The 50,933-nt window shown below is 75.1% G+C and carries 40 protein-coding genes; 18 read left to right on the top strand and 22 right to left on the bottom strand.

Annotated features, from left to right (window positions below):
* Positions 1–27 precede the first annotated feature (27 nt).
* Together greA and ABWU78_RS14900 are read right to left on the bottom strand one after the other, a co-directional pair.
* Positions 28–510 (bottom strand): transcription elongation factor GreA, encoded by a 483-nt coding sequence (greA, locus tag ABWU78_RS14895; protein ID WP_047232065.1) that lies wholly within the window; start codon positions 508–510, stop codon positions 28–30.
* A gap of 299 nt (positions 511–809) precedes the next feature.
* Entirely contained in the window at positions 810–1,244 is a 435-nt protein-coding gene (locus ABWU78_RS14900) for a DUF4307 domain-containing protein (RefSeq protein ID WP_253053047.1), read from the bottom strand.
* A 196-nt stretch (positions 1,245–1,440) separates the two neighbouring features.
* Here ABWU78_RS14900 and mca point away from each other — a divergent pair, with 196 nt between their 5' ends.
* The 3 genes from mca to ABWU78_RS14915 are packed head-to-tail and all read left to right on the top strand — an operon-like array spanning position 1,441 to position 3,580.
* Entirely contained in the window at positions 1,441–2,382 is a 942-nt protein-coding gene (gene mca, locus ABWU78_RS14905) for a mycothiol conjugate amidase Mca (RefSeq protein ID WP_253053049.1), read from the top strand.
* Entirely contained in the window at positions 2,379–2,771 is a 393-nt protein-coding gene (locus tag ABWU78_RS14910; RefSeq protein WP_439158833.1) for a hypothetical protein, read from the top strand. The genes mca and ABWU78_RS14910 overlap by 4 nt, the downstream gene beginning before the upstream one ends.
* Positions 2,772–2,773: 2 nt before the next feature.
* Positions 2,774–3,580 carry a carbon-nitrogen hydrolase family protein gene (locus ABWU78_RS14915; RefSeq protein WP_439158834.1) on the top strand — a complete coding sequence of 269 codons (807 nt, stop codon included), beginning with the start codon at positions 2,774–2,776 and terminating at the stop codon, positions 3,578–3,580.
* Positions 3,581–3,593: 13 nt separating this feature from the next.
* Here the strand turns inward: ABWU78_RS14915 and trhA are convergent, their stop codons facing one another.
* On the bottom strand, positions 3,594–4,301 hold the full coding sequence (gene trhA / locus ABWU78_RS14920) for a PAQR family membrane homeostasis protein TrhA (protein ID WP_439158856.1): 708 nt from the start codon (positions 4,299–4,301) through the stop codon (positions 3,594–3,596).
* Positions 4,302–4,665: 364 nt separating this feature from the next.
* Here trhA and ABWU78_RS14925 point away from each other — a divergent pair, with 364 nt between their 5' ends.
* The 3 genes from ABWU78_RS14925 (at position 4,666) to ABWU78_RS14935 (ending at position 7,311) form a co-directional block, all read left to right on the top strand.
* Entirely contained in the window at positions 4,666–5,427 is a 762-nt protein-coding gene (locus tag ABWU78_RS14925; protein WP_253053055.1) for an isoprenyl transferase, read from the top strand.
* A gap of 60 nt (positions 5,428–5,487) precedes the next feature.
* Positions 5,488–6,033, top strand: coding sequence for a MarR family winged helix-turn-helix transcriptional regulator (locus tag ABWU78_RS14930; RefSeq protein WP_439158835.1), 546 nt, complete (start codon positions 5,488–5,490; stop codon positions 6,031–6,033).
* Positions 6,034–6,102: 69 nt separating this feature from the next.
* Positions 6,103–7,311, top strand: a complete 1,209-nt coding sequence (locus tag ABWU78_RS14935) for a glycerate kinase (RefSeq protein WP_439158836.1) — start codon at positions 6,103–6,105, stop codon at positions 7,309–7,311.
* A 47-nt stretch (positions 7,312–7,358) separates the two neighbouring features.
* Here ABWU78_RS14935 and ABWU78_RS14940 read toward each other — a convergent pair whose 3' ends face one another.
* On the bottom strand, positions 7,359–8,570 hold the full coding sequence (locus ABWU78_RS14940; protein ID WP_439158837.1) for an AAA family ATPase: 1,212 nt from the start codon (positions 8,568–8,570) through the stop codon (positions 7,359–7,361).
* 211 nt (positions 8,571–8,781) lie between these two features.
* On the opposite strand from ABWU78_RS14940, the gene ABWU78_RS14945 reads away from it, so the two are divergent.
* Positions 8,782–9,438: a manganese efflux pump MntP gene (locus ABWU78_RS14945; RefSeq protein WP_439158838.1), complete on the top strand. Its 657-nt coding sequence runs from the start codon at positions 8,782–8,784 to the stop codon at positions 9,436–9,438.
* A gap of 85 nt (positions 9,439–9,523) precedes the next feature.
* On the opposite strand, the gene ABWU78_RS14950 is transcribed toward ABWU78_RS14945, so the two are convergent.
* Genes ABWU78_RS14950 through ABWU78_RS14965 form a run of 4 tightly spaced genes read right to left on the bottom strand, consistent with a single transcriptional unit; the run spans position 9,524 to position 14,920 of the window.
* Entirely contained in the window at positions 9,524–9,931 is a 408-nt protein-coding gene (locus ABWU78_RS14950; RefSeq protein WP_087469635.1) for a RidA family protein, read from the bottom strand.
* Between the two features lie 56 nt (positions 9,932–9,987).
* Entirely contained in the window at positions 9,988–11,361 is a 1,374-nt protein-coding gene (locus ABWU78_RS14955) for an alanine racemase (RefSeq protein WP_439158839.1), read from the bottom strand.
* A gap of 53 nt (positions 11,362–11,414) precedes the next feature.
* A complete protein-coding gene (locus tag ABWU78_RS14960) occupies positions 11,415–13,091 on the bottom strand; it encodes an N-acyl-D-amino-acid deacylase family protein (protein ID WP_439158840.1) in 1,677 nt (558 codons plus the stop codon).
* Positions 13,088–14,920 carry a beta-N-acetylhexosaminidase gene (locus ABWU78_RS14965; RefSeq protein WP_353708649.1) on the bottom strand — a complete coding sequence of 611 codons (1,833 nt, stop codon included), beginning with the start codon at positions 14,918–14,920 and terminating at the stop codon, positions 13,088–13,090. The genes ABWU78_RS14960 and ABWU78_RS14965 overlap by 4 nt, the downstream gene beginning before the upstream one ends.
* Positions 14,921–15,196: 276 nt before the next feature.
* On the opposite strand from ABWU78_RS14965, the gene ABWU78_RS14970 reads away from it, so the two are divergent.
* The 5 genes from ABWU78_RS14970 (at position 15,197) to ABWU78_RS14990 (ending at position 22,132) form a co-directional block, all read left to right on the top strand.
* The gene (locus ABWU78_RS14970; RefSeq protein WP_439158841.1) at positions 15,197–16,228 is read left to right on the top strand and encodes a LacI family DNA-binding transcriptional regulator; all 1,032 of its coding nucleotides are present in this window, start codon (positions 15,197–15,199) and stop codon (positions 16,226–16,228) included.
* Between the two features lie 490 nt (positions 16,229–16,718).
* Positions 16,719–18,413, top strand: coding sequence for a glycoside hydrolase family 13 protein (locus ABWU78_RS14975; protein WP_439158857.1), 1,695 nt, complete (start codon positions 16,719–16,721; stop codon positions 18,411–18,413).
* 123 nt (positions 18,414–18,536) lie between these two features.
* Entirely contained in the window at positions 18,537–19,937 is a 1,401-nt protein-coding gene (locus tag ABWU78_RS14980; RefSeq protein ID WP_253053072.1) for an ABC transporter substrate-binding protein, read from the top strand.
* A 159-nt stretch (positions 19,938–20,096) separates the two neighbouring features.
* Positions 20,097–21,062 (top strand): carbohydrate ABC transporter permease, encoded by a 966-nt coding sequence (locus ABWU78_RS14985; RefSeq protein WP_374615002.1) that lies wholly within the window; start codon positions 20,097–20,099, stop codon positions 21,060–21,062.
* Complete coding sequence (locus tag ABWU78_RS14990) at positions 21,059–22,132, top strand: carbohydrate ABC transporter permease (RefSeq protein WP_353708650.1); 1,074 nt, start codon at positions 21,059–21,061, stop codon at positions 22,130–22,132. Before ABWU78_RS14985 ends, ABWU78_RS14990 begins: the two co-directional genes overlap by 4 nt.
* A gap of 115 nt (positions 22,133–22,247) precedes the next feature.
* Here ABWU78_RS14990 and ABWU78_RS14995 read toward each other — a convergent pair whose 3' ends face one another.
* A complete protein-coding gene (locus tag ABWU78_RS14995) occupies positions 22,248–23,279 on the bottom strand; it encodes a DUF2804 domain-containing protein (RefSeq protein ID WP_439158842.1) in 1,032 nt (343 codons plus the stop codon).
* 204 nt (positions 23,280–23,483) lie between these two features.
* Here ABWU78_RS14995 and ABWU78_RS15000 point away from each other — a divergent pair, with 204 nt between their 5' ends.
* Together ABWU78_RS15000 and hemQ are read left to right on the top strand one after the other, a co-directional pair.
* Positions 23,484–24,713: a ferrochelatase gene (locus ABWU78_RS15000; RefSeq protein ID WP_439158843.1), complete on the top strand. Its 1,230-nt coding sequence runs from the start codon at positions 23,484–23,486 to the stop codon at positions 24,711–24,713.
* A gap of 43 nt (positions 24,714–24,756) precedes the next feature.
* Positions 24,757–25,491, top strand: coding sequence for a hydrogen peroxide-dependent heme synthase (gene hemQ / locus ABWU78_RS15005; RefSeq protein ID WP_439158844.1), 735 nt, complete (start codon positions 24,757–24,759; stop codon positions 25,489–25,491).
* Positions 25,492–25,611: 120 nt separating this feature from the next.
* Here the strand turns inward: hemQ and ABWU78_RS15010 are convergent, their stop codons facing one another.
* Positions 25,612–27,489 carry a M48 family metalloprotease gene (locus tag ABWU78_RS15010; protein WP_439158845.1) on the bottom strand — a complete coding sequence of 626 codons (1,878 nt, stop codon included), beginning with the start codon at positions 27,487–27,489 and terminating at the stop codon, positions 25,612–25,614.
* Positions 27,490–27,627: 138 nt separating this feature from the next.
* On the opposite strand from ABWU78_RS15010, the gene ABWU78_RS15015 reads away from it, so the two are divergent.
* Positions 27,628–28,458, top strand: a complete 831-nt coding sequence (locus ABWU78_RS15015; protein ID WP_439158846.1) for a tryptophan-rich sensory protein — start codon at positions 27,628–27,630, stop codon at positions 28,456–28,458.
* A gap of 84 nt (positions 28,459–28,542) precedes the next feature.
* Here the strand turns inward: ABWU78_RS15015 and ABWU78_RS15020 are convergent, their stop codons facing one another.
* The 3 genes from ABWU78_RS15020 to ABWU78_RS15030 all read right to left on the bottom strand — a co-directional run bounded on the left by ABWU78_RS15020 (position 28,543) and on the right by ABWU78_RS15030 (position 31,645).
* Positions 28,543–29,871, bottom strand: coding sequence for a Glu/Leu/Phe/Val family dehydrogenase (locus ABWU78_RS15020; RefSeq protein WP_439158847.1), 1,329 nt, complete (start codon positions 29,869–29,871; stop codon positions 28,543–28,545).
* A gap of 86 nt (positions 29,872–29,957) precedes the next feature.
* Positions 29,958–30,761 carry an aldo/keto reductase gene (locus tag ABWU78_RS15025; RefSeq protein WP_353708657.1) on the bottom strand — a complete coding sequence of 268 codons (804 nt, stop codon included), beginning with the start codon at positions 30,759–30,761 and terminating at the stop codon, positions 29,958–29,960.
* Between the two features lie 134 nt (positions 30,762–30,895).
* Positions 30,896–31,645, bottom strand: a complete 750-nt coding sequence (locus ABWU78_RS15030; protein WP_439158848.1) for a helix-turn-helix domain-containing protein — start codon at positions 31,643–31,645, stop codon at positions 30,896–30,898.
* 53 nt (positions 31,646–31,698) lie between these two features.
* Between ABWU78_RS15030 and ABWU78_RS15035 the strand changes: the two genes are divergently transcribed.
* Positions 31,699–35,334, top strand: a complete 3,636-nt coding sequence (locus ABWU78_RS15035; RefSeq protein WP_439158849.1) for a proline dehydrogenase family protein — start codon at positions 31,699–31,701, stop codon at positions 35,332–35,334.
* A 23-nt stretch (positions 35,335–35,357) separates the two neighbouring features.
* Here ABWU78_RS15035 and ABWU78_RS15040 read toward each other — a convergent pair whose 3' ends face one another.
* From ABWU78_RS15040 to ABWU78_RS15070, 7 genes are all read right to left on the bottom strand, one after another.
* On the bottom strand, positions 35,358–36,554 hold the full coding sequence (locus tag ABWU78_RS15040) for a DNA glycosylase AlkZ-like family protein (RefSeq protein ID WP_439158850.1): 1,197 nt from the start codon (positions 36,552–36,554) through the stop codon (positions 35,358–35,360).
* A 79-nt stretch (positions 36,555–36,633) separates the two neighbouring features.
* Entirely contained in the window at positions 36,634–37,650 is a 1,017-nt protein-coding gene (locus tag ABWU78_RS15045; RefSeq protein ID WP_141389217.1) for a LacI family DNA-binding transcriptional regulator, read from the bottom strand.
* A gap of 55 nt (positions 37,651–37,705) precedes the next feature.
* Complete coding sequence (locus ABWU78_RS15050; protein WP_439158851.1) at positions 37,706–39,262, bottom strand: glycoside hydrolase family 1 protein; 1,557 nt, start codon at positions 39,260–39,262, stop codon at positions 37,706–37,708.
* A 139-nt stretch (positions 39,263–39,401) separates the two neighbouring features.
* The gene (locus ABWU78_RS15055; RefSeq protein WP_253053095.1) at positions 39,402–40,322 is read right to left on the bottom strand and encodes a carbohydrate ABC transporter permease; all 921 of its coding nucleotides are present in this window, start codon (positions 40,320–40,322) and stop codon (positions 39,402–39,404) included.
* Complete coding sequence (locus tag ABWU78_RS15060) at positions 40,319–41,443, bottom strand: carbohydrate ABC transporter permease (protein ID WP_253053097.1); 1,125 nt, start codon at positions 41,441–41,443, stop codon at positions 40,319–40,321. Before ABWU78_RS15060 ends, ABWU78_RS15055 begins: the two co-directional genes overlap by 4 nt.
* A gap of 123 nt (positions 41,444–41,566) precedes the next feature.
* Positions 41,567–42,901: an ABC transporter substrate-binding protein gene (locus tag ABWU78_RS15065; RefSeq protein ID WP_439158852.1), complete on the bottom strand. Its 1,335-nt coding sequence runs from the start codon at positions 42,899–42,901 to the stop codon at positions 41,567–41,569.
* A 262-nt stretch (positions 42,902–43,163) separates the two neighbouring features.
* Entirely contained in the window at positions 43,164–43,664 is a 501-nt protein-coding gene (locus tag ABWU78_RS15070; RefSeq protein WP_439158853.1) for a DUF2505 domain-containing protein, read from the bottom strand.
* A 155-nt stretch (positions 43,665–43,819) separates the two neighbouring features.
* Between ABWU78_RS15070 and ABWU78_RS15075 the strand changes: the two genes are divergently transcribed.
* Positions 43,820–45,301 carry a sensor histidine kinase gene (locus tag ABWU78_RS15075; RefSeq protein ID WP_253053699.1) on the top strand — a complete coding sequence of 494 codons (1,482 nt, stop codon included), beginning with the start codon at positions 43,820–43,822 and terminating at the stop codon, positions 45,299–45,301.
* Between the two features lie 181 nt (positions 45,302–45,482).
* Here the strand turns inward: ABWU78_RS15075 and ABWU78_RS15080 are convergent, their stop codons facing one another.
* Positions 45,483–45,731, bottom strand: coding sequence for a WhiB family transcriptional regulator (locus ABWU78_RS15080; protein ID WP_021481972.1), 249 nt, complete (start codon positions 45,729–45,731; stop codon positions 45,483–45,485).
* Positions 45,732–45,967: 236 nt separating this feature from the next.
* On the opposite strand from ABWU78_RS15080, the gene ABWU78_RS15085 reads away from it, so the two are divergent.
* Positions 45,968–46,429, top strand: a complete 462-nt coding sequence (locus ABWU78_RS15085; protein ID WP_439158854.1) for a hypothetical protein — start codon at positions 45,968–45,970, stop codon at positions 46,427–46,429.
* Between the two features lie 14 nt (positions 46,430–46,443).
* On the opposite strand, the gene ABWU78_RS15090 is transcribed toward ABWU78_RS15085, so the two are convergent.
* Positions 46,444–50,856, bottom strand: coding sequence for an FtsK/SpoIIIE domain-containing protein (locus ABWU78_RS15090; protein WP_439158855.1), 4,413 nt, complete (start codon positions 50,854–50,856; stop codon positions 46,444–46,446).
* Positions 50,857–50,933 lie beyond the last annotated feature (77 nt).

Genomic DNA, 50,933 nt, shown 5'->3' on the forward strand with positions numbered 1-50,933 from the left:
GCCGGCGGCGTGGCCGCCGGTGGCGCGTCAGCCCTCGAAGGGCTTCGCGGCGACGATCTTCACGGCGATCTCGTTGCCGTTGGGCGCGGTGTAGCTCGTCTCGTCGCCGACGGTCTTGCCGTCGATCGCGGCACCGAGCGGCGACGTCGGCGAGTACACGTCGAGGTCGGTCGTGCCGGCGATCTCGCGCGAGCCGAGCAGGAACGTCATCTCGTCGCCCGCGACGACCGCGGTGACGACCATGCCGGCCTCGACCATGCCGTCGTCCGGCGGGGTCCCGACCTGCACGTTGCGCAGCTTCTCGGTGAGCTCGCGGATGCGGGCCTCGTTCTTGGCCTGCTCCTCACGCGCGGCGTGGTAGCCGCCGTTCTCCTTGAGGTCGCCCTCGTCGCGCGCGGCGGCGATGCGCTCCGCGATCTCGGTACGGCCCTCGCCGGACAGGTGGGCGAGCTCGGCCTGCAGCCTGTCGTACGCCTCCTGGGTCAGCCAGGTGACGGTGGTGTCGGTCACGGTTCGCTCCTTCCTTTCCATGGTCGACGGCCGGGTCGGTCGCACGGCCGTGCGGGTACGGGCAGCCGGGGCGCGTGCGTTCGCGGTGCGCCTGCCTGCCCGGGTCGGTGACGCTGGCCGGGTGGCAGCGCGTAGGACTGGTCTCCCGCCGGGAACCGGGGCGCCCGGCGGACGGCGTGCTTGTCACCGGCACGCAGTCTCGGGCTCCACACGGTCGGGTGCGGGAATCCCTCAGGATAGCAAAGCACCGGGCACCGACAGCGACGTCGCAGGTCAGCCGGCGCGCGGACCGGACGGCCTCACGGCGCGACGCGGCAGGACTGGACGATGCCCGTCGTGGCGAGCTCGGAGGTCGCGACGCTCACCGTGTACCGGGACTCGGCGACCTCGACCGGCCCGACCGTCACGTCGACGGTCCCGACCTGGGCGAAGCTCTCCGCGAGGGCGTCGAGCGTGCACGTCGCCGTCGTCCCCGGGTCCATGTAGACCTCGAACGTCACGTCGACGCGCTCCGGGCTCACGACCGTGTACCCGAAGTCCTTGAACCGCACCGGCTCGTTCGCGTACCGCAGCCCGATGACGAGCGTGATCGCGAGCCCGACGATCGCGACGAGGACGATGCCGACGACGGCCAGGCGCCGACGTCGCTCGGTCGGCTCGGGTCCGTAGCGGCCCGCCGGCGGTCGCAGGGGTGCGCCCGGGCTCGGCTGCGGGGCGGTGGTCTCGTTCGTCATGGTGCGGTCCCGTGGTCGGTGCCGCCGCGCCCGGTCGCGGGCCCGGCGTCGCGCCGGTGGTTCCCGGCGGTTCGTCAGGTGTGGGCGCGGTGGGGGATCATGTCCTCGACCCATCTTCGCAGAGCCCGGGCGCTCGTCGTGCACCCACGACAGGTCCGGGCGTGCGAGGAGACGTACGACGCACCCGGGAGGACCAGTGGCCGAACCCGCGGCCGGATCGACCACCCACCGCGAGCAGCCGGAGACGCTCCGTCTCCTGGCCGTGCACGCCCACCCCGACGACGAGTCGAGCAAGGGCGCCGCGACGGCCGCCCGCTACGCGGCCGAGGGCGTCGACGTGCTCGTCGCGACGTGCACGGGCGGTGAGCGCGGCGACATCCTCAACCCGAGCTTTGGCGAGGGGCCCGACGACATCGAGGGCATGCGCGCCCTGCGTCGCGTCGAGATGGCGTCCGCGGCGCGCGCGCTCGGCGTGCGCCAGCAGTGGCTCGGCTTCGTCGACTCGGGCCTCCCGGAGGGCGACCCCCTGCCGCCGCTGCCCGAGGGGTCGTTCGGCCTGGTGCCGCTCGAGGAGGCCGCCGCGCCGCTGGTCGAGCTCGTGCGCGAGTTCCGCCCCCACGTCGTGACGACGTACGACCCGTCGGGCGGCTACCCCCACCCCGACCACGTCATGTGCCACCGCGTCGCGTTCGAGGCGTTCCACGCCGCGGGCGACCCCGAGCGCTACCGGCGCGAGGGCGGGGCGGCGCCCTGGGCGCCGCTCAAGCTCTACTACAACCACGACTTCTCGATGAACCGCATCCGCACGCTGCACGAGGCGATGCAGGGCGCGGGCCTGGAGTCACCGTTCGGCGACTGGGTCGAGTCGCGGTCCGCGCGGGAGATCCCGGAGCGCGAGGTCACGACGCGCGTCCACGTCGCGCGCTACTACGCGCAGCGCGACGCGGCGCTCATCGCGCACGCGTCGCAGATCGACCCCGAGGGCTTCTTCTTCGCGATCCCGCGCGACCTCGAGGTCGACGTGTGGCCGTTCGAGGAGTTCGAGCTCGCCGAGTCGCGCGTCCCCACGCAGCTCCCCGAGGACGACCTGTTCGCCGGCGTCCGTGAGCTCGTCGCGAGCGAGGAGGCGGCCTCGTGACCACGACGACGTCCCTCGTGGACTCTCTCGCGCCGACCGTCGCGGGCGGTCCGGGCTGGGCGGCCGACGTCGTCGCCGAGACCGCGACGCCGAGCCCCTCCGACGACCCGCTGCGCAAGGACCTCGACCCGAACGACGTGTCGCCGGGCCTCGTCGGCTTCCTCGCGATCTTCGCGGTGGCGCTCGCGACCGTGGGCCTCTTCTTCGCCCTGTCCCGCCAGCTCCGGCGCATGCGGCACAACGCCGAGGTGCAGGGCATCGGCGCGGACGGTCCGCTGGAGTCGGGCGCCGACGGCGCGGCTCCCGGAGCCGAGAGCCCGGACGGGACGACGTCCGACGGCGGCGCTCCCGACGGTGCGCCCGGCGGCGGTCCCGCCCGGCAGGGCTGACCGTGGCCGCCGGGGCGCGCGTCACGATCGGCCAGATCGAGGTCTCCGCCGACCATGCGGCGAACCTCGTGACGGTCGGTGCCGCGTTCCGGGAGGCGGGGCGCGTGCACGCGGACCTGCTCGTGCTGCCCGAGTACGCGGCGGGCTTCGACCCCCGGGGCACGGGCGTCGAGCACGCCGAGCCGCTCGACGGGCCGTTCGTGACCACCCTGCGCCGGCTCGCGCGCGAGCACGGGGTCGCCGCGATCGCGGGGACCCTCGTGCCGGGCGGCGCCGCGGGACGCGCGGTGAACGTCGTCGTCGCGGTGGACGCGTCGGGCGAGCTCGTGGGCACGTACCGCAAGGTGCACCTCTACGACGCGTTCGGGCACCGCGAGTCCGACCGGCTCGACGCCGGCGACCCGGCGGCGCCGCCGCTGGTCGTGCGCCTCGGTGGCCTGACGTTCGGTGTCATGACCTGCTACGACCTGCGGTTCCCCGAGAGCGCGCGGCGGCTCGCCGACGCCGACGCGGACGTGCTCGTCGTGCCCGCGGCGTGGGCGGCGGGCGACCTCAAGGCGGACCAGTGGCGCACCCTCGCGCGGGCGCGGGCGATCGAGAACACCGCCGTCGTGCTCGCGGTCGGGCAGGCGGGCAGGGGCGTGACCGGCCGGTCGCTCCTCGTCGGCCCGGACGGTCAGGTCGGCCTGGAGCTCGGCGAGCGCGCCGAGCTGCGCAGCGCCGACCTCGACCCCGCGGCCCTGGCGAGCGTGCGCGAGCGCAACCCGTCGCTCGCCAACCGCCGGTACGCCGTCGTCCCTCGGGACTGAGTTCGCGGCGCGCTTAGCGGGCCGCGACCGCCGCGAGCATGATCGCGATGTAGTGGCACGTGAAGCCGACGACGGTGAGCACGTGGAAGATCTCGTGGAAGCCGAACCAGCGGGGGCTGGGGTTCGGCTTCTTGATGCCGTAGACGACGGCGCCGAGCGTGTAGGCGAGGCCGCCCGCGGCGACGAGCCAGACGATCGCCGGCCCGTTCGTCGTGGTCCAGAACTGCGGCATGTAGCCGACGGCGACCCAGCCGAGGGCGACGTAGATCGGCACGTAGACCCAGCGCGGGGCGTCGAGCCACAGGATCCGGGCGAGGAGGCCGAGGACGGCGCCGCCCCAGACGATCGCGAGCAAGATCGTCGCGGTCCGCTGGGGGAGCAGGAGCACCGCGAGGGGTGTGTAGGTGCCCGCGATGATGAGGAAGATGTTCGAGTGGTCGGCGCGGCGGAGCACCCCGGCGACGCGTGGCGACCACGTACCGCGGTGGTAGACGGCGCTCGTGCCGAAGAGGAGGCACGCGCTGAGCCCGAAGATCGCACACGACACCTTGCCCGCGACGGGCGGGGCGACGACGACGAGGACGATGCTCGCGACGAGCACGACGGGGAACGTCCCCGCGTGGATCCAGCCCCGCAGGCGCGGCTTGACCGCCTCGGCGACCTTCTCGACCGCGTCGCCCACGCTCTCGCGGACGTCCTTCACGGCGTCGGCGCCCGGCAGGCGCGCGCGTCCGGTGTCGGTGGCGGGCGCGCTCGGGGTGGGGTCGCTGTCGTGCGGTCGGTCCACGGCGTCTCCTCGGGGTCGGGCCGGGTCGGGCGGTGGTCTGCCGGTGGTCGGGTGGGTCGGGCGGACGCGCACGCGGCGTCGTCCGTCGAACCTACGCCATCGTAAGTTACGCGAGCGTAGGTTCGCGAGCCCTCGTCGCGCCGCGGGTGTGAAGATCCTGGGCAGGGCCGTGCGCGGTCGCGGGCGCCCTGCCGTCCGGACGCTCCGGAGCGGTAGCGTGTGCGGGTTCGGCCCGCGCGTCCCGACCAGGGACCAGCCCGCCGGGCGACACCCGTCCTTCCACCGTCGAGGAACCGTCGTGCGCCTGCCCCGCCCCGTCTACGGACTCTACGAGCGTCGCCTCGCCGCGACCCTCTCGCACGAGAGCGTGCCCCGCCACGTGGGCGTCATCCTCGACGGCAACCGGCGCTGGGCGCGCTCGTTCGGCGAGTCGACGGCGACCGGGCACCGTCGCGGTGCCGACAAGATCGCGGAGTTCCTCGGCTGGAGCGAGGACCAGGGCGTCGAGGTCGTCACGCTGTGGATGCTCTCGACCGACAACCTCTCGCGCTCCCAGGAGGAGCTCTCCGCGCTGCTCGACATCATCGAGGACGCGGTGCGCGACCTCGCCGACTCGGGCCGCTGGCGCCTGCGGGTCATGGGCCGCCTCGACCTGCTGCCCGAGCGCCTCGCCGGCGCGCTGCGCGAGGCGCAGCAGCGCACGGCCTCGGTCGACGGGCTCCAGGTGAACGTGGCGATCGGCTACGGCGGGCGGCACGAGATCGCCGACGCGGTGCGCTCCTATCTCCGCGAGCAGGCGGCCGCGGGCGCGCGGCTCCAGGACCTCGCGGAGAACCTCGACGTCGAGCACATCGAGGAGCACCTGTACACCAAGGGCCAGCCGGACCCGGAGCTCGTCATCCGCACGTCGGGCGAGCAGCGCCTCGGCGGCTTCCTGCTGTGGCAGAGCGCCCACTCCGAGTTCTACTTCTGCGAGGCGTACTGGCCGGACTTCCGGCGCGTCGACTACCTGCGCGCGCTGCGCGCCTACTCCCAGCGCGAGCGTCGCCTCGGCCGCTGAGCCCGCTCCCGACCCGGTAAGGTCGATGCGAACGCATCGATCGAGCCGTCCGGGGGTGTCATGGTCGAGCAGGGCCGGCGCGAGGACGAGCCCGTCACGGCGCCTGGTCACGGGAGCCCGCGGCTCGCCGTGGAGACCTGGGAGTCGCTCTTCCGGGCGCAGGTCACCGTCATGCGCCGGCTGCAGGCCGACCCGGTCTGGGACGGCCTCACCCTGCGCGAGTACGACGTGCTCTTCTCGCTCACCAAGGGCCCGGTCGAGGGGATGCGCCTGCGCGACCTCAACGTCTACATCCTGCTCAGCCAGCCGTCGCTGAGCCGCATGGTCGACCGGCTCGCCACGCGCGGCCTCGTCGAGCGGACGTCCGCGCCCGACGACGCGCGCGGCACGCTCGTCCGGCTCACGCGGGCGGGCCGGGACCTCCAGCGGGCGACCGGGCGCGCGCACGCGCGGGCCATCGCGACCTACGTGGGCGGGGCGCTCGACGACGACGATCTCGCGACGCTCGGCGAGCTCCTCGAGCGGTTGCGCGCGGCCCAGCAGACGATCCCCGACGTGGTGCGCGAGGCCGTCCCCGAGCCACCGGCGGACGGGCGGCGTCCGTGAGCGCTGTGGCGGGGAACACGTCCGGTCCGTCCGTTCCCGGGCGGACCGGGAGGTCCCGCGCTGCCTAGGATGCGAAGCGTGTCCTCAACGCCGAGCACCATCCAGACCGGTTCCCCGCAGCGCCCCGACGGCCCGCTGCGCGTCGTCGTCGCGCCCGACTCGTTCAAGGGCAGCCTGAGCGCCGCGGACGTCGCGCACGCCGTCGCCGCCGGGGTGCGCGGCGTCGTCCCCGACGCCGAGGTCGTCGAGCTGCCCATGGCCGACGGCGGCGAGGGCACCCTCGACGCGCTCCTCGCCGTGTGGGGCGTACCGGCGCGCGAGGTCGCGACCGTCGACGCGATCGGACGTCCGCGCACCGCGCGGTACGGGGTCTCGGCCGACGGGCGGCTGGGCGTCGTGGAGCTCGCGGAGGCGAGCGGCCTGCCGCAGGTGAGCGACGTCGCGCTGCAGCCCCTGCACGCGCACACGCTCGGCACCGGCGCGGCGGCCGCGGCCGTGCTCGACGCGGGCGTGGACGAGGTGATCGTGTGCCTCGGCGGGTCGGCGTCGACCGACGGCGGGGCGGGCATCCTCACCGGCCTCGGCGCGCGGCTCCTGGACGCCGCCGGGGACCAGGTGCCCGATGGCGGCGAGGGGCTCGCGCGGGTCGCGCGCCTCGACCTGTCCGGGCTGCACCCGCGCGCCCGCGACGTGCGCTGGCGCCTCGCGGTCGACGTGACCAACCCGCTGCACGGCGAGCGCGGCGCGGCGCACGTGTTCGGCCCGCAGAAGGGTGCCCAGGAGGCCGACGTCGCGTTCCTCGACGACGCGCTGCGCCGCTGGGCGGGCGTGCTGGTCGAGGAGGCCGGGTTCGACGTGTCCGAGCTCGCGGGTGCGGGCGCGGCGGGCGGCGTGCCCGCGGCGATGGTCGGCGTCCTCGGCGCGGAGCTCGAGCCCGGCGCGCGCCTCGTCGCCGAGGCCGTCGGGCTGCCGGACGCGATCCGCCGTGCGGACCTGGTCGTCACGGGCGAGGGGTCGTTCGACTCGCAGTCGATCAACGGCAAGGTCGCCGACGCCATGGGCGCGCTCGCCGCCGAGGCACCGCACCGTCCGCCGGTCGTCGTCCTCGCGGGGCGCGTGCTGCTGCCGGCGCACCAGGCGCGCGACGCCGGCATCGCCGCGGCGTTCAGCATCGCCCCCGGCCCCATCGAGCTCGACGAGCTGCTCGACCGGACGGCCTCCCGGCTGACCGACCTCGCCGCGACGGTCACGAGCCTCCACGTCGCCTCGCGGCGCTGACCGCCGCTCCGGGGCGGGGCTCGAGCCCGAGGTCCGCGCCGCCGGCGTCACCGCCGGGGCCAGGTCCACGGCGGCTGGTCGAGCAGGCCCTCGCGCCCGGCGACCGTCGTCTCGCCGAACGGTGAGCGGACGAGCTCGACCTCGAGGAGCTCGTCGGAGCCCGGCAGGTCGGCCGTGCCCGACGCCGTCGCGTCCCGCAGCGCCTCGACGAGCGGCGTCGCGTGGGTCACCACGACGACCTGCGTCTCCCGGGCCGCGGCGTGCACGAGCGTGCCGAGCGCGGGCAGCAGGTCCGGGTGCAGGCTCGTCTCGGGCTCGTTGAGCACGAGGAGCTCGGGCGGGCGCGGCGAGAGCAGCGCGGCGACGAGGAACAGGTACCGCAGCGTGCCGTCGCTCAGCTCGGCGCCCGTGAGGGATCGCAGCAGCCCGTGCTGGTGGAGGGCGATCTCGAACCGTCCGTCGTCGGCGTGCACCGCGAGCCGGCTCCCGGGGAACGCGCGGGATACGGCGGCGTCGAGCTCGTCACCGCGGCCGAGGTCGCGGACGGTCTCGAGCGCGGCGGCGAGGTCCGCGCCGTCGTGCGCGAGGACCGGCGTGCGGGTGCCGACCTGCGGCGCGCGCGCCGGGGCGCCGGCGTCGGTGCGGAGCTGGTCGTAGAACCGCCACGAGCGCAGCGTTTCCCGCACCGCGACGACCTCCGGCGCGCCCACCGGGTCGACGAGCTCGGTGAGCACGCTGTCGAACGACCGGAGCCGGGCGGGGGTGGAGACCCAGCGTCCGGCGTCGTCCCGCACGCGGACCGCGGGCCCGCGCCGCTCGACCTGGAGCGTCGCGGGACGCGGGGAGGGACCGGACCAGACCGTCTCGACCTTGATCTCGGGGTCGAGCCCGAACGCCGACCCGGGGTGCTGCGGGAGCCCCAGGTCGACGGCGTAGCCGAGGTCGCCCGGTGCGCCGCCCGCGAACCCCAGCCGCAGCGCGACGGGCGCGGTCCGCCGCGTGCCCTGCACCGGGCCACCGTCACGCAGCGCGCGGCTGCCGCCCTGCTCCGGCCCGGCCCACAGCGTCGAGCGCAGCCCGCCCTCGCGCGCGACCGCCCCCACCGCGCCCCCGAGCGCGCACTCCGCGAGCAGGCGGAGCGCGCGGTACAGGCTCGACTTCCCGGTCCCGTTGGCCCCGGTCACGACCGTCAGCCGGTCGAGCGGCAGCACGAGGCTGCGCAGGGAGCGGTACCCCTCCACGGCGATCGTCGCGAGCATCGTCACCTCCGCCGCGCACGCTACGCGTGGCCTCCCACGCGGGCGTGGCCGGGCGCCGCGGACGCCCGTACCCGAGGTTGCGGGCACCCGCATCCAGGAATGCGGGAATGCGCGTCCGGGAATGGCGGAATCCACGTCCGGAAATGCCGAGACCAGCGTCACCACGACGCACCTGGACGCATTCCTCGGACGCTTTCTAGGCTGCTTTCTCGTGGGAATTCTCGAGCTCGCGGTCGTCGCGGTCGCGCTCGCGGCGGACGCGTTCGCCGTGGCGCTCGCGCAGGGCACCCGGATGCGGCGCCCGACGTGGCGCGAGACCGCGCGCGTCGCGGTCCTCTTCGGCCTCTTCCAGGCGCTCATGCCGCTCGCCGGCTGGGCGCTGTCCACGTGGTTCGCCGACGCGGTCTCCGGCGTCGCGCCGTGGATCGCCCTCGGGATGCTCGCGTTCGTGGGCGCGCACATGGTCAAGGAGGGCCTCCAGGACGAGGCCGAGCACGCCGTCGAGCACGTGGAGGGGCCTGCGGACGAGCGGGCCGCCGGCGGGGAAGCCGGGACGCCCGGCGAGCCGGCCGCCGTCGCGACGCTCGCGCTACCCGTCACCCGCCCCCGCGTGGCCTACCGGGTGCTGCTCCCGCTGGCGATCGCGACGTCGATCGACGCCGCGGCGTCCGGCGTCACGTTCGCGGTGCTCGGCGTGCCGATCCTGCCCGCGGTCGTCCTGGTGGGCGCCGTGACGCTCGTGCTGTCCGCCCTCGGGGTGCGGATCGGCGCCCGTGCGGGCGAGCGCCTGGGCCGCTGGGCGACGGTCGCGGGCGGCGCCGTGCTCGTCCTGCTGGGCGTGCGCATCCTGCTCGCACACCTCCTCTGACCCGCCGACCTGCTGTGGGCGTGACATGGGCCCGGTTCTCGACCGAGAACCGGGCCCATGTCACGCCCACAGCGCGGGGCGGGGATCAGTCCGTGATCGCGAAGGCGTCGATCTCGACGAGCATCTCCTCGCGCGGCAGGCCCGTGAAGACCGTGGTGCGGCTGGGGAGCACGCCCTTCGTGGTGTGCTGCGCGACGAACGCGCCGTAGGCGTCGTTCATGATCGGGAAGTCCTCGCGCTTCGTGAGGTAGACGCGCAGCATGACGACGTCGTCGAACGTCGCGCCGGAGGCCTCGACGATCGCGCGCACGTTCTCGAGCGTGCGCGTGGTCTGCGCGGCGACGTCACCGGGGTACAGGTACTCGTTCGTCGCGGGGTCGACGGGGCCCTGGCCGGAGACCTGGACGAACGGGCCCTTGCGCACGCCCTGGTGGAACGTGTGGGCGGGCGCCGGGGCGTCGGGGGTCGAGATCGCGGTCTTCTCGCTGGTCATGGTGTCCTCTCGGTCGTTCGGGGGTCGCGGGGGGTGAGCGTGGTCTCGGGCGATGGTCAGAGGTCGACGGTCGCGAGGTCGACGACCTCGTCGCCGCGCACGACCGCCGCCACGCGCCAGCGGTCGAACGTCGTGCACGGGTGGGAGATGCCGAACCCGACGACGTCGCCCGGGCGGACCTGGGCGGTCGCGGGGCCGGTCACGTGGCTGGCCCCGGCCTCGCCGGCGTCGAGCGCGAGGTAGAGGTGCTGGTCGTTGAGCGCGGTGACGCGCGTCCCGGCGAGCTCGCGCGCGGGCAGCCAGCCGTCGTCGGACTGCGTGCGCAGCCACAGCGCGACGGGCAGGTCGATGTCGAACGACACGTCGCGGCGCCCGATGCCGCAGATCGCGAGACCCGGCTCCGGGACGGACAGCACCTGGCCCCAGACCGTCGCGGCGCCCCGGAGCGGCTCTGCGCCGGGGATGCGGCTCCACGGGTCGGTGCGCGAGTAGAAGCCGTGGTCGTGCGTGACGTACGCACCCGAGCGGACGACGACGCGGACCTCGACCTCGCGGCCGTCGGCGCCGACGACCGGCCCGGGCAGCTCGGCGAGCACGACGTCGAGGAACGAGCTGCCGCCCGCCGACAGGACGAGCGGCTCGTCGACGCCCGCGAGGCCCTCGCGCACGAACGTCGCGCCGAGGTCGCGCAGCCCGTCGCACCACGCGGCGACGGCGGCGAGCTCGTCGTCGGTCGTGCCGCCCGCGACCGAGCCCTCGTACCCGGTGACGCCCAGCAGCCTCAGACCCGACGCCCGCACCGCGCGCGCGAGGTCGAGCGCGGCCGCGGTGCTGCGCACGCCCGTGCGCCCGCCCGGGACGCCGAGCTCGACGAGCACGCCGACGCGCGCCCGGACGGCGGCCGGAGCGTCGGCGAGCCCGCGCGCGAGGAGGTCGACGCCGTGCGGCGAGTCCACGCACAGCCACACCTCGTCGGGGGAGCCGTCGACCACACCGGTCAGGTCGTCGCGCAGCCAGGCGATCTCGCGCGGGTCGAGCAGCTCGTTCGCGAGCAGCACGCGCGGCACGCCCCAGTCCCGCACGGTGCGCAGCTGCGACGGCGTCGCGACCGTCGCCCCCCACGCGCCCGCCGTGGCCTGGCGCGCGTAGAGCGCGCGCGACATCGTCGTCTTCACGTGCGGCGCGTGCTCGACGCCGCGCTCCGCGCACACGCGCGCGACGACGCCGACGTTGTGATCGAGCGTCGCGTCGTCGAGCGTGAGCAGCGGCCAGGAGAACGCGCCGTCCGTGACGCGCGGCGAGCCCGCGAGCACGTCCGCGACGGTCGCCCGGGCGTCGAGCCGCAACCCCTTGGTCCGGGGCCCGACGACGTCGCCCGCCCAGGGTCGGTCGGGTGCGGGACGCGCGGCGTCGTCCGTCGTGCCGGTCATGTGATCCTCCTCGGGGAGTGGGGCTCTCGTGCTGGACGGGGCGGGCAGGCGGGTCACGCCGACCGCACGCCGGTGCCCGGACGCAGCGGCCGGCCCGGCAGGGCGGTAGTGAGCCTGCCGTCGCGCAGGACGGGCACGCCCGCCACGAGCACGTCGTCCACGCCGGACGCCGGGCGGCGCGGGTCCTCGTACGTCGCTTCGTCGCGGACCTGGTCGGGGTCGACGAGCGCGAGGTCTGCGACCGCGCCGGGCGCGATCGTGCCGCGCCCGGGGAGGGCGAACCGTGCGGCGGGTCGGGTGGACAGGTGCGTGACGGCGTCGTGCCAGGTCCAGTCCCTGAGCGTACGCACGTGCTCGGCGAGGAAGCGCGCGAAGGCGCCCCACCCGCGCGGGTGGGGTCGGCCGCCGCCTGCGACGGGCGCGTAGATCGCGTCGGACCCGCCGACGTGCGCGCGGTGGCGTAGCAGGGCGCGCACGGAGTCGGGTGAGTTGGTCGGGGGTTGGGCGAACACGCACGAGGCGCGCAGGCGGGTCGCGACGAGCAGGTGCACCGCGGTCTGGGCGGGGGTCAGGCCCAGGTGGGCGGCGACGTCGGGCAGGGTCATGCCCTCGGTCCAGGTCAGGTCCTCGGCGGGTCGGGCGTCGGGGGCTCCGGCGGCGGTGCCGGTGGGGACCGCGGCCATGGTGATGCGGGGCCACAGGTCGGTCAGGGTGGGGAAGTGCTCGCGGTGCAGGCGGTCCAGGACGGCGGGGTCGGTCAGGGCGGTCACGGTCGCGTCGACGTCGGCGACGGGCAGCCAGGTGGGTAGGGACACCATGGACAGGATGGAGCAGCCGCGCAGGTAGGGGTAGGAGTCGAAGGTGACGTCCAGGCCCTGGGCGTGGGCGTCCTCGACGTACCCGAGCAGTTCGGCGGCGGGGCCGTGGTAGTGCGAGACGTGGGTCGCGACGCCCGTCGCGCGCGCGAGGCGCACGAGCTCGGCGAACGCGGGCCCGGCTTTGTCTTCGTAGCCGCGCATGTGCGACACGTGGGGGAGGCCGCGGGCGGCGAGGATGCTGGTGAGGGCGACGAGCTCGGTCTCGTCGGCGTACGTGGCCGGGACGTACTCCAGGCCGGTCGACATCCCGAGGGCGCCGTCGTCGAGCGCGGTGGTGAGCAGGGCGCGCATGCGGTCGGTCTCGGCGGGCGTCGCGGGGCGGGCCGCGGGGCCCAGGACCGCGTAGCGGATCGTGCCGTGCGGGGCGAGGTAGCCGACGTTGACCCGGGTCGTGCGGTCGTAGGTCGCGAGGAGGTCGGCGACGGACCCGCCGCGGAAGGTGGGGTGGGTGCCGTTGATCGCGGCGAAGTACCCGCTCGCCCAGGTCGCGGCGTCGTGCAGGCCCGACGCCGTCTCGGCGCCCGGGCCGCGGGCCTGGCCCGGGGCGGGCGAGGGCGCGTAGGACACCCCGTCCTGCCCGACCACGACGCTCGTCACGCCCTGACGCAGCATCGCGAGCTGCACGTCCTCGTCCAGGACCGCGGCCTCGCCGTGCACGTGCGCGTCCACGAACCCCGGCAGCACCAGCCGCCCGCCCGCCTCGACGATCGCCACGTCCTCGGGCAACGCCCGCGCCCCGGCCGCAGGGCCGACGCTCTCGACCCGGCCCCCACGGACCGTCACGTCCACGGGGGAGGAGGCCCCGCCGTCGGGTCCGACGAGCCGGGCGCCACGGACCACGAGCGCGCTCACGCGGGGCCTCCCTCGTCCTCGTCGCGGCCCTCGACCCAGCCGCCCACACCGCGCAGGCCGCCCGCGGCGAGCTCGGCCGCGCGGTCGCGCGGCCAGCCTGCGACGCCCGGGCGAGTCTGCCACGGGTGCGGCCCGTCGAGCGGGCGGTACTCCACGCCGGCCGCGTCGAGGCGTGGCAGGTGATGCGTCACCAGTCGCTCGCGGAACGCGCGCGACGCGGGCGAGCCGGGGGACCGGTCGGCCTCGGGTGACCACATGACCTCCGCGAACGCCGCGAGGCGCGGGAACGCGGCGTAGTCGACCCGGCGGGCGGAGTCGAGGTGCTCGGACCAGAGCTCGGCCTGGCCGCCGAGCAGGACGCCCGGCCGGTCGCCGCTCCCGTGGGGCTCCGAGTCCGCTCGCGAGCCGGCGAGCTCCGACGGCAGCGGCTCGAACGCGTACACGTCGTCGAGGGTCGTGAGGAAGCCGACGGGCACCGGCTCGTCGGGGGTGTCGCCGCCGCGGTGGTCGAGGTAGACGACCTGCTCCGGGGCCATGACGACGTCGTGGCCCGCGGCGAGCGCGTCCGCCCCGACCGCCCAGCCGCGCCACGACGTCACGACCACGTCGCGCGGGAGCGCGGGGCCGAACGCCTCGTCCCACACGACCGCGCGGCGCCCGCGCGACGCGACGTGCTCCGCGAGCCGTGCGAGGAACCAGCCGTGCAGCCCGCCGACGTCGTCGAGGCCGAGCGCCTCGGCGCGCGCCACGATCGTGGGGTTCTCGCGCCACAGCGTCGTCGGCACCTCGTCGCCGCCGATCGCGACGAACGGGGCGTCGAACACCTCGAGCACCTCGTCGAGCACGTGCCGGAAGAACGTCAGCGACTCCTCGGACGGGTCGAGCACCTCTGTGCTCACCCCCCACGTGGTGCGGACCTCGTGCGGCTGCTTGCGCGTGCCGAGCTCCGGGTACGCCGCCACGGCGGCCTCGACGTGACCCGGGGCGTCGATCTCCGGCACGACGGTCACGCCGCGCTCGCGCGCGTACGCGACGATCTCGCGCAGGTCGTCCTGCGTGTAGAAGCCGCCGTGCGGGCGGCCGTCGAAGACGCCGGCGCGCCACGTGCCGACGCCCGACTCGCTGCGCCACGCCCCGACCTCGGTGAGCCGGGGGTAGCGCGCGATCTCCATGCGCCAGCCCTGGTCGTCGGTGAGGTGGAGCTGCAGCACGTTGAGCCGGTGCGCGGCGGCGAGGTCGACGAACCGCAGGACGTCGGCCTTGGGCAGGAAGTGGCGCGCGACGTCGAGCAGCACGCCGCGCCAGGCGAACCGGGGGTGGTCGGTGATCGTGACGTGCGGGAGGGCGAGCGTCGGCGTGGCGGCGGCGTCGGCCGGGGCGCGGCGGAACGCGCCCGGGCCGGCGAGCTGGCGGAGCGTCTGCGCGGCGGCGTGGGCGCCGTCGAGGTCGCCGGCGTCGACGCGGACCCCGGCGGCGTCGACCGTGAGGCGGTAGCCCGACGGCGGCAGGTCGCCGTCGAGCCCGAACCTCACCACGGGAGGGGCGTCGGAGGGCGCTGGTGCCGTGCGGTCGACCGGGAGCGGGGTCGGGGGCCCGACGGGGAGAGGGGTCGAGGGACCGGCCGGCACGAGATCGAGGCCGAAGGCGTCCTCGGTCGTACGGCGCCACCAGCGGGCGGCGGCGCGCAGCGCCGGGTCCGCGACGACCCGCGTCCCGTCGAGGATCGCCGTCGTCCCTGCGCCGGGCGTCAGCGCCACCGGAGCAGGGAGGATCCCGAAGGGGTCCGTGATGGGCTCGGGGCGTGGCGCGGGCACCTTTTGAAAGGACACCGAACGAGCCTAGCCGCAACCACCGCCGACTCCCCACCCCCCACCCCCACCCGCGCCGCCCCCACCCCCGTCCCGCCCCGACCACGCCCCGACCACGCCCCGACCCCCGCGCCGAGCACGACATGGCGGTCGGTATGAGCGCCAGAACGACCGTCATGTCGTGTTCGGCAGAGGCGTGGGGCGGCGGGGAGCCGCGCGAACCGTCTTGACGCAAGCGTGCGTTCGGGTGGGCCGGAATCACGCAAGCGGCTTGCAATGGCGCGTATAGTCGACGGCATGTCGAGACGTCTGGCGGAGGTCGCCACCAAGGTCGGTGTCAGCGAGGCCACCGTGAGCCGCGTGCTCAACGGGAAGCCCGGCGTGTCGCAGGCGACGCGCGACGCGGTGCTCACCGCACTCGACGTGCTCGGCTACGAGCGGCCGACCAAGCTGCGCGGCGAGCGCGGGCGCCTCGTGGGGCTCGTGCTCCCCGAGCTCGTCAACCCGATCTTCCCGGCGTTCGCCGAGGTCATCGGCGGCGCGCTCGCGCAGCAGGGCTTCACCCCGGTGCTGTGCACGCGGACCGCGGGCGGCGTGACGGAGGCCGAGTACATCGACCTGCTCCTGGGGCAGCACGTGTCGGGCGTGATCTTCGCGGGCGGCTTCTACGCCGAGCGCCTGGCCGACCACGCGCACTTCCGCCGCCTCGAGAAGCTCGGCCTGCCGGTGGTGCTCATGAACGCCTCGATCGAGGACCTCGACTTCCCGCGCGTCTCGTGCGACGACCTCGTCGCGATGAACCAGGCGCTCGGCCACGTGCTCTCGCTCGGCCACGAGAAGGTCGGCCTGCTGCTCGGGCCGGCGGACCACGTGCCGTCCGAGCGCAAGCTCGCCGCGGCGCAGGCGTTCGCCGAGCGGCAGGGCCACGTGCTCGACCCGGCGCTCGTCGTGCACAGCCAGTACTCGCTCGAGAGCGGGCAGGCCGCGGCGAACCGCCTGCTCGAGGCCGGCGCGACGGCGATCGTCTGCGCGAGCGACCCGCTCGCCCTGGGCGCCGTCCGCGCGGTGCGGCGTGCCGGTCTCGACGTGCCGAGCGACGTCTCCGTCGTCGGCTACGACGACTCGAACCTCATGAACTCCACCGACCCGGCGCTGACCACGGTCCGCCAGCCCATCGAGCCGATGGGCCGGGCCGCCGTCGACCTGCTCGCGAGCATGATCGCCGGCGCCGACGTCTCGCGCGACGAGCTCCTGTTCGAGCCCGAGCTCGTCGTGCGCGGCTCGACCGCCGCGGCGCACGCCGCCGCCCGCGAGGCCACCTCCTCCTAGCCAGCACCCCACCGCTCCAGGGCCTCGGCCCGGCCGCTCGCGCGCCGGCCCGGGGCCCTCGTCGTCGTGCCCTCGCGTCGACGTCGAACCCGGGATCTCTCCCGACCCGTGCTCGCGCGTGGGGAGAGAGCCCGGGTTCGGCGCCGGCGGGACGCGTCGTCGGCGCGGGCGGGCTCCCGCGAGGAGGGCTTCGCAAGCGGGCGTAGGTCTCTCGACGTCGAGAGATAGCGTTTCGATAACGGCGCTGTCGGATTCTTGCGCATATCCTGTCGTCTAGTTACAGTCGTCCACGACGGCGCGGTCGGGCACCCGGTGCACGACAGCCGTCCCGGGGACCCACCCGGTCGGAACGGACGCAGTGCGCAGCGCAGGCGAGGCACGGACCCACGGACGTGCAGCCCACGAACTCACGGAAGAGGACGCGGTGAGCAACGATCACCCCCGAGTCGCCGACGGCGAACCCACCCCCGACGCGACCCTCGCGCAGGCGGTGCGGGAGCCGGGGGCGGCGTCGCCCGACTGGTGGCGCAGCGCCGTGATCTACCAGGTGTACGTGCGCAGCTTCGCGGACGGGAACGGCGACGGCACGGGCGACCTCGCGGGCGTTCGCCAGCACCTCACCTACCTGCGCGACCTCGGCGTCGACGCGATCTGGTTCACCCCCTGGTACGTGTCGCCGCTCGCCGACGGCGGCTACGACGTCGCGGACTACCGCGCGATCGACCCCCAGTTCGGCTCGCTCGCCGAGGCGGAGCAGCTCATCGCGGAGGCGCGCGAGCTCGGCATCCGCACGATCATCGACGTCGTCCCCAACCACGTCTCGTCCGAGCACGAGTGGTTCAAGGCCGCCCTCGCCGCCGGCCCCGGGTCGCCCGAGCGCGAGCGCTTCTGGTTCCATCCGGGCAAGGGCGAGGACGGGTCCCAGATCCCGACGCGCTGGGTCTCGGAGTTCCAGGGCAGCACGTGGACGCGCACGACGAACCCCGACGGCACGCCCGGCGAGTGGTACCTGCACGTGTTCGCTCCCGAGCAGCCGGACCTCAACTGGAACCACCCCGACGTGCGCCGCGAGCACGAGGACATCCTGCGGTTCTGGTTCGACCGCGGCGCCGCGGGCATCCGCATCGACTCGGCGGCCCAGCTCGTCAAGGACCCGGCGCTGCCCGAGGTCCCGGCCCACCCCGGCCCGGGCGAGCACCCGCACGTCGACCGCGACGAGCTCCACGACATCTACCGCGGCTGGCGCGCCGTCGCGGACTCCTACGAGGAGCCCCGCGTGCTCGTGGGCGAGGTGTGGCTCGCGGACCGCGCCCGGTTCGCCCAGTACCTGCGCCCGGACGAGATGCACACGGCGTTCAACTTCGACTTCATGGCGCGCCCGTGGGACGCGAAGGCGCTGCGCGAGTCCGTGCAGACGACGCTCGACGCGCACGCCCCGGTCGCGGCGCCCGCGACGTGGGTGCTCTCGAACCACGACGTCACGCGCCCGGTGACGCGGTACGGCCGCGAGGACAGCTCGTTCGCGTTCGCGACCAAGCGCTTCGGCACGCCGACGGACCTGGAGACCGGGCGCCGTCGGGCCCGCGCCGCCGCGCTGCTCTCCGCCGCGCTGCCCGGCTCGCTCTACCTCTACCAGGGCGACGAGCTGGGGCTTCCCGAGGTCGAGGACCTGCCGCTCGACGCGATCCAGGACCCCATGCACTTCCGCTCCGACGGCGTCGACCCCGGCCGCGACGGCTGCCGCGTCCCGCTCCCGTGGACGCGCGGCGGCACGAGCAACGGGTTCGGGCCCGACGGCGGCGCGCGGCCCTGGCTGCCCCAGCCCGCGGGCTGGGGGGAGCTCTCGGTCGAGGCGCAGGCCGACGACGAGACGTCGATGCTCGCGCTCTACCGCCGCGTCATCGCGACGCGGCGCGCCGAGCCCGCGCTGCACGGCGAGGCGTTCCGCTGGCTCGACTCCCTGGGCGGGGTCGCGCTCGGCGACGACGTGCTCGCGTTCGTCCGCGAGGACACCCGCGGCGACGACGACCGCGCGGTCACGTGCGTCGTCAACCTCGGGGCCGAGGACGTGCCGCTGCCCGCGGACGCCGAGGTCCTCCTCCACAGCGGCACCTCGCACGGGGCGGACGTGTCGGAGCCACCGACGCGCCTCGCCCCCGACACCGCGGTCTGGCTGCGCGCATGACACCGCGCACGGGCCGGCACGCGGCCTGACCGCCACCAGCCCCCGGGCCGCGAGCCGGTCGGCCCGGACACCCAGCACCCACCCAGCACACCCAACCAGCACCACCGGAACACAGGAGTGACGATGAAGTCCACACGTCAGGCGATCGCCTTCACCCTCGCGGGGGCGCTCGCGATCAGCACGCTCGCCGCGTGCTCGAGCGGCGGCTCGGGCAGCGACGACGAGAGCAGCGGCTCGGACGGCGACGGGAAGGTCACCCTCAAGGTGGTCTCCCTCCTCCCGGGCTCCGAGCAGGAGGCGATCGACGCCTTCAACGCGCAGGTCGAGGAGTTCGAGGCCGCGAACCCGGACATCGACATCGTGCCGGAGGAGTACGAGTGGAAGGCGACGACGTTCGCCCCCCAGCTCGCCGGCGGCACGCTGCCCGACGTCTTCGAGATCCCGTTCACCGACGCGAAGACGCTCGTCGAGAACGGCCAGCTCGCCGACCTCGACGAGCAGTTCCGCACCCTGCCCTACGCCGACAAGTTCAACCCGGCGATCATCGAGGCCGGGACGGGCGCCGACGGCCACGTCTACGCGATCCCCGCGAAGAACGTCTACGGCGTGGGCCTGCACTACAACCGCGCGCTCTTCGAGTCGGCCGGGCTCGACCCCGACCAGCCGCCGACCACGTGGGACGAGGTCCGCGAGGACGCGAAGAAGATCGCGGACGCCAACCCCGGCGTCGCGGGCTACATGCAGATGTCGCAGAACAACACGGGCGGCTGGCAGCTCACCGTCAACACGTTCGCGCGCGGTGGCCGCACGCAGGAGGTCGCGGAGGACGGGACCGCCACCTCCACGCTCACCAACGACGGCACCAAGGAAGCGCTCGAGTGGCTCAAGGCCATGCGCTGGGAGGACAACTCCCTCGGGAGCAACTTCCTCCTCGACTGGGGCACGATGAACCAGGCGTTCGCCGCCGGCCAGGTCGCGATGTACACGTCGGGCTCCGACGTCTTCACGTCGCTCGTCCAGACGAACGCGGTCGACCCCGCCACCTACGGCCTCGCGGCGCTCCCGCTCGAGGGCGACGACGCGGGCGTCCTCACGGGCGGCACGCTCGCCGCGATGCCGGCCAACGTGGACGAGTCCAAGAAGGAGGCCGCGATCAAGTGGATCGACTTCTTCTACCTCGCCAAGCTCGTCGACGAGAAGCGCGCGGTCGCCGACGCCGAGACGCTCGTCGCGAACGACCAGCCCGTGGGCACCCCGGTCCTGCCGATGTTCTCCCAGGAGCAGTACGAGCAGAACCAGGAGTGGATCAAGGACTACATCAACGTCCCGCTCGACCAGATGACGAGCTACACGGACACGATGTTCGACCTGCCGCTCGTCGGTGAGCCGTCGCAGAAGACGCAGGAGATCTACGCGCTGCTCGACCCGGTCGTCCAGGCCGTCCTGACGGACGAGAACGCCGACGTGGACGCGCTGCTGGAGCAGGCGAACACCGAGGCGCAGGCCCTGCTCGACCAGGGCTGACGCCCCGCGGTCTCACGGTCCGTACGGGCCGCGCGACCCGCAGACCCGGGTCGGCCGGCAGCGCCCCCTCCCGGCCGACCCGAACCCCGCCGGTGCCCGACGGCGCGACGCACCTCGCGTCGTCGGGCACCTCCCCACCGCACCGAAGGACGTTCGCCCGTGACCGCCACCACCGCCCCGCCGCGACGGGGACCCGCCTCCCACGCGCGGGCCGACCGCGACGGCCGACGCCGCAGCCCCGTGACGTGGTTCCGTGGCGGCGGCCTGAGCAACCTCGTGTTCCTGCTGCCGCTCATCCTGATCTTCGGCGTCTTCTCGTGGTTCCCCATCGTGCGCGCGGTGATCATGAGCTTCCAGGAGACGAACCTCGTGAGCGACCCGACGTTCGTCGGGCTCGACAACTTCCGTCAGGTGCTGAACGACCCGCTCCTGTGGAAGGCCGTGAAGAACACGCTGTACTTCGCGTTCCTCGCGCTCCTGTTCGGGTACCCGATCCCGCTGATCGCGGCCGTCCTCATGCGCGAGGTCCGCCGGGCGCGCGGGCTGTACTCCGCGCTCGCCTACCTGCCGGTCGTCGTGCCGCCGGTCGTCGCCGTGCTGCTGTGGAAGTTCTTCTACAACGGCAGCCCGACGGGCGTGTTCAACACGATCCTCGGCTGGGTCGGCCTCGGCCCGTACCCGTGGCTCCAGGACGCCTCGACGGCCATGCCGTCGCTCGTGCTCGCCGCCACGTGGGCCGGCGCGGGAGGGACGATCATCATCTACCTCGCCGCCCTGACGAGCGTGCCGCCCGAGCTCTACGACGCCTCCGAGGTGGACGGCGCGGGGCTGTGGCGCAAGATCTGGCACGTCACGCTCCCGGCCCTGCGCGGCGTCCTGTTCATCACGCTGATCCTCCAGGTCATCGGGACCGCGCAGGTGTTCCTCGAGCCCTACCTGTTCACGGGCGGCGGGCCGAACAACGCGACCCTGACGATCCTGCTGCTCATCTACCGCTACGCCTTCCAGAACAGCCTCGGCGGCGACTACGGGGCCGCGACCGCGCTGTCGATCATGCTCGCGGCCGTCCTCGCGGTCTTCTCGATCCTCTACTTCCGGCTCACCCGGTCCTGGAGCACGTCATGACTCTCTCGCCCACCGACAACCCGAGCGAGATCGGCGTCGTCTCGCAGGACTCCGCGGCGACGGCCGACAGCACGCCGGCGGTCCCGACGGACGGCACGGGCACGGCCCGACGCGCCGCCGAGGCGAGCCGCTCCCGGCGCGAGTCCGAGCGCCGCAGGGTGCGCGCCCGCCGTCGCAAGGCGCTCGACGGCGTCGAGGACCGTGGCGCGCTCTCCGAGGCGGACTGGCGCCGCCCGTCGATCCGGTGGGGGATGGGCAGCACGCACGTGCTGCTGCTCGTGATCCTCGTGGTCGCCGGGCTCGGCCCGATGCTGCTGCTCGCCAAGTACGCCGTCACGCCGACCCAGGACATCCTGCGCACCCCGATGGCGATCTTCCCGAACGGCATCGCGTGGGACAACCTCGACAAGGCGTGGAACGACGTCCAGGTCAGCCGGTACTTCCTCAACACGATCTGGCTCGCGGTCGGGTCGTGGGCGTCGCAGATCCTCGTCGCGACGACGGGCGGCTACGCGCTGTCCGTCCTGCGGCCGAAGTACGGGAAGGTCGTCCAGGCACTCGTCCTGTCGACCATGTTCGTCCCCGCGATCGTGCTGCTCGTCCCGCTGTACCTGACGATCCTCGACCCGCCACTGCTGGGCCGGTCGCTCATCAACAGCTTCTGGGCCGTGTGGCTCCCGGCGGGTGCGAGCGCGTTCAACGTGCTGCTGGTCCAGCGGTTCTTCGACAGCCTCCCGCGCGAGGTGTTCGAGGCCGCGCGCATGGACGGCGCCGGGCCGTACCGGCTGTTCTGGTCGATCGTGCTGCCGATGTCCAAGCCGATCATCGGCGTGGTCTCGGTCTTCGCGGTCATCGCGGCGTGGAAGGACTTCCTCTGGCCGCTGCTGGTCCTCAAGGACCCGGCGATCCAGCCGCTGTCCGTGCGCCTGCCGTCCATCGAGGCGTCGACCGACCTCGGCGTCTTCCTCGCGGCGCTCGCGATCTCCACGCTGATCCCCGTCGGCCTGTTCCTCGTCTTCCAGCGCATGTTCCTCCAGGGCGCGGGCCTGGGCGGAGCGGTCAAGGGCTGACCTTCGGCCCGCTGCCGAACACGACTTCGGTGTCGTCGTCCGAGGGATGACGACACCGAAGTCGTTCTCGACCGAGAGCAGGGTCGTCGGGGGAGCGGGGCCCGACGGCGGGTTGTCACCAGCGGTTGTGGACCTCCTCGGCCCAGCCGACGAGGCCGTCGAACCGCACCGGCTCCGGTGCGGCGTCGCGGTCGGTCCCCGCGGCGGGTGGCGTGAACGTGCCGGACCAGTGGCCGAAGCACTGGTCGGTCGACGACGAGACGACGCCGAGGTGCGTCCGCGTGACCTTCGTGTGGAAGGGCTCGAACGTCGCGTCGAGCCCGCCGCCGGTGACGCGCCACGGCCGGTGCGGGTCGGCGAGGTCGTAGTCCCACGCGAGCTCGTCGGGGAGGTGGTGGATCCGCCCGTCGAGGGAGATCGCGTTCTCGGTCGAGCCCGTGCCGACCGTCCACCGTCCGCCCACCTGGATCCCGACGACCCGCCCGTGGCTCTCGCCCGAGCCCGCGCCCCAGTTCCACCGGACGTCGTAGGGCCAGCGCCCGCGGCCGTGGTCGAGGACGGCCCACGACGACCCGGCGGGAACGTCGACCGTCCGTCCGTCGACCCACAGCGTGCCGTGCGCCGGGCGGGCGACGTCCTTGACCGTGTACTGGAAGCGCGAGTCGCTCCACGGCACGACGACGGCGAGCCGCTCGTGCCCGGGCGGCAGCTCGGCGACGACGTCGAACGAGACGTCGCGGGTCCGCGCGCGCAGGCGCGTCCCGCCGTCGACCTCGTCGAGGTCGATCGCGAGGTTCTTCGCCCGTGCGCGGGCGGGACCGTCGCCGAGCGAGCCGGGCAGCTCGACGCCGCGCGCGGGCAGGACGGTCGCGTCCGCGCCCCACGTGCGACCCGACTCCCGGTCGAGCACCCACACCTCGTGCACGGCCGCGTAGTCGAGGGACGACACCGTCAGCGCGAGGACGTGGGTCGGGGTGACGACGCCCCAGTACTCCCAGCGCTTGTTCCGGCCCGCATGGCGGCGGCCGTCCCGCGCGACGCCGGACGTGTCGACGAGCGGCTGGCGCGCCCAGCCGATCGAGCGGCGGTCGAGCAGGCCGTCGGGCAGGGTGAGCGGCACGCGCTCGGTGATCTCCGGGAGCGGCACCGCTCCACCTCCACGTGGTCCGGCTCGGGCGGTCCTGCGCGGCGGGCGACGGTGCCCGGTGCCCGGCCCGAGGAGCGAGCGAGGCCGAGTCTAGGGGGCCGGGCGAGGTGACCGGACGAGGTGACACTCTGTCCCGTCAATGTCACGTCCCTCCGGTCCGCTTCCGGGCGGGCGGGGGTCGGAGCAGGTGCCATGATCGGGAGCATGCCCCCGTTCTCCCCCCAGGACGTCGCTGCCGACACGGGCCGGGCCGCCGCGCCCGCTGCGTCCGCCAGCGCCCCCACGAGCGACGTCGACCCCGGTCCCACCCCCGACCTGCGCCCCTACGACGCCCTGCTGCTCTACTCGTTCGGCGGGCCCAACAAGCCCGAGGACGTCGTGCCGTTCCTGCGCAACGTCACCGCGGGCAAGGGCATCCCGGACTCGCGCCTCGAGGAGGTCGGCGAGCACTACTACGGCTTCGGCGGCAAGAGCCCCATCAACGAGCAGAACCTCGCGCTCAAGGCCGCGCTCGAGGCCGAGCTCGCGCGCCGCGGCGTCGACCTGCCGGTCGTGTGGGGCAACCGCAACTGGGAGCCGTACACGACCGACGCGATCGACGAGCTCGAGGCGCTGGGCGCGAAGAACGCGGTCGCGCTCGTGACGTCCGCGTACTCGTCGTACTCCGGCTGCCGCCAGTACCGCGAGGACCTCGCGGTCGTGCTCGACGGGCGCGGCCAGCTCGGCCCCGACGGCTCGACGGGCGTGCAGTTCGACAAGGTGCGCTCCTACTTCAACCACCCCGGCTTCGCGCAGGCGAACGTCGACGCCGTCCTCGACGGCTACGCGGCGCTCGCGGACAAGGGCGGCGACGGCGCCGCCGCGCGCCTCGTGTTCGTCACGCACTCCATCCCGGACACGATGGAGGCCGCGTCGCGCGTCTCGCACGCGACGTACTCGGAGCAGCACCTCGACCTCGCGCGCGTGATCGCCGCCGAGGTGTCGGCGCGCCTCGGGCACGACGTCGCGTGGGACCTCGCGTACTGCTCGCGCTCGGGGCCGCCGAGCCAGCCGTGGCTCGAGCCCGACGTCAACGACCACCTGGAGGCCCTCGCGCAGGACGGCGTCCGCGACGTCGTGCTCTCGCCGATCGGCTTCGTGTCGGACCACATGGAGGTCGCGTACGACCTCGACACCGAGGCGATGGAGACGGCGACCGGGCTCGGGATGACCGCGGTCCGTGCCGGGACCGTCGGCACGCGCGAGCCGTTCGTGCGCGGGCTGGTCGACCTGCTCGTCGAGCGCGCGGCCCTCGCCCGCGGCGAGGACGTCGAAGAGGCCACCGTCGGCGAGCTCCCGGCGTTCCGGTCGGTGTGCGCGCCGGGCTGCTGCCTGCGTCGCGACGGCGAGCCGAGCGGCGTCCCCGCGCTGTGCAGCACCGACATCCACAGCTGAGCCACCGCGGCGAAGATCCCGCACCGACCAGGGAGGAACCCCGATGAACGACGCCGCGCGCGTCCCCGCGGACCACGAGCAGATCAACACCACCATCCGCTACGCGATGTGGTCCGTCTTCGCGACGGCGGCGCCCCTGCCCGCCGACGCCGACGAGCGGGCAGGCCTCGTGGCCGAGGCGCTGGCCGCGGTCGGCGGCGGCGACGACCCGGCGGCGACCGACGGCGACCTCGTCGTGCGCGGCTGGTACGACGTCGCGGGCCTCCGCTCGGACGCCGACCTCATGGTGTGGTGGCACGGCCCGACGATCGAGTCCGTCCAGGGTGCCTACCAGCGCCTGCGCGCGAGCGGCCTCGGGGCGCACCTGGAGCCGGTGTGGTCGAACGCGGCGCTGCACCGCCCGGCCGAGTTCAACCGCGGCCACGTGCCCGCGTTCCTCGCGGGGGAGGCGCCGCGCGACTACCTCAGCGTGTACCCGTTCGTGCGCTCCTACGACTGGTACCTCCTGCCCGACGCCGAGCGCCGCACCATGCTGCGCGACCACGGCCTCGCGGCGAAGGACTACCCGGACGTGCGCGCCAACACGGTCGCGTCGTTCGCGCTCGGCGACTACGAGTGGATCCTCGCGTTCGAGGCCGACGAGCTGCACCGGATCGTCGACCTCATGCGCGAGCTGCGCGCCACGGAGGCTCGCCGCCACGTGCGCGAGGAGGTCCCGTTCTTCACGGGCCCGCGCACGACGCTCACGGCGTGGGCGGACCGCCAGCCCTTGTCCTGACCCCACGGCGCCGAGCACGACATGAGGGTCGTCATCCCGTGGATGACGACCCTCATGTCGTGCTCGACGGCGCGTAGTGTCGTTCTCGGCGTGGCCGCGGGGGCAGGTCGCTCCTGGGGGTCAGCCCGCGGGGACGGTGTTCGGCTCGCCCTCGCGGACGTAGGGCGCGACGTGCGCGACGAGCGCCTCGTCGCTGTCCTTGGTGAGCCGCTCGCCCGACCACGTCTCGTGGAGCGTGAGGGTCGTGCCGTCGTGCAGTGCGAGGTCGACGCGCGCGGGCGTGACCTTGCGGATCGCGGCCGCGGCGATCTGCTCGTAGGGCACGTACCGGTACCGCGCGGCGAGGTCGGCGACGGGCGCCGAGCGCAGGAGCTCCACGAGGCGTGCCTTGCCGCCCTCCGTCTTCTTGGGGCAGGGCGCCAGGATCAGCCCCACGTCCAGCACCAGGACGTCGTGGTACGTCCCGTCCACCTTGACGTTCGCGAGTCCGCCGACGACGTCGCCGCCGTGCGCGGTCGCCTGCGCGGTCTGCTGGACCGCGCCCGCGACGTCGATGCCGAGGGCGTCGAGCCGGGCGCGGGCCTCCGCGGTGGTCGCGGGGTCGGCCGCGAGGCGCGCGACCTCCGCCAGGTCCAGGACGGTGCCGTCGGGCGTCTCGAGCGTCGCCGGTCCCGTCCACGACGCGCGCCACCGGGCCGCGCCGGACCGGACGGCGGCCGCCGCGAGGGCCGAGGAGATCGCCCCCGTGATCGCGTCCCGGGCCTCCTCGGCGGGGGCGCCGGGGACGAGGTCGCGCGCGATCGCGTCGAGGCGGCCGGTGCCCAGCAGGTCGAGCAGGGTCGCCAGGTCACCCTGCGGGCGACCGGCCGCGCGACCCACCGCGCGGTAGAGCGTGTCCGCGGTGCGCTGGTCGTGGATCGGCATGGCCGCCGCGACGAGGGCGTCCCACGGGAGCTGCGCCCGCGTCCCGAACGCGACCTCCTCGACCGCGACGCGCTCGGCCCACGTCGGGAAGCCCGGGACGAGGGCGGTGGCGCGCCGCTCGTCCGTGGCGACCGTGCCGCCGTCGGGCATGGTGTCCATCGCGGCGACGCGCCGCGCGATCGACGGGTGCGTGTCCCACGCGGACTGCTCGGCGGGCGCGTCGTCGGACCGGAGCTCGGCGAGGTCGCCGGCCCTGCCGCGCAGGAGCTCGTCGAAACCGCCGAAGACGCCCGCCGGAGTCGGGGCGAGGCCGTGCTCCCAGCCGAGCCCGACGTACTGGCTGGTGTAGAAGCCCCACGCGGCGTCGATCACCGGGACCTCGCGCAGCGCCGCCTGGGCGGTCGCGCGGCCCGCGACGCGCACGGACAGCTCGTCGGCCTCGAGCTCCTGGCGCCGGCTGACCGCTGCCGACACGAGGACGTAGAGCTTCGCGTACTGCTTGAGCAGCCAGCCGACGACGTTCCCCTGGAGCTGCCCGACCGTCGCCATGATCGCCTCACGGCCGCGGTACGTGAGCGGGCCGAGGCGCGTGTGCGACCGGGAGTAGTGGCCGAGCTCGTGCGCGAGGACCGAGCGGAGCTGCGCGGCGGTCAGGCCCTGCAGCAGCGGGACGCCCAGGTACAGGCGGCGCGTCCCGCCGACGAGACCGAGCAGGCGCGTGTCCTCGCTGACGGCGGCGTTGACGTCGGCGACGAGCCGGATCTCGTCGGGGGCGCGCGTGTCCGCGACCTGCGCGAGCTCGCGGACGGCGGCCCAGAGCTCGGGCGCGTCGCGCTCGGCGAGCGGCACCCCACCCGGCCCCTGCTTCTCCGCCCTGGCGACGCGCACGAGCGCGACGACGAGGCCTGCCGCGACGACGATCGTGAAGAACCCGAGCTTCGCGGCACCACCGCTCGCGTGCTCCGAGAAAGCCCACACGGTCGCCGCGCCGAGGCCGACGACGGCGCCGAGCGCGAGGACGTAGAACCCGACGAGGAGGAGGACCGACAGCGCGGCGCGCAGGGTCGTGGTCATGGGCGTGCCTCTCACGATGCGCCGCACCCGCGCGGCGGTCTGGCGCCGGAGCATAGTGGCCCGTGTGCCCGGGGCACCAGTTCCGTCCGCCGGTCCGTCCCCGGATGCTCAGCATGCTGATCGATGCGACGGTGGAGCATGACCACCGCAGCCGTCCCGGCGGGCGCCGTCCCCGCGCCCGCGCCCTCCGACCGCGTCCGTCAGGTCGTCGTCCTCGTCGGCTCGCTCGTCGCCGCCGGTGCCGCGGCCTACGGCGCGGGCGCGTTCGGCGGCACGGCCGTCGAGCAGACCGCCGGAGGCGCGCTGTCCTCGACCGCGACGCCCGTGGCGCCCGACAACCCGGCGTTCCGCATCTGGTCCGTGATCTACCTCGGGCTCTTCGCGTTCGCGGTGTACCAGGTGCTGCCGCGGCACGCGACCAGCCCGCGGCTGCGCGCGACCGCGTGGTGGGTCCTCGTCTCCATGGTCCTCAACGCCGCGTGGATCTGCGTCGTGCAGGCCGGGTGGATCCCGTTCAGCGTCGTCGTCATCGCGGCGCTGCTCGCGGTCGACGCGGTGGTCGTCGTGCGGCTCGTGCGCCGGCGGCCCGAGTCGACCGCGCAGGCCGTCGTGCTCGACGGGACGACGGGCCTGTACACCGGCTGGGTGAGCGTCGCGACGCTCGCGAACGTCGCCGCGGCGCTCGCGGACGCGGGCGTCGGCGAGCTCGGCCTCGGCGCGACGGGCTGGTCCGTCGTGCTCGTCGTCCTCGCCGCGGCGCTGTCGGTCGCGTGGGCGGCGTTCGCCGCCGGGCGTCGCGCGGTCGCCCTCGGCATCGGCCTCGCGATGTCGTGGGGTCTCGCGTGGATCGCCGTCGGGCGCTTCCAGGGCGAGCTCGTGGACACCACCGTGGCCTGGGCGGCCGTCGGCGCGTCCGCGGTCGCGCTCGTCGCCGCGGTCGTCGCGGCGACCCGCCCGGCGCGCGCCTGATCACCCGCCGAGCACGGGATCCGCGACCGGATCGAGCCCAGGACGGTCGCGGAGCCCGTGCTCGGCGGGGCCGAGCGTCGCGGGTCAGGGGTAGAGGCCGCGGATCTGGTGCGCCTCCGCCACACGCTGGACGCCGATGACGAGCGCGGCGTCCCGCAGGCTCAGCTCCTCGCGGCGTGCGAGGGTCGCGACCTCCTCGTACGCGTGGAGCATGCGGTGCTCGAGCTTCTCGCCGATCTCCTCCGCGGTCCACCAGTACGCCTGGTTGGCCTGCACCCACTCGAAGTAGGACACGACGACGCCGCCCGCGTTCGCGAGCACGTCCGGCACGACCGTCACGCCGTTCTTGGTGAGAACGCGGTCGCCCTCCGCGGTCGTCGGACCGTTCGCGCCCTCGACGACCCACCGGGCGCGCACGGTGCGCGCGGTGTCGCCGTCGAGCACGCCCTCGACCGCGGCCGGGACGAGGACGTCGACGTCGAGCGCGAGCAGCGCGTCGTTGTCGACCGGATCGGCGTGGTCGAACCCCACCACGCTGCCGGTCGCGGCGACGTGCTCGAGCAGCCCGCGCACGTCCAGCCCGTCCGGGTCGTGCACGCCCCCGTACTGGTCGGACACCGCGACGACGCGCGCCCCGCGGGCCGCGAAGATCGCGGCGGCGTGCGACCCGACCTTGCCGAAGCCCTGGATCGCGACGCTCACGTCGGACAGCGGCACGCCCGCCTCGTCGAGCGCCGCGGCGGTGACGTGCACGACGCCCGCGCTGGTCGCCGTCGTGCGGCCGAGCGACCCGCCCACGGTGATCGGCTTGCCGGTCACGACGGCCGGGATCGTGTAGCCCTGGTTCACCGAGTAGGTGTCCATGACCCAGGCCATGGTCTGCTCGCTCGTGCCCATGTCGGGCGCCATGATGTCCCGCTCCGGGCCGATGACCGGCATGATCTCCGACGTGTAGCGGCGCGTGACGCGCTCGAGCTCGGCCTCGGAGTAGCAGCGCGGGTCGATCGCGACGCCGCCCTTCGCCCCGCCGTACGGCAGGTCGACGAGGGCGCACTTCCACGTCATCCACATGGCGAGCGCGCGCACCTCGTCGATGTCGACGCTCGGGGAGTAGCGCAGCCCGCCCTTGCCGGGGCCGCGCGAGACGTTGTGCTGCACGCGGTAGCCGTGGAAGAGGACGGTGCGGCCGTCGTCGCGCCGCAGCGGGACGGCGACGTTCACCTCGCGCCGCGGCGTCGCGAGCATCTCGTGCAGGCCCTCGTCGTAGCCGAGGAACCCGACCGCGCCGGCGAGCTGCGCGTGCGCGGTGTCGAGGGCGGACGCGGGGGCGTGCTGCGGGGTCGTGCGGGGGGTGGGGTCGTGCGGGGTGGGTTCGCCGCTCGTGAGGGTGGGCGGCACGGACGTCGTCGTCACGGTTCCTCCGGTTCGAGGTTCTCCTCGGTGCCGCGGGGGTGTGCGGCACCGAGGGTCACGCTACCCCCGGCGCGGGCGCTCGCCGCTCACGCGCCCCGGTGGTGGCCCAGCGCGTCGATCGCCGCGAGCTCGTCCGCCGTGAGCCTGAACCCGGTCACCTGGAAGTTCGCCTCGATGCGCTCCGGCGTCACCGACTTGGGGATGACGACGAACCCGTGGTCGAGGTGCCAGCGCAGCACGACCTGCGTGGGCGTGACGCCGTGCGCCGCGGCCACCTCCGCGAGGACCGGCGCGTCGAGGTCGGTGCGCTTGAACGGGCTGTACCCCTCGAGCACGACGCCGCGCTGCGCGAGCTCGTGCGCGAGGCGGTGGTCGTAGTCGGCGGGGCTCCAGGGGATCTGGTCGACGGCGGGTGCCTCACCGACCTGCTCCGAGACGACGTCGACCTGCTCGACCGAGTAGTTGCTCACCCCGATCGATCGGGCCTTGCCCTCGTTCCGCAGCTCGACGAACCGCTCCCACACCCACGGCGACGCCTCGCCCGCCGGCGGCCAGTGGATGAGCCACAGGTCCACGTGGTCCGTGCCGAGGTCGCGCAGCGACGCCTCGAGCGTCTCGCGCTCGCGCCCCGCGGCGTCCGGCGGGAGCTTGGTCGTGACGAACACGTCGTCGCGGTCCACGGCCGAGTCGGCGAGCGCGCGCCCGACCTGTGCCTCGTTGCCGTAGCCCGTCGCGGTGTCGACGTGCCGGTAGCCCACGTCGAGCGCGTGGCGCACGGCGCGGTACGCGTCGTCGCCCTCGGACTGCCACGTCCCGAGCCCGAGCAGCGGCATCGCCCCGCCGGGCAGGTCGACGGTCGGGACGGCGTGCGAGGAGTCTGCGGAGGTCATGCCGCCAGTCTCCGTGCCCGACGCCGCCGCGCGCCACCGCGCGCCCCCACCCGGTCCTCGCCGAGCCCTGGATCTCTCCCCAGGACTGGCAGACGGTGAGGAGAGAACCAGGGTTCGGCGGCAGGCGCGGGCGGTCAGCGGCGCGTGCGGCGGCGGTACTGGGCCGGGGTCTCGCCTGCCAGGCGCGCGAACGTGCGGGTGAACGACGGCTGGTCGTAGAAGCCGCTCTCGGCCGCGACGTCACCGATCGGGACCGTGGTCCCCGCGAGCAGGCGCGTCGCGTGGTCGACCCGGGTGCGCAGCACGAGCTGGCGCGGCGTCACGCCGTAGACGCGTCGCACCCGCCGGTCGAGCACCGCGGGCGTGCACCCGGCCGCCTCGGCGAGCCGCGCCGTCGTCCAGCGCGCCCCGAGGTCCGCCTCGACCGCGGCGACGAGCGCGGCGAGGGAGTCCATCGTCGCGTCGTCCGCCGCGCCCGCGCGCAGGTCGTGCGAGACCGAGACGATCCCCACGAGGTGACCGGCGTCGTCGTGCACGGGGAGCTTGGACGTGAGGAACCAGCCCGACGTGCCGCCGAGCCGTCGGATGCGCTCGAGCTCGCCGCGCAGCGCGCGCCCGCGCAGCACCTCGGCGTCCTGCTGCTCGTAGCGCTCGGCGAGCTGCGCGACGAACAGGTCGCGCGCGCGTCGGCCCAGCACCGCGCGGCGCGAGCGCTCGTTCGTGCGCGCGACGAACACCGGGTTGACCGCGACGTACCGGCCCGTGACGTCCTTCGCGCAGAACATCGTGTCCGGCAGCTCGTCCATGAGCGCGACCATGGCGGGGCTGAGCGCTCGGAGCAGCGCCGCGCCCTCGGGCCACGGTTTGTCGCGGACGGGTGCCATGTCGCCCCGGATCGTACAAGACGAGTCACCGCGACCCGAGGCACCCTGGAGGGATGAGCAACGACGCGCCTGCCCGGCCGCTCCCCACCCCCGGAGCCGTCGGCGACACGAGCCTCACCTCCCCGGACGACCTCGTCGAGCAGGCCGTCACGCTGGCCCGCCGCTGGCTCGCCGCGAGCGAGGGAGCGGGCGACGCGCGCGCCCGCCGGACCGCCGAGCGGCTCGGCGCGCTCGTCTCCGACCCCGCGGGCCTCGAGCTCGCGGTCCGGTTCGTCGACGACGTCGCGCGCCCCCAGGACGTGCACGTCGCGGCGCGGGCGCTCGGCCGCCTCGGCGAGCTCGCGGGCAGCGCGGGGTCGTTCCTCGGGCCGGTCGACCGGTCCCTCCTGCGCGTCGGGGCGGGCGTCGCGCCGGTGCTGCCGCGCGTCGTCGTCCCGGCCGCGCGCGTGCGCCTGCGCCAGCTCGTGGGCCACCTCGTGGCCGACGCCGGCCGCGGCCTCGGCCCGCACCTCGCCCGGACCCGCGCGGAGGGCTACGCGCTCAACGTCAACCTCCTCGGCGAGGCTGTGCTCGGCGAGGCCGAGGCGGACGCGCGCCTCGAGCGCACGCTCGCGCTCGTGCGGCGCCCGGACGTGGACTACGTGTCGGTCAAGGTGTCGTCGGTCGCGTCGCAGCTCGTCACGTGGGACCTCGACGGGTCGTGCGCGCGCGTCGTCGCGCGGCTCCTGCCGCTGTACCGGGCGGCGCGCGACCACGGCGTCTTCCTCAACCTCGACATGGAGGAGTACAAGGACCTCGCGCTCACGACCGCGGTCTTCCGCGAGATCCTCGCGCACGACGACCTGCACGACCTCGAGGCCGGGATCGTGCTCCAGGCGTACCTGCCCGACGCGCTCGGCGCGCTCGACGGGCTCACCCGGTTCGCGACCGAGCGCGTCGCCGCCAGCGGCGCGCCGATCAAGGTCCGCCTCGTCAAGGGCGCGAACCTCGCGATGGAGGCCGTCGAGGCCGAGCTCCACGGCTGGCCGCAGGCGCCGTACCCGACCAAGCCCGACGTCGACGCGAACTACGTCCGCCTGCTCGACCACGCGCTGCGCGAGCCCCGCACGGACGCGGTCCGGATCGGCGTCGCGAGCCACAACCTGTTCCACGTCGCGCTCGCCGTGCTCCTCGGCCGCGCCCGCGGCGTGAGCCACGCGCTCGACGTCGAGATGCTCCAGGGCATGGCCCCCGGCGAGGCGCGCGCCGTGCGCGACGAGGTCGCGGCCGACCGCGTCGAGTCCGGCCCGCACGCGGGGCATGGTGGGCGCGTCGTGCTGTACACGCCCGTCGTGCGCGACGAGGACTTCGACGTCGCGATCTCCTACCTCGTGCGCCGCCTCGAGGAGAACGCCGCCGAGCAGAACTTCCTCCACGCCATGTTCGCGCCCGACGGGTCGCCTGCGGGCAGCCCCATGGAGCGCCAGGAGGCCGCGTTCCGCGCGTCCGTGCGCCACGGGGTCCACTACGCGGAGGCCGACGTGACGCCGCGCCGCCGCCCGCGTGCGGACGCCCCGACCGCCGTCGGTCCGCACCAGCCCGTCGAACCCGGGACTACCGGCCACGACGGCGCCGAACCCACCCGCAACCCCGGGTTCGGCGGGGGCGGCTTCGCGAACGCCCCCGACACCGACCCCGCCGTCGCCGCCTCGCGCGACTGGGCCCGCCACGTCACCGGGACCGGCTCCGGGTACGTCCCCGTCCGCACGCCCGAGCTCACCACGACCGCCCAGGTGGACGACGCCGTCGCGACCGCCGTGCGCGCGACCGCCGCGTGGTCGCAGGTCGCCCCGGCGGCCCGCGCCGCCGCCCTGCGCGCCGTCGCCCGGCGCCTGGAGGAGGCGCGCACCGACCTCGTCGCCGCGATGGTGCACGAGCCCGGCAAGACCGTCGCCGAGGCCGACCCCGAGGTGAGCGAGGCCGTCGACTTCGCGAACTACTACGCCCGGTCGGCCGAGGACCTGGAGCGCGTCCCGGGAGCGCGCTTCGCGCCCGACGGCGTCACGCTCGTCACCCCGCCCTGGAACTTCCCCGTCGCGATCCCCGTCGGCGGGGTCCTCGCGGCGCTCGCGGCCGGGTCGGCGGTGCTCGCCAAGCCCGCTCCGCCCACGCCGCGCTGCCTCGAGGTCGCCGTCGAGGCGATCCACGCGGGCCTGCGCGACGCCGTCGTAGCCGCGCCGGGGGACTTCGCCGGGCTGGACGCAGGCTCGGTCACCGAGGTCGTGCAGTACGTCCGCGTGCCCGACGACGAGCTCGGCACGCGCCTCGTCACGCACGACGACGTCGCGCGCGTCGTGCTCACGGGCTCGATCGAGACCGCGCAGCTCTTCGCGCGGTGGAAGCCGTCGCGCCCGGTGCTCGCCGAGACGTCGGGCAAGAACGCGCTCGTCGTCACGCCGTCGGCGGACCTCGACCTCGCGGTCGCGGACCTCGTGCGGTCGGCGTTCGGGCACGCGGGGCAGAAGTGCTCGGCCGCGTCGCTCGCGATCCTCGTCGGCTCGGCGGGCGACCCGCGGACCGAGACGGGGCGCCGCGTGCGGCGCCAGCTCGTGGACGCGGTGCGCTCGCTCGCCGTCGGTCCGGCGACCGACGTCGCGACGACCGTGGGCCCGCTCACCGAGCCCGCGTCGGGCAAGCTGTTGCACGCGCTGACGACGCTGGAACCGGGGGAGTCCTGGCTCGTGCGGCCGCGGCTGCTGGACGGCAGCCCCGACCTGGAGGGCCGCCTCTGGACGCCGGGTCTCAAGGAGGGTGTCGCGCCCGGCTCGCCGTTCCACCTCACCGAGTACTTCGGGCCGGTCCTCGGGATCATGACGGCCGCGACCCTCGACGAGGCGATCGCGCTGCAGAACGCGGTCCCGTTCGGTCTCACGGGCGGCATCCACAGCCTCGACGACGCCGAGGTCGAGCGCTGGCTCGACGCGGTCCAGGTGGGCAACGCCTACGTCAACCGGCACATCACCGGCGCGATCGTGCAGCGGCAGTCGTTCGGCGGCTGGAAGCAGTCGGCCGTCGGACCGGGCGCCAAGGCGGGCGGCCCGAACTACGTCGCGCAGCTCGGCCGCTGGGCCGACGCGACGGGCGGGGCCGCGGACGAGGGCGCGGGCACGTCGTCGGGCACCATGGCGCCCGGGCGAGCCGCGCCCGCCGACGCCGCACCGCCCGCCCGCGACGCCGCGCCCGAGGCGTGGCTCACCTGGGCGCAGGCCGACGACACGCGGTGGTGGGAGCAGGAGTTCTCCGTGGCGCACGACCCCTCGGGCCTGCGCGCCGAGTCGAACGTCTTCCGCTACCGGCCGGTGGACGTCCTCACCGTGCGCGCCGGAGCGGACGCGCTCCCCGTCGAGGTCGAGCGGGTCCTGCACGCCGCCCGCACGGCGGGCGTGCCGGCGGTCGTCGTGCCAAGCACGGGCGACGCCGCGGTGAGCGACGAGGAGTTCGCGCGCCGCGTCGCGTCGGGCGCGGTCCGGGGTCGCGTCCGCGTCGTCGGGTCGGCACCCGGGCTGCACGAGGCCGCCGCCGAGCGCGTCGGCGAGGTCACGGTCCTGGACCACCCCGTCGTCGCGAGCGGTCGTCGCGAGCTGCTCACGGTCCTGCACGAGCAGGCCGTCAGCCGCACCACGCACCGCTACGGCCACGTGAAGCGCTGATCCCGGGACCTCGTGGGTGCGGTCTACGCCGACGAGACGGTGACGGAGGCCGCGTCACGGAACGCGCGCAGGCGCTCCGCCTGCTCGGCCACGGCGTCGGTGAGCCCGGCGTCCCACGGGACCCAGGGGTCGGTGAGGACCGAGAGCCGTCGCCCCGACGCGCGGGGCCGCCAGGTCCCGACGACCTCGCCGCCGGCGAGCACGGCTCCGGGCCGGCCGAGGACACGCCACAGGTCCTTGGCGCGGGCCGCGTCCGGGACGAGCGTCGGGCGGTCGCGGAGCTGGAGGTACAGGTCGTACGGCCCCACGAGCCGGACGACGGGAGCGCCGTCCCCGGGCTGGGCGTCGCGGACGCGCGCCGTGGCGCCCACGAGGTGCTCGACGTCGTCGGCCAGGACCCAGCGCTCGACCGGGCGCGCGCCCGGGTGCGCGTCGGCGACCTCGACGCGCACCGCGTCGTCGGGCCAGTGGGCCCGGACGTCCTTGACCGGCGCCTCGAGGAACCCGGCGACGTCCTGGACGCTCGCGGCGGGGAAGAAGCGCAGGTACCCGCGCACGACGTCGAGGCGCGGCACCGCCTCGGCCCCGAGCCGTCCGTACAGCGACGGCTCGAGGTCGGGGACCCGTCGCAGAACCGGCGGCGACGTGCCGGGCTCGAGCTCGAGCCCGGCCTGGAGCGCGGCGAGCCGGAACGTCTGCTCGTAGCTGTGGGTCGCGCCGCACGACCGGCACCAGCGCAGGTGCGGCTCCGGGAGGTGCTGCGTCAGCCGCGTCGACAGGTCGCCCTTGACCGTGGGCTCGACGACCAGCTCGCGCTCCCACCGCGCCTCGGTGCGCAGCGCGTCGAGCACGGCGACGCCCGCCGCGCGCAGCGGCGCGCTCGCGTCGAAGACCCGCTTGGCGGCGTCGGCCTCCGAGAGCGGGGCGGTGGCGACCGCGACGTCGGCGAGGTCGGCGCGACGGTAGACGTGCGGGGCGCCGCGCAGGGTCCAGGCGAGAGCGAGGGTCGGCGGCAGGCTGCCCGGCCGCACGCCCGGGGCGCCGCGCACCGCGAGGGCCCAGGCCGCGCCGTCGGGCCCGGTGTCCTGCACCCCCAGGTCGAGCATCGTGACGTCGTCGGGCGCGGCGGCCGTGCCCGGTGCCCGGTCGAGCTGCTGGGCGTGCCAGCGTGCCGCGAGGACGTCGGCGCGGGGAAGCGTCATGACAGGTCGTGAGGTCACGGGCCCAGGCTACGAGCGACCACCCACTCGGGGGCCGGTCCGCCGCGGCACCCGGCGCGCGCGTCGCCGCCCGACCGCGTCAGACCGAGTCGCGCTCGACGAGCTCGGGAGACAGGACCTGCGACGCGATCTCGTCCCCCCGCCCGCCGACGAGGTCGAGCAGGAGGTCGGTCGCACCGCGGACCATCTCGACCATGGGGTTCTGGACGGTGGTGAGGGGCGGGACCGTCGAGGCCGCGGTCGCGAGGTTGTCGAACCCGACGACGGACACGTCGCGCGGCACGTCGCGCCCGTGCGCCGCGAGGACGCGCAGCGCACCCTCCGCCATGAGGTCCGAGGCGACGAACAGCCCGTCGACGTCGGGGTGGGCGGCGAGGATGCGCTCCATCGCGGCGGCCCCGCCCGCGACGGCGAAGTCGCCGATCTCGACCGCGTCGTCGGGCAGGCCGGCGCCCTGCAGCACCTCGCGCCAGCCCGTGAGCCGGTCGACGCCGGCGGTCATGTCCTGCGGGCCGGCGATCGTCGCGATGCGGCGGCGGCCCGCCTCGACGAGCCGGCGCGCCGCGAGGCGGCCGCCCTCGACGTTGTCGACGTCGACGTAGAGGAGGTCGGGCGTCGGGCGGAACGGCCGCCCGACGAACACGGCAGGCAGCCGGGCTGCGAGCAGCGCCTCCTCGAGCTCGTCGTCGCGGTGGTGCGACGCGACGATCGCGCCGTCCACGTGCCCGCTGCTCAGGTACCGCACGATGCGGCCCGGCTGCTCGTCGGGCCGCGCGAAGAGCAGGACGAGCTGCAGGTCCGTGCCGCCGAGCGCCGCGCTCACGCCGCGCATCGTGCCCGCGAGGAACGGGTCGGTGAGGATGCGCTCGTCCGGCTCGGGGACCACGAGGGCGATCGAGTCGGTGCGGCGCGTCACGAGGGAGCGGGCGGCGCGGTTGGGCGTGTAGCCGAGCTGGGCGACGGCAGCGTCGACCGCCGCCTGGGCCTCGGGCGACACGCGCAGGCCGCCGTTGATCGCGCGCGACGCGGTCGAGCGCGAGACGCCCGCCGTCTGGGCCACCTCGTCCAGGGTCGGCGCGGAGCGCAGGCTGTTCATCAGGACAGTATCCCGCGCGCGCCCGGCCGACCGCACCGCCCCGCTCACCGTGTCGTCACTCCCCGACGGTGGCGTCCGCGGCGGACGCGTCGCGCGCGGGCACGGCGTCGTCGCGCGCGGGCACCGCGTTGTCGCGCGCGACCTGCGCGTACCACGCGCCGCTCGCCTTCACCGTGCGCTCCTGCGTCTCGTAGTCGACGCGGACGATGCCGAACCGCTTGGTGTAGCCGAGCGCCCACTCGAAGTTGTCGAGGAGCGACCACGCGAAGTACCCGCGCACGTCCGCGCCGGCGTCGATCGCGTCGCGCGTGGCGCGCAGGTGCGCGTCGATGAACTCGAGCCGGTCCTGGTCGTCCACGGAGCCGTCCTCGCCGACCTGGTCGGGGTAGGCCGCGCCGTTCTCCGTGATGTACATCGCCACGCCGCGCGGGCCGGTGAAGTCCCGCTGCAGGCGCGTGAGCAGGCGCGTCAGCCCCTCGGGCTGCACCTCCCAGCCCATGTCCGTGCGGGGCAGCCCGCGCGAGCGGTCGTGCGCGTCGTCGGCGGCGGGGAACGGGGACGACGTCGCGCGGACCGGCGCGTCGTCCGCGCGCTCGTCGCGCACGCCCTCGGGGCGCGTCCCGCCGCCGGACTCGGCCGCGGGCAGCGGGTGCCCCGAGACCGCGCCGCCGTTGTAGTAGTTGACGCCGAGCGTGTCGATCGGGGTCGAGATGATCTCGAGGTCGCCGTCCTTGACGTGGTCGAGCAGCCCGTAGGGCGCGACGTCCTCCAGGACGTCCGCGGGGTACTCGCCGTGGAAGACGGGGTCGAGGAAGATCCGGTTGAACTGCCCGTCGATGCGGCGCGCGGCGTCGACGTCGGCCGGGTCCTGCGGGTCGACCGGGTCGGAGACCGTGAAGTTCAGGGTCAGACCGAGGTTCGCCTCGGGCGCGCGCTCGCGCAGCGCCTGGACGGCGAGGCCGTGGCCGAGCAGCAGGTGGTGCGCCGCGGCGAGGCCGTCCTCGCGCGACTGACGACCGGGCGCGTGCACGCCCGCGGTGTACCCGAGGAAGGCCGAGCACCACGGCTCGTTGAGCGTCGTCCACACGCCCACGCGGTCGCCCAGCGCCTCGTGCATCGTCACCGCGTACTCGGCGAAGAGGTACGCCGTGTCGCGCGACGTCCAGCCGCCCTTCTCCTCGAGCGCCTGCGGCAGGTCCCAGTGGTAGAGCGTGAGCCACGGCAGGATGTCCGCGCCGAGCAGCTCGTCCACGAGGCGGTCGTAGAACGCCAGCCCGGCCGGGTTGACGGCGCCCCCGTCGGGACGCACGCGGGCCCACGAGGTCGAGAACCGGTAGGTGCCGAGGTTGAGGTCGCGCATGAGCGCGACGTCCTCGCGGTACCGGTGGTAGTGGTCGCACGCGACCATGCCGTCGTCGCCGTTCACGACGGCGCCCGGGACGCGGGCGAACGCGTCCCACACGGAGTCCGTCCGACCGTCCGTGTGCCCGGCGCCCTCGATCTGGAACGCGGCGGTCGCGGCGCCCCAGAGGAAGCCCGGGGGCATCTCGACGCGCCCGGTCGCGGTCGCCGGGTTCGGGAGGAGGGGCGCGGACGGGACGAAGCTGGTCATGGGTCGATTGTCCTTCGAGAGGTCGAGGAGTGGCACGCGGGAGGGCCGGTGGGCTGCCCGCGCGACGGTCGGCCGCACGGCCGGTCGCGCGCCACGCCGAGGTGGCGCGCGACCGGGTGCCGCGCGGTGGCGCCGGGCGTCAGCCCTTGACGGCGCCCTGCATGATGCCCGCCACGAGCTGGCGGCCGGTGAAGATGAAGATGACGATCAGCGGCAGGGTCACGAGGAAGATCCCCGCCATCACGAGCGAGTAGTCGACGAAGAAGTTCGCCTGGAGGGACCGCACCACCAGCGGCAGCGTCGGGTTGTTCTGGTTGAGCACGATCGAGGGCCAGAAGAAGTTCGTCCACTGCTGCACGAAGGTGAACAGGCCGAGCATCGCGGCGGCGGGACGCGCCGCGGGGAGCGCGATCGACCAGAACGTGCGGAACATCGACGCGCCGTCGACGCGGGCCGCCTCGATGAGCTCGTACGGCAGCGCCTCGCCCAGGTACTGCGTCATCCAGAAGACGCCGAACGCGGTGACGAGCGCCGGCACGATGACGGCCTGGAGCTTGCCGATCCAGCCGAGGTCCGACATGAGGATGTACATCGGGATGACGCCGAGCTGCGTCGGGACCGCCATCGTCGCGATGACGAACACGAGCAGCGGCCCCCGCCCGCGGAACCGGAGCTTGGCGAAGGAGAAGCCAGCGAGCGTCGAGAAGAGCACGACGGACAGCGACGTGAGCACCGCGACGACCACCGAGTTCCAGGCGGCCTTCCAGAAGTTGATCGCGTCCGAGTTCATGACCTCGGCGAACCGGTCGAACAGGCTCGCGTCCGGGAGGAGCTGGGGCAGCGCGCTGCGCGAGATCTCCTCCGGCGTGGAGGAGCCCAGGATCAGCGTGAAGTACAGCGGGAAGATCGAGACGAGCAGGACGACCCCGAGGATCGTGTACGTGACCCACCGGGGGCGGCGCTGGGTGCCGCCGACGTTCTTCCCGGCGCGGCGGCGTCGGGCGGCCGCGCGGGCCGCACCCGGCCCGGCGGTCTGGGCGATGACGGGGACGGAGCTCATCGCTTCCTCCGGTCGGTCGTGCTGGCGGCGGTCGTGTCGGCATCCGTGTCACCCGTGCTCGAGCGCTGCGCCGACATGGCGCGCTCGGCGCGCAGGCGCTTCTGGGTCTCGCGGCGACGACGGACCCACCGCGGCGGTCGTGGTTGGGCGTTCGACGTCGCGATCCGTCGGGTGACGAGGAAGTTGACGATCCCGACGAGGATGATGAGGAGGAACAGCAGCCAGGCGACGGCGGCCGCGCGGCCGAAGTTCTTCTGGTTGCCCCAGGCGACGTCGTAGAGGTAGAGCACGGTCGTCATCCACTGGCGGTCGGCGCCGCCGAGGCCCTGCGCGTCGAACATGCGCGGCTCGTCGAAGATCTGCAGGCCGCCGATCGTCGACGTGATGACGACGAAGATGATCGTGGCGCGGATCTGCGGGACGGTCACGGAGAAGAACTGGCGCACGCGACCGGCGCCGTCGATGATCGCGGCCTCGTAGAGCTCGCGCGGCACGGCCTGCATCGCGGCGAGGAAGATCAGCGCGTTGTAGCCGGTCCAGCGGAAGTTCACCATCGACGCGATGGCGACATGGCTCGCGAGCGCGTCCGCGTGCCAGCGGATCGGCTCGATGCCGACGACCCCGAGGAGCTCGTTGATGAGGCCGTACTGGTCGGCGAAGAGGCGGCCGAAGATCATCGAGACCGCGACGGGGGCGACGACGTACGGGAGCAGGACCCCCATGCGCCAGAACGTCGCGGCGCGGAGGTTCTGGTCGAGCAGCGCGGCGATCGCGATGGCGGCGACCACCTGCGGCACGGACGACAGGACGAAGATCGAGACGGTGTTGCGCAGCGACTTCCAGAACGTCGGCTGCGCGAGCACGTCCGTGTAGTTCTGGAGGCCGACGAAGTCGCCCTGGCCGCCGAGCAGGTTCCAGTCGTAGACCGACACCACGGCCGTGTACACGAGCGGGAAGAGACCCGTGATCGCGAACAGGATGAAGAAGGGCGAGATGTAGAGGTAGGGCGAGACCTTGACGTCCCAGCGGCTCAGGCGCTGGGAGAAGCCGACGCGGCGCGGCGTGCGCGGCGTCGGCCCGCTGAGCCCCGGGGAGGGCTGGGTGGGCGAGAGGACGGCCATGTGAGGTTCCTGGGCTGCTGGTGACTGCGGGTGGCGGTCGGGCGGCCGCCGGGGCGGCGGCGCCCGGCGGTGGACGCGAGCGGGGCCGGGGCGGCACCGTGGTGCCGCCCCGGCCCCGTCAGGTCACAGGCCCAGGTCCTGGAAGGACTGGAGCGTCTTCTGCCACGAGGACGCGGCGTCGTCGGTCTTCTCGACGTCCACGCGCTTGATGCCGTCCTGGACGGTCGTGTGGATCGAGAAGTAGTTGGCGCCCTTGAACGGCGCGCTGTCGATCGCGAGCGCACGGTTCACGAAGATCGTGCCGACCGGGGCGTCGTTGAAGAAGTCGTTCGTGAACGACTGCACGGCGTCGGACTCCTGTGCCTCGATCTGCGACGGGAACGTGCCCGCGTTCTCGAAGGCCGTCGTCTGCTGCGCCGGGTCGGTCAGCCAGGCAGCGAGCTCCTTCGCAGCCTCGGCGTTCGGGCCGGAGGCCGGGACCGTGAGGAACGAGCCGCCCCAGTTGAGGCCGCCTCCGGGGAAGACGTCGGCGACGTTCCAGCCGGTGACGCCACCCGAGCGCTCCTCGACCGGGCCGGTCATCCACGCGGGGCAGATCATCGTCGCGAAGCCGTCGTTCTGGAACGCGGCGTCCCAGTCGCCCGACCACTGCTCGAGGCCTGCGGAGAGCTCGTTCGTCGTCGACTGCTCGAGGACCGTGTCGTAGATGTCGATGATCGGCTGGTTCGTGGCGAGGTCCTTGGGCGTGCCGTCGGACTCCTCGTACGCGTTGTCGATCTGGTTGACCATCGCCTGCGAGATGGACATCGCGGAGTCGTACCAGGCCGAGTCGCTCGCCGCGACGAAGGTCTTGCCCGCGGCGAAGTAGTCGTCCCACGTCGCGTCCTCGCCACCGAGGAGCTCCGCCACCTCGGCGGGGTCGGTCGGCAGGCCGGCGGCCTCGAAGAGGTCCTGGCGGTAGCAGATCGCGCTCGGGCCGATGTCGGTCCCGTAGCCGATGAGCTTGCCGTCCGGCGTCGTCGCCTGCTGGACCTTCCAGTCCACCCAGCGGCCGTCGAGTGACGAGTCGGTGAGGTCGGTGAAGAGGTCGGGGTACTGCATGAGCTCGGGGAGCCAGTCGACCTCGATGGCCTCGATGTCCGCCAGGCCCTCGCCGCCGGCGGCGAGCTTGGTGGTGAGGTTGGTGCGCGCGTCCTCGGACTTGGCGGCCTTGGTCTGCTTCACGGTGACGTTCGGGTGCGCCTCCGTGTACGCCGCGAGGAGCTCGTCGGTGTAGCCGAAGTCGTTGAACGTGGCGACGGTGAGGGTGATCTTCTCGCCGTCGCCGGAGCCCGTCTCGTCGTCGTTCGAGCCGGAGCCGCTCGAGCACGCGGTCAGGGTGAGGGTGATGGCCGCGAGGCCTGCGACGGCGGTGATCGCCTTGCGGGGCCGGCGGGTCGTACGGGTGCTGCTCAGCACGGTGACTCCCTTGTCGGTGGGGCGGGGTCGTGGCAGCGCTCCCACCACGAAGTGGTAGCGCTTCCACACAACGGCCTGATCGTGCTTTCCCCGCGGAACCCGTGTCAAGCGCCGGAAGGTCGTGACGCAGTGTGGTCGCGCTCCCACGCACGCATCGTCGCAGGTCAGGGCGTTCTCAGGACCTACCGATCGGTCGGGTTCGGGGGAAATCGTTACCGGTTCGAGACCGGCTCCGCGGGCGCGTGCGAGTCCGCGAGCGCCCTCAGCGGCCGAGCCACTCCCGGCCCGCGGCCTCCTCCGCCGCCAGGGCGGCGCGGACGGCCTGCGCGGCGGCCTGCTCGATCGCGCCCCCGAACAGCGGCACCGACGCCTTCACCTCGCCCGCGTAGCGCTCGACGGTTCCCTCGCCGTCCGGGGCGAGGCTCACCGTGCCGGTGAGCCGCACCGGGGCGCCGGTGATCTCGAGCGACACGGTCCCCGACCGCTCGCCGTCGCGCTCCGGCTCCCACGCCTCGGCCTGCCGGATCTCGAGCTGGCCGCCGACGAAGGACCGGACGTGGGCCGGGATCTGGTCGGTGGGCAGGGTGCGGCGGACCGTCACGGTGAAGCCCTCGGCGGCGCTGCCGGTGACGTCGACCTGCTCGACGTGGGCCCCGTCGCCGCCGGAGCGCGCGGCGCGCCAGCGCACGAACTCCTCGTCGGCGAGCATCGCGCCGACCACGGGGACGGCGGCGGGGTAGCGGAGCTCGACGCTCAGGTGCACGGGACCTCCTCGGGCCCTGGGTCGACCTGCCGCCGGCCCGGGCGGGTCGGCCACGGGTCGGTCGCAGGTCGGTCGACGGGTTCGGGCGACCGCGCGCGCGGGCGCTGAGGGGACTCTACCTGTCCGACCCCTCTACGCTGGGGTCCGTGTCTGCCATGAGTGACCTCATCTCCCGCCACGCCGACCTCAGCCCGGCGGACAACGAGTGGTTGCACCTGCTCGTGGGCGACTGGCAGGTGATCTCCGACCTCGCGTTCGCCGACCTCGTGCTCTGGCTGCCCACGACCGACGGCAACTTCGTCGCGGTCTCGCAGTGCCGCCCGTCGACCGGCGCGACCGTCCACTACGACGACATCGTCGGCTCGTTCGCGCCGGAGGGTCAGCGACCGCAGCTCGAGCGCGCGCTCACCGAGGTGCGCTCGCAGCGCTCGCGCGAGCCGCGCTGGTTCGGCGCGTACGCCGTGCGCGAGGAGGCCATCCCGGTCGTGCACGACGGTCGCGCGATCGCCGTCGTCGCGCGGCAGACCAACCTCGGCAGCGGGCGCACGCCCAGCCGCCTCGAGCTCAACTACGTCGAGGCCGCGGACGATCTCGTCGCGATGATCTCGCGCGGCGAGTTCCCCTTCCCGAACGCCGCGACCGGCCCGCGCCGGGGTGCCCCGCGCGTCGGCGACGGCCTCATCCGGCTGAACTCCGAGGGCGAGGTCCTCTACGCCAGCCCCAACGCGCTGAGCTGCTTCCACCGCCTGGGCGTCATCGGCCCGCTCGTCGGGCGGTCGCTCGCCGAGGTGACGGCCGACCTCATCGAGCACCAGACCCCCGTCGACGAGTCGCTGCCGCTCGTGGTCATGGGCCGGGCGCCGTGGCGCACGGAGATCGAGGCGCAGCGCGTCGCCCTGTCGCTGCGCGCGCTGCCGCTCACCGAGTCGGGCCAGCGCATCGGCGCCGTCCTGCTGTGCCGCGACGTGTCGGAGCTGCGCCGCCGGGAACGCGAGCTCATCACCAAGGACGCGACGATCCGCGAGATCCACCACCGCGTGAAGAACAACCTCCAGACGGTCGCCGCGCTCCTGCGGCTGCAGGCCCGGCGCATGGACGTGCCCGAGGCCCGTGCCGCGCTCGAGGAGGCCATGCGCCGCGTCGCGACGATCGCGCTCGTGCACGAGAGCCTGTCGCAGACGCTCGACGAGGAGGTCGAGTTCGACGACATGGTGGGCCGGGCCCTGCGCCTCGCCGCTGACGTCGCGTCCGCGGACACGAGCGTGCGCACGGTCCGGACCGGGAGCTTCGGCCTCGTGCCCGCGGAGGACGCGACGCCGCTCGCGCTCATCCTCACCGAGCTCGTCACCAACGCCGTCGAGCACGGGCTCGCGAAGCAGGACACCGGGACCGTCGAGGTCGCGGTCGAGCGCGAGGGCTCGGCCCTGCGCATCGTGGTCGCGGACGACGGCGTCGGCATGCCCGACGGCGACGTCGCCCGGGCGGGCAAGGCCGCGAAGAGCGGGCTGGGCACGCAGATCGTGCGCACGCTCGTGACGAACGAGCTCGGCGGCACCATCGAGTGGTCGCCGCGTCCCGGCGGGGGCACGCAGGTCGTGCTCGCCCTCGTCCTGCGCGACGGCAACCGCCAGGCCTGAGCGCGCGCGTCCCGGCGGGACCGCCTGGCGCGACCGCCTGGTGGGCCGGCCGGCGGGACGGCCCGGTGGCGCCGCGTGGCGCGACCGCCCGGTACGACGACGGGCCGTCACCCCGGAGGGTGACGGCCCGTCGTCGACCTGCTGCTCGACGCCCGTGGCGGGCGGAGCGCGGTGGAGCGTGTCAGCCGGCGCGGCGCGCGCGGGCGGTGCGACGCTTGAGGGCGCGGCGCTCGTCCTCGGAGAGGCCGCCCCAGACCCCGGCGTCCTGCCCGGACTCGATGGCCCACTTGAGGCACGTGTCGACGACGTCGCAGCGGCGGCACACGGCCTTCGCCTCCTCGATCTGGAGGAGCGCGGGGCCCGTGTTGCCGATCGGGAAGAAGAGCTCGGGGTCTTCGTCGAGGCAGGCTGCGCGGTGGCGCCAGTCCATGGTCGTCGTCTCCTTGGCAGAGGGGAGCCTGGTCGCGAGGTGATGACTCGTCGCGGTGATGCCCGGCAGGGGGCTGCCTGGACCAGGGCTCGAGGCGGGGGTGATTGATGCTTGAACCAGGTTCACACCTCGTGAAGCGCAGCACAAGGGGTTACGAGAAAGTTTCCGTCGCATGAATCGTGAGGTCTTCGTCACACGGGTGTGAAGCCGCAGGTCGGCGCGTACGCTGGGTGATCGTGCCTCCCCGCAAGCCCTCCGGACACCCGCCCGAGCAGCCCCCGACGACGCCCGACCCGGCGCCCGACGGCGGGATGCGGCCCCCGGCGCTGACCGCGCTCCTCGTCGGGGTCGGGATCGAGGTCGCGGTCCTCGTCGTCGGCGCCGTCCTCCTCCTCGTGGAGCTCGCGCGCGGCGGGTCGCAGTCGTTCGGGGTGAGCGTGTTCCTCGTCGTCTTCGCGCTGGGCGTCGCCGCGGTCCTCGCCGCGAGCATGCGCGGCCTGCTGCGGGGGCAGCGCTGGGCGCGGTCGCCCGTCGCGACGTGGCAGATCCTGCAGGGCGTCGTCGCGATCAGCTCGCTCCAGGTCGGCGTGACGCCGTGGGTCGTCGCGGCGCTCGTGCTCGCGGTCGTGGTCCTGGTCCTGCTCATGCTGCGTCCGGTCGTCGAGGCGACGACCCGCGACTCCCGGGCCGCCGCCTGACCCGTCCCGGCGCGTCACGACCGAGGCTCCGACGGCTCGTCCCCGGAGGCCCCTGAGCGTCGAGCGCCCGCCGGGGGCAGCGCGAGCTGCACCGGGGCGAGCCGGGCGCCCTGGACGAGCACCCCGCGCCCGGGCCGCGGCCGCCCCGGCTCGGCGAGCCACTCCAGGCCGCGGCCGAACACCTCGGCGCTGCCGCGCTCGGCCGGCGCCAGCACGATGCCGGCGCGCACGCCGCGCAGGTCCGCGAGCGGACCGCGCAGCGCCGACGCCGCCCCGCCGGTCGTCGCGGACGCGACGAGCACGAGGCCGTCCCGGCACGCCGCCGCGAGCCGCTCGCCCTCGACCACGCAGAGCTGGGCGAGGACGTCCAGGTCGTCGACCACGACCACCCCGGGCGGTCCCGGCCTCTCGCCCGTGCGCTCCCACGGGGTCCTGCCGGTGCTCTCGCGCGTGCCGGCGGTGACGGCGTCGAGGAGCGCACCCACGTCGGCAGGCGCGTAGCGCCGCACGACGGTCGCGCTGGTGCCGGCCTCGGCCGCGAGCGTGTCGTCGCGCGCGACGACCGCCCGGAGGACGCCCTCGCGCGCCAGGTGCCGCGCGAGGAGGGCGAGCGCGCTCGTGCGCCCCGAGCCGGGCGGCCCGACGACGAGCGCTCCCCGCGACACGTCCAGCGTGACGGCGCCGGCGGTGTCGCCGCCCCGGCCTACCGGGACCCGGAGCGCCACGGCCCCGGCCGGGCGTGGTCCGGACGCTGCGGGGCGTGGGGCGGGTGACGCGAGCTCGGCGGTCACGACCCGCTCGGGCACCGGCAGGAGCCGGAACGCGCCCGGCCGCCCCTCTCCGCCCCCAGGACCCGTCCCGGTGCGGCCGGCCGGGGACGCAGTGCTCCCCGGCATCGGCCCCGGCGTCGGCCCCGGTGGTGGCTGCGGGGGCAGGGCGACCTGGCACAGGAGCGGCTCGCCGGGCCCGAGCCACACCGCACGCCCCGCCGGACCTCCCCGCCCCGCGAACGGCGACGGCACGCCCAGCGCGACGTCGTCGTGCCGGTCGCGCGACACCATCGCCGCACGCACCGCGACCAGCGACGACAACCCCGCGACCGTCGGGCCGCCGCACCCGACGGCGACGGCGGTGGGGCCGGCGAGCACGTCCGCGAGCGCGTCCGCGCCGGCCCCGCCCGCCGTCCCCGCGAGCACCGACCGGACGGCGTCGGCGTCGTCCACGAGCAGGAGCGTCCTGTCGGCGCCGTCGATCCCCGCGGGGCGCTCCTGCCCGTCGTCGTGACCCGCGAGCAGCCGCAGGAGGCGGGCGAGGCGGCGCGGGTCGCGGCGGTCGACGACCGTCCCGGTCCCGGGGTGGGACGCGAGGTCGGCGAGCCCCTCGCCGACGGCGTGGACCGTCCAGCCGCGCTCGAGGGCCGCCCACCCCACGGTGCGCAGGGCCGTCGTCCGACCTGAGCGCGCGCGGCCCAGCACCGCGAGGTGCCCGTCGCGCGGGTCCCACCGGACGACCGTCCGGCGCTGGAGGTCCGGCGCGTCGCCGAGCGCGACGGGGAGCGTCGTGGTCTCGGTGCGCGCCGCACCGTCCACGAGGTCGGCCCGTCCGTCGCCCCGGTGCGCCGGGTCGTCGGGGAGCCCGCCCGGCCCGAGGGCTGCGTCGTGAGCCGCCGCCGTGGCCGTGCGCGCGACGTCGGCGAGGTCGTCCTGCGCGACCCGGTCCGGCAGGGCGGGCAGCCACGGCGGCGGCGCCGGGCGCAGGCCGGCGCGCTCCGCGACGTCGCGGGCCGCGGTGACGATCCGGGGAAGCCGGTCGTCCCGGGCTCGGGGCGCTCCTGCGTCGGGAGCGTCGTCGTCGGCCCGGGAGGTGCGACGGGGGAGCCTGCGTGCGACGGCCCACGGGGGAGCAGCGCGGGCACCCGACGCCGGGACGGGCGACGGCGCCCCGGCGCGGGCGCACTGCACCGCGAGCGGCGGTTCGGCGCCCCGGCGCAGGACGAGCCGCCCCGGCACCGAGGCCGGGACGAGCGCCGCGAGCGGCGACTCGACGACGTCGCGCGAGTCCGCGACGTCGACCACCCGCAGGGCGAGGCGCAGGGTGATGTTGGTCCGCACGTCCGCGCTCACCGCCCCGGCGGGCCGCTGCGTCGCGAGCACCAGGTGCACGCCGAGCGAGCGACCCTGGGCCGCGACCCGCAGCAGGCCGGGCAGCAGGTCGGGCAGGTCGTCGGCGAGCGCGCGGAACTCGTCCACCACGACGACGAGCCGCGGCAGCCGGCCCCGGGGCAGCTCGTCGACGCTCGTCGCCCCCGCGGCCGCGAGCACGCGCTCGCGCCGGTGCAGCTCCGCCCGCAGCCCGGCGAGCGCGCGCCCGGCGAGCCCCGGGTCCAGGTCGGTGACCGTGCCCACGACGTGGGGCAGCCGGCCGCACGCCCCGAAGCTCGCGCCGCCCTTGAAGTCGACGAGCGCGAACGACAGCTCCTCCGGGGAACGGCCGAGCGAGAGCCCCGCGACGAGGGTCTGCAGGAGCTCCGACTTGCCGGCGCCCGTCGTCCCGGCGACGAGCACGTGCGGGCCGTCGCGGACGAGGTCCACCGTCGCCGGTGCGCCCCCGGGCCCCACCCCGAGCACCGTGCACAGCCCGGAGCCGTCGCGTCGCGTCGCGTCCCGCCAGCGTGCGCCGACCCACGCGGCGAGGTCGTCCGGCGCGTCCGGCAGGCCGAGGAGGTGTCCGAGCGAGACGTCCGGCGGCAGCGAGGGCGCCGTCGGGTCGCCGGGCTCGTGACCGTCCGGGTCGGTGCCGACGAGCCGGCCGAGGTGGTCCGCCGCCGCGAGCCGTCGGGCGAGGGCGCAGGCCCACTCCGCGCTCGCACCGACGTGCTCGCGCACGGTGCGCGCGTCGTCGGGGCCGGTGACGACGGCGGTCGGGCCGGAGACGTCCACGACCGTCCGGCACCACGCCGGGACGCGCGCCGCGTCGTCCAGCACGAGGAGCACGTCGATCGCAGCAGGCGCGAGCCGTTCCCAGGCTCGTGAGAGCTCGCCCGCGGTGGGGGCGCCGTCGACGACGAGGACGGACGCCGCACCGGGCTCCGGCCGTGCGTCGTCCAGGGACCCGACGACGCCGGCGCGCGGGAGCCAGCGGCACCAGGCCCAGTCGGCCGCGGCGTGCGACGGGTGCCGGACCGTCGGCACGGCACCCGTCGTCAGGAGCTCCCCGAGCACGGCCCGTGCCGCGGCGAGCGCGGCGGGGCGCGGGCCCACGACGGCGACGCACCCGTCGGGCAGCCGCACCGGGAGCGCCGGGGAGCCCGCGGTGCCGTCGCCCGGCCCGGCGGAGTGCGTGGTCGGAGCGGCGCCGACCACGGGCGGAGCCGGGGCGCGGGCCGGGACGACGGGGGCGATGCGGGCGACCGTCGCCCAGGTGAGCGCGTCCGCGGGCCGCGGTCGCAGCGGGTCGACGGGGGTCGCGGCTCGCGAGCGGTCGGCGTCCGACGTCGGCGGGGCGACGGACGCCGGTCCCGGCGCGCCACCGGGCCGTCGGCCCGCGCGGCGTCGGCGGGCCTCGACGAGGGCGGGAACGAGGAGCGCCAGCGGCCCGGCGAGCGCGAGCAGCGCGTACAGGGGCTGGCGGAACGCCACGGCGAGGGTGAGCGACGCGACCGCGGGCGCGGCTGCGGCAGGGAGATGGCTCCCGCTCGGTCGGCCCGGCGACGTGTCCCGTGCGGCGGGGTCGGCGGGGCCGGTGCGCGGACCGTGCACGAGGTCGGGGCGCGGGCGCAGGGCGTAGGCGCCGCGACGCGTCACGAGCGCGTCGCCCTCGCGCCAGCGGACCCCGCGCCACGACGGGACCCGGCGACCGGCCCGGGCCGGTCGCGCGAGGAGGACGGCCGCGTCGTCGGGGACGCGTCGGGTACCGCGCGGTGCGCGGACGCGGACCCGTGCGCCCCGGCGCGTGCTGCGCCAGCGGACGCGCAGGTCGTCGACCCGGGCCAGGCCGCGACGCGCCTCGTGGCGGCCCACGGGCACCAGGCGACCGGCGTCGGCGCCGCCGAGCACCGCGACGTGCCACGGCGCGGCCAGCACGGCGTCCGGGCGCGCCGCCCCTGCTGGGGTGGCCCCGGCACGACCGCGCGGCGCGAGCGCGACCGTCGCCCCGGGGAGCAGGGGCCGGGTCCCGCAGCGCTGGTCGTCGTCGACGGGGACGCCGTCCACGAGCAGGGCGGCGGTGCGCAGCTCGGGTCGGCACACGAGGTCGGCGAGACCGGCGCGCACGTCGCCCAGGCGCGCCCCCGCAGGGAGCAGGACGTCCGTCGCGGGGTGCACCGTGACGCGGAGCCAGGCCTCGCCCGCGGGTGCGGTACGCGCCGGCGGGGACGGGGACGCGGCGGGATCGAGGGAGCGCGACGGAGGGGCGAGAGCGGGCGGCACCCGGCGAGGGTGCCCGACGGAGCGGCCTCGTGCCCGGGAACGCGCGCGCCCCTGTTGGAGGGGGGTCGTCCCCCGGG

This window comes from Cellulosimicrobium sp. CpK407 (assembly GCF_051844275.1).
GTDB lineage: Bacteria > Actinomycetota > Actinomycetes > Actinomycetales > Cellulomonadaceae > Cellulosimicrobium > Cellulosimicrobium cellulans_G.

Coding starts and splice junctions, on each gene's coding strand:
- ABWU78_RS15025 (WP_353708657.1), bottom strand. CDS start 30,761: ATGACCTCCGCAGACTCCTCGCACGCCGTCCCGACCGTCGACCTGCCC.
- ABWU78_RS14935 (WP_439158836.1), top strand. CDS start 6,103: ATGCGAAGCGTGTCCTCAACGCCGAGCACCATCCAGACCGGTTCCCCG.
- ABWU78_RS15030 (WP_439158848.1), bottom strand. CDS start 31,645: ATGGCACCCGTCCGCGACAAACCGTGGCCCGAGGGCGCGGCGCTGCTC.
- ABWU78_RS14990 (WP_353708650.1), top strand. CDS start 21,059: ATGACTCTCTCGCCCACCGACAACCCGAGCGAGATCGGCGTCGTCTCG.
- ABWU78_RS14930 (WP_439158835.1), top strand. CDS start 5,488: ATGGTCGAGCAGGGCCGGCGCGAGGACGAGCCCGTCACGGCGCCTGGT.
- hemQ (WP_439158844.1), top strand. CDS start 24,757: ATGAACGACGCCGCGCGCGTCCCCGCGGACCACGAGCAGATCAACACC.
- ABWU78_RS15000 (WP_439158843.1), top strand. CDS start 23,484: ATGCCCCCGTTCTCCCCCCAGGACGTCGCTGCCGACACGGGCCGGGCC.
- ABWU78_RS14955 (WP_439158839.1), bottom strand. CDS start 11,361: ATGACCGGCACGACGGACGACGCCGCGCGTCCCGCACCCGACCGACCC.
- ABWU78_RS14980 (WP_253053072.1), top strand. CDS start 18,537: ATGAAGTCCACACGTCAGGCGATCGCCTTCACCCTCGCGGGGGCGCTC.
- ABWU78_RS15050 (WP_439158851.1), bottom strand. CDS start 39,262: ATGACCAGCTTCGTCCCGTCCGCGCCCCTCCTCCCGAACCCGGCGACC.
- ABWU78_RS15010 (WP_439158845.1), bottom strand. CDS start 27,489: ATGACCACGACCCTGCGCGCCGCGCTGTCGGTCCTCCTCCTCGTCGGG.
- ABWU78_RS15075 (WP_253053699.1), top strand. CDS start 43,820: ATGAGTGACCTCATCTCCCGCCACGCCGACCTCAGCCCGGCGGACAAC.
- ABWU78_RS15080 (WP_021481972.1), bottom strand. CDS start 45,731: ATGGACTGGCGCCACCGCGCAGCCTGCCTCGACGAAGACCCCGAGCTC.
- ABWU78_RS15015 (WP_439158846.1), top strand. CDS start 27,628: ATGACCACCGCAGCCGTCCCGGCGGGCGCCGTCCCCGCGCCCGCGCCC.
- ABWU78_RS15045 (WP_141389217.1), bottom strand. CDS start 37,650: ATGAACAGCCTGCGCTCCGCGCCGACCCTGGACGAGGTGGCCCAGACG.
- ABWU78_RS14950 (WP_087469635.1), bottom strand. CDS start 9,931: ATGACCAGCGAGAAGACCGCGATCTCGACCCCCGACGCCCCGGCGCCC.
- ABWU78_RS15060 (WP_253053097.1), bottom strand. CDS start 41,443: ATGGCCGTCCTCTCGCCCACCCAGCCCTCCCCGGGGCTCAGCGGGCCG.
- ABWU78_RS15035 (WP_439158849.1), top strand. CDS start 31,699: ATGAGCAACGACGCGCCTGCCCGGCCGCTCCCCACCCCCGGAGCCGTC.
- ABWU78_RS14940 (WP_439158837.1), bottom strand. CDS start 8,570: ATGCTCGCGACGATCGCCGTGGAGGGGTACCGCTCCCTGCGCAGCCTC.
- ABWU78_RS14970 (WP_439158841.1), top strand. CDS start 15,197: ATGTCGAGACGTCTGGCGGAGGTCGCCACCAAGGTCGGTGTCAGCGAG.
- ABWU78_RS15055 (WP_253053095.1), bottom strand. CDS start 40,322: ATGAGCTCCGTCCCCGTCATCGCCCAGACCGCCGGGCCGGGTGCGGCC.
- ABWU78_RS14900 (WP_253053047.1), bottom strand. CDS start 1,244: ATGACGAACGAGACCACCGCCCCGCAGCCGAGCCCGGGCGCACCCCTG.